Source organism: Mycolicibacterium sp. XJ662, assembly GCF_053484035.1.
Window position 1 is genome coordinate 337,008 of record NZ_JBEFTL010000002.1, and the last position, 57,671, is coordinate 394,678.

A 57,671-nucleotide genomic window follows, 5' to 3' on the forward strand; every position below is an offset into this window, starting at 1 on the left:
ACGGTGCTCGTCGTCCACCACGTCATCGTCGTGGTGCAACTGGGCGGCCTTGTGGGGATCCGGTGAGATCAGCACCTCCTGCGCGGTTTTGGCCAACTGCACTGCGCGGGAGCCCATCTCGGTGAAGCTGGCGCGCACGTCGTCGGGCAGCGCGCATTCCGGATGGCGCAGGCGCGCGATGTTGGCCACGTGCACCGCGAGCGCGCCCATCCGCTCGATGTCGGCGCTGATGCGGATCGAGCCGACGATGGTGCGCAGGTCACCCGCCACGGGCTGCTGTAGCGCGAGCAGCCTGATCGCCATCTCCTCGGCCCGGCGGTTGAGCAGCGCAATGTGCTCGTGTTCGGTGATCACCTGCTCGGCCAGCGTCAGGTCGGCGTCCAGCAGCGCCTGCGTCGCGCGTTCCATCGCGGCGGCGGTCAGCCCGCACATCTCGCCCAACTGTGCGCACAGCGCCGACAACTGCTCGTGGTATGCGGTTCGCATGACCGGAACCTTCCTGCGTCGAGTCCGGGGGTTCCCGATGGGCCACTGCGTACCCGCACCGGGCCAAGATCAACCCGTGGACGTGACCGGCTCGATCGGCAGCCGGCGAAGGGCTGCGGGGGCGTCGGCGGGCACCGCCGGGTTGGCCGGCGGGATCGGGTCGATGCGCTTGTACGGCTGTCCTTGCGGGGGACGCAGGTCGGCCTGCCCCTTGTTGGGCCACAGCGACGCCGCCCGCTCGGCTTGCGCGGTGATCGAAAGCGACGGGTTCACACCGAGGTTCGCCGAGATGGCCGCTCCGTCGTGCACCGAAAGCGTCGGATACCCGTAGACCCGTTGATACGGATCGATGACGCCGGTCTCCGCGGTATCGCCGATCGCGGCCCCGCCGAGGAAGTGCGCGGTCAGCGGGATGTTGAACAGCTCACCCCAGGTGCCGCCCGCGACTCCGTCGATCTTTTCGGCGATGCGCCGGGTGACCTCGTTGCCCACCGGGATCCACGTCGGGTTCGGCTGTCCGTGGCCCTGCTTGCTGGTCAGGCGGCGGTAGCCGAGCTTGGTGCGTTCGGTGAACGTGGTGATCGAATTGTCCAGGTGCTGCATGACCAGCGCGATGACGGTGCGTTCGCTCCAGCGCCGGACGTTGATCATGCGCAGCGTGCCGCGCGGGTTGGCCGCTGCGTCGCGCAGAAACTGGCGCCAGCGCGGCACGTCGGTGCCCTGTGGGCCGTCGCCGTCGGTCATCAGCGTCTGCAACAGCCCCATCGCGTTGGAGCCCTTGCCGTAGCGCACCGGTTCGACGTGGGTGTCGGAGGTGGGATGGATGGATGACGTGATCGCCACGCCGTGGGTGAGATCGAGACCGGGTGAGACCTTGTACTTGCCCGCGCCGACGATCGACTCCGAATTGGTCCGGGTCAGCACGCCGAGGCGCTCGGACATCTTGGGCAGCTTGCCCTTATCGCGCATCTTGAACAGCAGCTGTTGCGTACCCCAGGTGCCCGCGGCCAGCACCACGTGCGTGGCGGTGATCTTGCGCCTCTTCTTGCGCACCCAGCTTCCGGTGCGCACGGTGCGGACCTCCCACAGGCCGTCGGCGCGTTGCTCGAACCCGGTGACGGTGGTCATCGGAAGTACTTCTGCGCCAGCCTTTTCCGCCAGGTACAGGTAGTTCTTCACCAACGTGTTCTTGGCGTTGTGGCGGCAGCCGGTCATGCACTCGCCGACCTCTATGCAGCCGGTCCGCGCCGGACCCGCCCCGCCGAAGTAGGGGTCGGGCACGGTCTTGCCGGGCATCTTGGTGCCGTCGGGCCCGAAGAACACGCCAACGGGAGTGGGCACCCAGGTGTCGCCGACGCCCATCTCGTCGGCGACCTCCTTGACGATGCGGTCGGCATCGGTGAATGTCGGGTTGGTCACCACACCGAGCATCCGCTGCGCCTGGTCGTAGTGCGGCATCAACTCCGAGCGCCAATCGGTGATGTCCTTCCACTGCGGGTCGTTGAAGAACGGGTCCGGCGGCACGTAGAGGGTGTTGGCGTAGTTCAGCGATCCGCCGCCCACCCCGGCGCCGGCCAGGATCATCACGCTGCGCAGCAGGTGGATCCGCTGGATGCCGTACATACCGAGTTTCGGCGCCCACAGGAACTTGCGCAGGTTCCACGAGGTCTTGGCGAAATCCTCGTCGGCGAAGCGACGGCCCGCCTCCAGCACACCGACGCGGTAGCCCTTCTCGGTGAGCCGCAGCGCGCTCACGCTGCCGCCGAAGCCCGAGCCGATGATCAGGACGTCGTAGTCAGGTCTCATGCACCCAGTATGGGCTTACCCGCGGGTAACATGCCAGCACCGCTGCGCGAGCAGCTGCAGGGGGCAAAGATGAGCGCAGCCGGAACACGGCCGGTGAGACGTGGTGAAGGGATCTGGTGACTTCGGTGTTGCGCCTGGGGGACGGTTCGACAGTGCGACTGGGCGCAGTGCTGGCGCGCGCCGGTGAGGGCACCATCTACGAGATCGCCGGCAGGCCCGACTGGGCAGCCAAGATCTTTCATCCTGAACTCAGGGCGCTGGACGCCAAGCGCGCCAAAGTCGCGGCCATGGTGGCAACACCACCGGACAGCGCGATGCAGTCGGACGGGTTTGTGGTACTCACCTGGCCATTGCAATTGGTCGAGGGTGACGGCGTCTCCGGTTACATCATGTGGCGGATCGACACCTCCAATGCGGTGGAGATCCACTCCGTGAGTAACCCATCCGACAGAATGAATCCGCTGCCTTCGGCACCACAATGGACCCCACACGTCACCTGGCACCACTTGGTCAGTGTCGCCGCCAATCTGTGCCTGGCCGTGGAAACGGCCCATAAGGTCGATGCGGTCATCGGGGATTTCCAGGAACGCAACATCTTGGTCAACGACACCACGCGGGTGACCCTGGTGGATTGCGACTCGATGCAATTCACCGACCAGGCTGGTCGCCAATATCTGTGCGGGGTCGGTCGTCCAGAGTTTACCGCTCCCGAACTGGCCGGCCTTGACCTCGCCACCACGGCGCGCCGCAAACCGTCGGATCTGTTCGCATTGGCCGTACACATGCACCTGCTGCTGATGGCGGGTAATCATCCCTTCCAGCGCGGTATATGGACTGGCCACGGTGATCAGCCCGACGCGCTCACGTTGGCCAAGGCCGGGCAATGGGCCGGTGGGCCGGGTTCGGCGCTGCATTCTCACCCACTAGCACCGTCTGTCGACTTCCTGCCCGACCAGATACAGGCGCTTTTCATCCGGGCATTCACCGACGGTGCGCGTGATCCCGAGGCGCGACCGACCGCCACCGAATGGCGTCAAGCACTGCACATGGTTCGAGTGGGTAATTGCGCACGCGGGCACCAGATCCCGATCGAGGCGCCACACTGCCCATGGTGTGTCATCGATGACGAACGCATGCATCGTCGCAGCCGATACGCAGCTGAGAACCAGGCGACCCAAAAAGTCCATCCGGTAATCGGCACTGCCCCAGCATCGTCCCACAAGCCCACTACCACAAAACCTTTCACTGGGTCCGGGGCCGCAGCGGCTCCCGGCAGTCAGCGGCGCACCGGAGTTCTGCTCGCCGCGGGCGCCGGTACGCTTGGGCTGCTAGCCGCCGTCATTCTCATCATCATCGCTTCCAACAGCGGATCTGAATCGACAACGGCGGGGAACATAGTCGCGACGACAACCACGATGACCTCCGCCCGCTACGACGTCGACACCACGAGCAGGCGAGCGGGTACCACGACGCCGACCCATCGACCAGACGCGTCCGCGGTAGCGCTGAATGTGAGCAAGCCGATCACCGTACCCGCCTGCGACGGTATGGGAATCGTCGTACTGCAGAACGCAGTGACCCCGGGAAGGTATGACATGGAGATCCAGCGTGGCCTGGACCGTTTCCCCGACGCGTCCTACCTACGCACCGATCATTCCTGCCCCTCGCTGCGCCAGATGAGCGACGAGGGAACGCCAATCTATACCGTGTATCGTCCGGCGGGCCGCACCGTCGGCGAACTCTGTGCCGCAGTGCGCCGGGCCGGGGGCGATGCTTACGGGAAATGGCTGGATACCGTCAGCGATCCGAGGGACTACCTGACGTGCTGAAAGCGCAAACCCAATTGACAAATACCGAGTTGCCGCGCGCCATCGAGGAGAATCTCAATGAACACCGCCGCGACCGGGTCGCCATCAGCGCAGACGAACCAGATACGACCCACCCGTGCAGGTTATGGCGGTATCGACCCTGTCACACGCGACCGTGATGGTCTCGGCGTCGTCGGTGTTGTAGACACGAAACGACGCCGGCACTGCCGGGCTTATGTTCATTTGGTTCCGGATGACATAGGCGAAGCGGCATGTCGTCACGTCGTTTCCGCGCACGGCAAATCGGTACGGATCCCCTGCCACGTTCGGACAGTCAGCGCCGGGGGCCGGATCGGCGATGTCTAAGAATGCGGTTATCGTCGACCTGAAGCCAGCGTTGTAGTTCCATAACGCCCACAGCGTCGCGCCTACTAACAAGGCGGCAATTACGACTCCGACGGCGAACTCGAGCAGCCACCCAGATCGTTTAGGGCGACCGCCGGCCTTCGGCCGAGTTGATATTGGATGTTTGGCCTTGGCGCGCGCAACAGGCCGAGCACTGCCCGGCGGCTTCTGATCAGTGACCAATTTCCTCGGGGTCGGAGACACCTTGGTCGTCGCGGACGGAGAGTGCTTGCCTTTCAAGGCTGTTCGAGTGGAGACCGGTTTCTTCACCGGCGTTGCAGGCTTTCTCACCGACGCACCTGGACTCGGCTTCACGGGGTGGACGGTTTGACGTTCGACCCCGGCCGCTGCCGCACGACTCCTGCGTCGAGCGCGTTCGTCCTCGACGGTGCACCAGGGGCACACCGCAGTTTCGCGAGGAATTTGATGCGCGCCACGAGAGCAGCTGGTGAGTTGAATTTCACGCAACGAGGCGCGCCATTCGGCTGCGGATGGCCGCCGTTCGGCGTCGGTGGCACCGTCGGTGAAGGCACGCGCGAAGAGGTCTTGAACCGCTGCCGGCAAAAAGTCGACTGGTGGAGCCAGTGGATGGGTACGCAGGCGCGACCGCGGTCCGCCGGCCCAGTCGCCGGCCATGGCCAGCTTCACCGCGCTGGGTTGTTCTCCTTCGCCGGTCCACGTGCCGCGTAGGAATGGGTGATTGCCGGCCATCAGGAGCAGGTGGATGTGAACGGCAAGTGCGAATAGGTCCGACGGTTTACTTCGAGGGTGAGTACCCAGGTCCTGACCGACCAGTTCAGGTGCGATGAACTCGGGTCGTCCGACACCGCACGGGAAGACCCGACCGTCCGCACCTTTGAACTGCATCGAGTCGCAGTCCACCAGAGTCACTCGGCAGGTGTCGGACACCAGAATATTGCGTTCCTGGAAGTCGCCGACCACCGCGTCGATGCGATGCACTACCTCGACCGCCAGACATAGGTTGGTGGCGACAGTGAGTAGGTGACCCCAGCTGACGTTGCGGGGCCACTGCGGTCCGGAAATCAAGGGATGGGCACGGTTTGACGGATTGCTGAGGATGTGGATCTCCACCGCATTTGTGGTGTCGATACTGGGCATCAAGTAGCCGACGGGTCGGTGGTCTCGCTTGACGAGCTGAGTCGGCCAAGTCAGGACCGTAAAGCCATCGTCCTGCGTCGCGCCGAGCGGTCGCACCGCTACCATTGCCGCGACCTTGTCGAGCTTGGCCTCAAGCTGACTCAGCGTTGGATGAAATATCTTGGCAACCGACTCCGGCCGATCCACGACAGTGTGGATTGATCCCTCGCCGGCGGTTGCCAGTGTCGGACCCAACTCGATGGATTGCCCGGTCGATAGCCGAAACCCGCCTGCTCGCCGCCCTCCGGACGATGACACTGACCCAGCAGGCGTGGCCAACCCGCTTCCTCTCGACTAAGCGGCGCCCCAGCGCGATGGCCGCCGACGCCCGCAGTTTAGGAACTCATCCCAGGATTGTCCCACGTCAAAGTGCGCACCGCAGCACCCGTATGAACGGCGCCCGGTCATCTCAGGCGGTGATGGAGTCGTCCTCGGTGAAGAGGGGCCAGCGAGACAACAGCTCGGTCGGAATCAAGGCTGCGGACGTGTCTCGGACTCGTGATGTGCCACATCACCTTGAGGTGGAGCAGGTTTGTTCAGCGGCGTCGACAACGAGGCGAAGACTTCCTCGTTCGAACGCGCTAAGCGGCTCCCCGTACATCGACCTCGACACACCGCATGGCACGACGCTCCCTTCGGCAAAATTCCCAACGCATGCGATGCCAGCGAACACGTCGTACGTTCGGTTGACATCTCGGACAACGGAACCTTCAGCGCGTCGTTCTGTGATACGTTGACGCATGTCAGGCGCTGAAACTAAGTGCCGTCGGCGATGTGCGACGGGGGGATGGAATGTCGAAAAAGCTACCGCCGAGCAAATTTGGAGCCGGTACAACGTACGGCGAGACCGGGCAGGCCTACGCGCTGCCTCAAGCACCACCTCCCCCGCCGGCTCCGGCCCCGCCGCCCTATCCCGTTGCGCCAGACCCGCATGCGATGACTGCCTACCCGGCTCCGCCGGTTCCGGATCCCTACGCGCCGACCGGCTACCCGATGCCGACACCGACTGCCCAGCCGGTCATCCCCGGCCCCACGTATTCGGGGGCGGGCTCTATCCCCGGTACCGCGACCATCGCGGCGATTCTGAGCTTGGTCGGTGCACTCTGGTACGGCATCGACGTCATCCGGGGGTGGGAGGCTATCGGGGGCCTGCTCTCGTCGGTCGGTCAGCTTTCCAGCCTGGGAATGGACCCGTCGGTCACCGCTTGGGCGTACGGATCAGCCGCCTCGGTGGTAGCGCAACTGATCTTGGTGCCAGCGCTGCTGATTGGCGGAGTTCTGCTCTTGTGCCGTATCTCAGCCGGTCGGGCGATGGTGATGTTCGGTAGCGTGCTGGTGCTCGCCACGAACATATTCTGGGCTATTGCCGCATTCCAAGCGGTCGGTTGGATGACCAACTTCGCCAACAGTGTCGGGATGAGCCGCGCGGTTAGCGGTGAATTGGTTGGTATGGTCCTGCTCAATACCGGATTGCCGGCGCTGATCGCCGTCGTCACACTCATCCTCGCGAGCGCAAGTACAACCAAGCTATGGTGCCAGCGCTCGACGTCGTCGACGTACTGACGGCGCGCTAAAAGGGGACCCCTAGAAACCGCGGTAGCAAGAAAACGCCGACAATCGCTGCGAGGACATAGCTGATCACCAATCCGGCGATCGCGAGGCCTCGACCGCCTTCCCCTGTGCGCGCGATCTGCGACAGCGCAATGTGTCCGAAGATGATGCCCAGCGGGAACAGCACACACGTCACCAACGGACACACCAGTGCGGCAATGGCCAGACCGTTCGTCCGTTGCACGGGTACGTAGGCCACCGGCATCAGCACTGGGTACGGAGTACACGCGACCGGGTACTGCATGGGCGCCGCGGGCGGCGGTGGGTATGCCGGACTCGGTGGCGGCGGTTCCGGCGCCGCGAACGCCGGTGGCGGATAAGTGGGTTGAGACTCGGGGCCACCCACGCTGAAACCCGCGCCAAAGCGGCTGGGCGGCAACACCGGACCGGGACCGTTCGAGTTATCAGTCATCATCGGCTCCGGATACTGTGGGTCACTGGCCGATTCATGGCTGCGACATCTGTCGAATAACCCGATGCACCTGCACACCGACGTAGATGAACGCAGCGACACCGGCAAGGTTGATCAGCAGCACAAACATTGACTCCGCGACCGATTCGTAATGAACTGCCGAGTAGCCGCTGGGCCTTGACGACAAGAGCACCATCGACGAGATCATCCGCGCTGCCATGACCAACGCACCGACAAGACAGATTCCGAATAACACGAACTGGTGAGCCAGTTTCGTTCCCAGCGCGAAGTACAGATATCCGACACCGATCCACAACATGGTAGTCAGCACTGTCACGACAAAGCTTGACGGAATCAGCGACAGCAGCAGGCTGAGCACAACGCCCACGGCGTAACTGACATAGACGAACGGGTCCGGGTTCCGTTGCCGCATATCCTGAAACCGCGGGTGACGAATCAATTCTCCCCTGACGCCGCGTTGCATCAACCGCTGGATGAACGAATCACGAACGGGCGCAGCAGGGTACGCCACCGGCGGCACCACGGGATGGCGCGGCGTTGGCACTTGCGGCGGCGGCGCTTGCGGCATTGAGGGTACCGCGGGATAGGACATCGGCTGAGGCGTGGCCGCGGGAGTCGCCTGGGCGCCGAAGTGCTGCTTCGCCTGACGCTGGTAATCGGCATGCGGCTGCGGTGCCGGCGGCGGCACCCGGGGCCCGACGACCGGCATCGAGCGCTGGTTCGGCAATGGGGTCGCGGCAGGGTCCGGTCGAGTGGGTGGGACGAGGTCGTTACCCCACGTCGGTTCGTTGTCGTCAGCCATCAGCTACCTCCCCAGCTGTAATCAGTACACATAGACAACCGCATCGTTGCCGCCCCGGCACGTCAACACATCTTCCATCACACACGTCATCGCATACCACTTGCGGGTCACCGGACTGAACGCGTTGACGGTCGGCGGCACTGACTGGCCGGTGGCGTTGACTGCGTCACGAACGCTCATCGCAAACGGGCAAGAAGTGACCGAAGTCCCCGCCGCGGCGCGGCTGTACCTGCCCGCGCCGAGATCATCGCACGGCGTAGCGTCCGGGGGCGGTTGGGCGATCAACGGTGGAGGCTGCACCCAAGTCGTGACGGATCGGGCGGAAGTGGTACCCGACCGCCGATTCAGTTCGGTTGCCGACGAAGCCTTGTTATCCGATTGCCCTCCGGACGGAATGAGGAACACCAACAGCAAGCCGATCGCCAGAAAGGCGGCAACGCTGGCTCCGATCACCAGGTTTCGGTTGAGGCCACTACCGGGAGGGGATGGCGCTGACGCCGCGGGCGGCTGCGAGAAACGGGGCGCGACGGGTGCGGCTTTGAGCTGCGCCGGTGCATCCACTCGATAGATGACCTGATCCGTTTTGCCTGCGGCGGAACGCGACGTCTGCGAACTTCGTCGTGCCGCTCGCCGGTCATCGATCACACACCACGGACAGGGGTCCGCCTCTATCGGTATCTGGTGACCGCGCGGACAGGTTCCCAGTTGCATGCCCAGCAGCGCCTGTCGCCACCGGGCTGCCGTCGGCCGATCATCCGGATTCTGTGCGCCGTCGGTGAAGGCGCGGATGAACAATCCCTGAATATTCTCGGGCAGAAAGCTGATCGGAGGCGCCAGCGGATGTGTATGCAAAGCCGATCCCGGACCCCCCGACCACTGCCCCGACGCCGCCAAGGTCAACGCATCCGGCTGCTCACCCGCACCGGCCCACTCGCCTCTCAGAAACGGATGGTTTCCGGCCATCAACAACAGATGAATGTGCACCGCCAACGCAAATAGGTCCGACGGCTTTTCTCTTCCGGTGGCAAGCAGATCGACACCGGACAACTCAGGCGCGGTGAATTCAGGCCGCGCAACACCGCACAGGTACTGGCGCCCGGCTCCGTCGGTGAATTGCATTGAATCGCAGTCAACCAGGGTCACCCTGGTGGTGTCGTTGACCAGAATGTTGCGTTCCTGGAAATCCCCGATGACAGCATCGACCCGGTGGACGACGTCTACTGCAAGACAGAGGTTCGCGGCGACGTTCACCAAATGCGACCAAGTGACGTTGGGCGTCCAACCCGGCGCCGAGGGAAGTGGATTCGCTCGGTTGGAAGGGTTGCTCACCGTGTGGATCTCTACGGCGTCGGACGTATCGATTCGGGGCATCAGGTATCCGGCGACGCCATTCCGTCCGTCGAACAGATCTGTCGGCCAGGTCAATACGACGAAACCATCCGACTGAATAGCACCGTCGGGCGGCGTTGCGATCATGGCGCCGACTTTGGCCAGCTTTTCCGTCAGATTCTTAAGGTCTGGATGAAAGACCTTCGCGACTAAGCCGGGGCGACCGAGAATTTCATAGATTGTGCCCTCACCGGCTCGAGCAAGCACCGCACCTAGGTGCACTGCCAGGCCGGAGCTGGTCGTGAGATCCATTCTCAATGCGCCTGTTCTGACTCAAGCGGTGTGGTCGCCGTATTGGTGCGGCGTCTGCGCCAGCGGTGTCGCCCCTTCTCTGCTTGGTCGTTGAGTGGCGCGGTTGACGGTTCTTCGGCGGAAGCGTCCAACGGGGTGGGAGCGTCGGTCTGCGCTTGTGCGGGTTCTTTTGGCGCAGGGGCTGCTTCCATCACCGCAGGTCGAGCTGGCGGTGGCGGCGAACTCACCTCGCTGCGAAAGATTGGACGGGCCGACGGGTAGTACTCATCGTCAACCCTGCGCATGGCGGCGAGCACCATGGTCTTGTCGTCGCCGGTTTGATCGTCTTCGATACCGCGGAGAAGCGCCGCGAAATCCGAAGCCCCGGCACCGGAACGCACCCGCTGCCACGCGCCTTTGAAGAACGGCTCGAACGGTTCTCCGGTCACGATGTCGGTGATCTTGTAGCTCATCCCATCGGTGCTCAACGCGAACGCAGTCGCCCCGACGTGCGCCGATGCCCGAAACGATTTCTCGAACGCTTCGTCACTGTGAATGAACCATGTCGCGTTGGCGTACTCGTCCTTCTCTTCGATGAGATGTGTAGCGATGCCGTCAGCGCTTTCCGACGCGATGATCCCGTCGCCGATCTGACCCAACACGAGCAGTTCCTTTGACGCGATTGCCACAGACAGGGTCGTGGCAAGCAGTCCGACCGAAACGCCCATCCCCTCGGCTTGTTTAGTCACGCTGTCACGTGCGCAGGTAAACAACCACCGCATCATCGCTTCGGCGTCGGTTGCCGAAGCGGAGCGGAAGCTGGCAATGAATGCCGGGTGCATGACAAAGCTCAGCACTGCCTGACAGGCGCTATAGGAACCCCAGGCCGACGTACCCGACACCGACCCCGCTCCGTCGGCCACCGCCGCGACGATGAAGTCACCGACATGGCCGTACGCGAAAGCGTCGTCGCAACCCAAACCGCGGCTGATGTGTTGACTCCCGGTCACGGATGCGCCGCACGCGGCCCACTCCCAATGTCCACCGCGACCAGAGTCGTCGTCGGACGTCGTCACACGCTAGCCCACCCGCTGACTGAAGGTAACGTAATCTGCTGCCCCATACCGGCGAGGGCTTCATCGGTGCGGGCGAATTCGGTCGAGTTCGAGACGTTACTCAACGACGCCGAAAGCCATTCGAACAACTCTTCATACTTCAACCCGTCCAGCGGAGCGGGTCCGCGCTGGATGGATAGTCGACTCAGCTGCTGCCAGTCGACATAGGGTCCGGCACCAACGGCGAAGATTGTGACCCCACGGGCGGCTTCTACCGCGTTGAGCCGTGCCACCGCCTCGTCGAAACCCTCTTGGTTCGCCTGACCATCGGTCAACAACAAGATCCACGGGCGGTAATACTGCAAGCCGGCGGTCTTGTACGCGGCCTTTCGGTCTTCGATGATGTCAAGGGCCAGATGAATACCAGCCGCCATATTGGTCCGCCCCGAGGCCGTGAACCTCGTCGGCTGCAGGCCTCGGGCTTCTTGCATCGGGACCAGGACTGTTGCCACCGTGCCGAAGGTAACCACAGCGACTTCGACTCGCTTGCTGGCGAGGACATCGTTGTTCAGATAGTGGGTAAATGACGCGTACCCGCCTTCCAAGGCTGCGATCGGCGCCCCCTGCATCGATCCCGACACATCTGCGAGTACGACACATGACACCCGAGGGTCCGGGTTCTCGTCATTTAGCTCAACCGCCCAGTCGGACTGACTCAATTCAATCCCTCCCCAAGCACTCGAAACGCTTCAAGTTGACGTCAGCACATTCAAAATTAGCAAACTTGGATTCTGTCATGAGGGGTCTCGGCCAAACTGTCCGATGTTCGTACGACACCGACTCGATTAGGTGGTGTCGTCGAAATGCTGCGCACCGTTCCACCGGAGGGTGGCAACCCGTCGAGTACTCAATATGACGAGCCGAAGATGCACGCTGTTCGAACCGTTCTCCCAACGAAGAGGTGGCTTGTGGTTTCCAAGCAGGTAATAGGCGTCGGCCGTCTACGACGGTGTCGGAAAGGCGGCTAAAGCCATCGAATAGTAGGTGCTGTCGTAGTAGGTCGAATCGTTGATCGCCGATCCAAGTGCGCCGAGAAAGATTACGACCACGACGATGTAGACCACCAAGAGGGCTGTGAAGATATAGCCGATCACCAAACCCGCGATGGCAAAACCCTTGCCGTCTTCACCGGTCCGTTTGATTTGTGACAGTGCGATGTGACCGAAGATGATGCCGAGTGGTGCAAATACCAACGAGCACACCAACGCAGCGATGGACATCCCGTTCGTCTTGGCCACCGGCATATACGCGACGGGCATAACCATCTCCGGATACTGACCGGGCGGCGGCGGGTAGTGGACGGCAGCGGAAGGCTCGGGTGTCTGGTGTGGATACTGCGCCGGGTAACCGTAGGTCGCCGGAGGCTCGGTAGCGCCATCACCGACGGTGTAGCCGGCTCCGTACTTACTCGGAGGAAGGCCCGCTCCCGGATTGCGGAATGGGTCACCCATCTCTCATCACTCCTTACGTGAGCATCGGCGGAGATCGCCAACTGCCACCGTTGACTCACTAGGCGGCGCCGTGCCAGTCCACACCCCTGAGCAGGCTACCGCTCGCGCCAGCGCCGGTAGTCGAATTTCGCTGCGGCCGAGTCATTTGAAAACGCAAACACAACCCTCAGGGCCGGCGTTCGTCGCGAAAGTTCGATACCTGAGGCGGCGCGGCGCCACGCCGAATGCCACGACCGTGACGACCACCTGGGTACCCCCGGCCCCAATTTTCCAAGATTGAAATTACGAATACCGATGCTTCCCAGGAGAATTCCGCGAATGTACGCACCGATCGTCGATTTCTGCGTGACGACCGCATTCTGGCTCTGCTCGGTACGGCATGGTGCGGTCGTGGAACATCGATTGCGCCAAGTGCATTCGTGTGGAGCACAGGTCGTCGACCGTTCGGAGGACATGGTGCGGCAATGCGTCCAACACGTCGCCGCACCAAGCATTCGGCGTTTAGAATCCGCCAATGACGCACAGGCAAGTTGTCCTGGCTTTGGTTGCATGTTGCGTGTTGCTGGCGGGATGCGCCACCGGCCGCGAGATGAGCTCGCCGACCATGACCTCGGCAGAGCCACCGGCGCCGTCCTCAGTGCCGACTGTTCTGATTCTGGACGGATCCGGGTCGATGACCGAGGCCGACGCCCCCGGGCCCCGCATCGACGCCGCCAAATCAGCCGCCCACGGCCTGATCGACGCACTGCCTGATGCCTCCACCATTGCGCTGCAAACCTACGGCACCACCACAGGTTCCGCCGAAGCCGACAAACAGGCCGGATGCCGCGACGTCACCGTCCTGCTACCACTTGGGCCGATGAACCGAGACACGATGAACGACGCCATCGACTCGATCACGCCGTCGGGTTACACCCCGATCAGCCTGGCGCTGCAGACCGCGGCCGATCAACTACCCGCCGATGACACGCCCCAGGCGATCGTGCTGGTCTCCGACGGAGAAGAGACCTGCGACACCCCGCCCTGTGACACCGCCGCCCAGATCAAACAGTCCCATCCCGGATTGACCATCTCCACCATCGGGTTCAAGGTCGACGGACCCGCCGCCGACCAACTGCGCTGCATCGCCGACGCCACCGGCGGCATCTACGTCCAAGCCGCCAACGCCGATCAACTCGCCGCCCGACTACTGGCCACCCAGAACATCGATGAGGCCAATAAATCGCTGAGCGGCACCGGCCGTGGCGGTATCGACCTGGGCGCCTCCATTGGCGACATTCGAAGCCAACACCCCGGCTTCCCCGAGATCACCGACACCGAAGCAGTCACCATTAACTGGATCGACTGTGACTACACCTTCACCAACGGCACCCTCGAATCCATTGCGCCCCACAACGGCGGTCGCACCATTGACGGCATCAGTGTGGGTGACGACATCACCAAAGCCATTGATATTTACGGGAAACCGCTCAGTGCCACACCCAACAACGACGGCACCAGCACCGTCATCTTCGATGCCGACCCCAATACCGTTAACGCCTACAGGATGACGGTCGAGGGCTACTCGGCCGCCGGCGGCGTATTCACCGGCAGCATCAGAAATATCGTCCTGTGCCGATGCAAACCACCCAAAGGTCCGAGCAGACCTGCCGGCGTCACCGACCTCACTATCGGCAACATGACATTCCCGGTCGGCTCATGCGGAGACGGTTCCAGGGGCTGGGATCACGACGTTCCGATCACGGTCAGGGATGGCAAAGGTGAAGCTCGGACCGCCTCCGGCGAATTCGGCGGTGCGTCGATCAGAGATCCGAAGTTGGTGGGGTGGCTCGACGCGGACGCCGACGGCACCGAGGACGCGGTGGTCAGCTACTCATGCTTCGGCTCTACATTCGCCATGTGCTGTGCCGGGCGTACGTCCAATATGCAATTTGTCCGCGTGTTTGACTTCTCGAATCCGAATTCTCCCCGGCCGATCGGCGGAATCATCATGCCTGGTGAGTCACCGGTTCGTGGTGAGACTTACGGCGAACCTCGACGGATTGACCACGTGCAGATCGACGATTCGGCGATCATAACCGACGAGACGCTGGTTTATCCCGACACCAGCGGAGCGACCGCAGACCTCGGCCATTCACCCGACGCGACAATCGAAGTCACGCACCGGTACACCGGCAGTGGGTGGGTATCGACGGAGCGAGTCATCCGCTAGCGGGCCAGGTCCGGCTCTGGCTGATCTCCTGGTCGCCCACGCGGAGAAAGGTACTGACGTCCATCGGGGTCAGTGAACTGCATGGAATCGCAATCCACCAACGTGACCCGGACAGTGTCGTCGACCAGAATGTTGCGTTCCTGAAAGTCGCCGATCACAGCGTCGACGTGATGCACCACATCGACTGCCAGACAGAGATTTTCGGCGGCAGTGACCAGGTGTGCCCACGATGCCCCGGTTTTCCACTGTGGCGTCGACGGCAGTGGGTCGGCGCCGGTGCGCCGGGTTGCTCAACGAGTGGATCTCCACCGCCTGCACCGTGTCGATGCGCCGCATCAGAAAACCGTCGGGCGCACCGTCGTAATACACCAACTGCTGCGGCCATGCCTGCACCACGAACCCGTCATCCAGTACTGCACCCGGCGGAACTGTACCGACCATGGCGGTGACCTTGGCGATCTTTTCGTCCAGGCTCGCAAGGTCGGGGTGAAATACCTTCGCCACCAGGTTTGCTCGGTGCGCGAGGCTATAGATGGTGCCCTCACCGGCCTTCGCCATCACCCGGCCCAACTCGATCCACGAACCGTCCGATCGCGACAACCGGGTCTGCGGGGAGTTCACCCACGGGCCTTCCGACGCACTAGCAGTGCGACTACCTGACCGGGCATCCGCCGCCACCCATCTCGTCAAGGTGGCTCTGCGCCCACCCTGCGATGCGGTTCAGCACTGCGGTGCCATCACCGAAGCCACCCGAGTCCGGCACGGCGGCGACAGCGACGGCGACCTGACCCGTCGCCGTCGGCACCACCCCGTACTGCCGAACCAAGTACAGTCCGTCAGTTCCCGGGCCCCAACCACCTTTGAAATATGCGCCCCCGATCTGGCCGAGTCCCCACTGCTGGCCGGACACGATGTCGCCCATCAGAGCCGTCACCGGAGCCGCCGCGGGGTCGCAGGCAACGTGCGCAAGAAACCGGGCCTGGTCGGACAGTGACCACATGGTCTGACCAAATATCGAGAATCCCGGCCGGCGTAACTCGCTGGGTACGACGGTGAGCGGGTCACCCGCCGCGCTCAGTACCTCCTGCACCTTGCTCGCAGCGGCCGAACCGCCGCCCAGTTGCTCCCACATCGACTGGGCGGCGGCGTTATCCGACGCGGTGATGGCTGATCGCATTGCTGAGCTGACGCTGCCACCACCCGACTCCCGCAACAACGCCAACGCCAGGGGCACCTTGATGGTCGACCACGCTGGCCCGCTGCTCCACGCGCCCAGTGTGGTCACCTGGTCGGGCCGGCCCAAGGATGCGTAGGCCAAACCGATGTCCGCGGGTACCTCGGAGGCAAATGCGTCGAAGGAGGCTGCCAGAACGTCATCGGCCGGTGGCGGTAATGGAACTGCCGGTTCGGGTACCGCCGGCAGCGGGGCTTCCACGGTGGCGGTGGCCGGCGCAGCCTGTGCCGATGGACCCGACCCGTCGGAATGTCGTTGCCACACCCCGAACATCGCGATCACGGCGATTAGTGCGGCCGAAGCCAGGCAAATGGCGACCGTCCGATATGTGTTGGATGATCGCGGCAGCCGATGGCTGGCCCCCGACTGGTGATGCGTACGCATTCCGCTGAGATTACTGCTGGCCGGCCCGTCCGCAGCCACTTTCTTCGGCGAGCAGACGCCTAGGCTCCCCATTTCGGGCGGCGGTTTCAAGGGTTGATTGCGACTGCTCGCGGGTGGGCGAAGCTCTCGCATGGGCGCAGCTTGAGGGAAGGATGAGTAACTTCAGCTTCCGACTGTCAGCCCGACCTTCTGGAACTCCTTGAGGTCGCAGTAGCCGGCCTTGGCCATCGACCGGCGCAACCCCCCAACGAGATTGAGCGAGCCGAACGGGTCGTCGGACGGCCCGTTGAGCACCTGCTCGAGCGACGGCCGCTCGCCCATCGCGATCTGCAGCAGCGCCCCGCGCGGCAGCGACGGGTGGGCCGCCGCGGCGGGCCAGAACCAGCCGTCGCCCAGGGCCTCGGCCGCCGTGGCCAACGGGGTGCCGAGCACGACGGCGTCGGCGCCGCAGGCGATCGCCTTGGCCAGGTCACCGGAGGTGTGAATGTCGCCGTCGGCCAACACATGAACGTACCGCCCGCCCGTCTCGTCGAGGTACTCCCGGCGGGCCGCGGCGGCGTCGGCGATCGCCGTGGCCATCGGCACGCTGATGCCCAGCACCTCGTCGCTGGTGGTGACGCCCTGCGTGGAGCCGTAGCCGACGATGACGCCCGCCGCGCCGGTGCGCATCAGATGCAGTGCCGTGCGGTGGTCGAGCACACCGCCGGCCACCACCGGCACGTCGAGTTCGGAGATGAACGTCTTGAGGTTCAACGGCTCCCCGTCGGAGGCGACCCGTTCGGCCGACACGATCGTGCCCTGGATGACCAGCAGGTCGATCCCGGCGGAGACCAGGGTCGGGGTCAGCGCCCGCGCGTTCTGCGGGCTGACACGCACGGCCGTCGTCACGCCGGCCTCGCGGATCCGTGCGACCGCCGCCCCGAGCAGATCGGGGTCCAGCGGCGCCGAATGCAGTTGCTGCAGAAGGCGTATCGACGCCGAGGGTTCGGGTTCCTTCTCGGCAGCCTCGACCACCTGGGCGATCTTGTCCTCGACGTCGGCGTGCCTGCCGATCAGGCCCTCGCCGTTGAGCACGCCCAGCCCGCCGAGGCGCCCGAGCGCGATCGCGAACTCCGGCGACACCAGCGCGTCGGTCGGATGCGCGACCACGGGTACTTCGAACCGGTAGGCGTCGAGCTGCCACGCCGTCGACACATCCTTCGACGACCTCGTACGCCGTGACGGCACGATGTTGATGTCGTCGAGTTCGTAGGTGCGGCGGGCGGTTCTGCCCATGCCGATTTCGACCAAGTCACGCATGACCAATGTGTCCCCTTAGCGGGCGTAGTAATTCGGCGCTTCGACGGTCATCGCGACATCGTGCGGATGGCTTTCCTTCAGCCCGGCGGCGGTGATCTGCACGAACTGCGCCTGCTGCAGCTGTTCGATGGTGGCCGAGCCGGTGTAGCCCATGGCCGCCCGCAGCCCACCGGTGAGCTGGTGGATGACGGTGGACAGCGGACCGCGGTACGGCACCCGGCCCTCGATGCCCTCCGGCACCAGCTTGTCCTCGGACAGCGCGTCGTCCTGGAAGTAGCGGTCCTTGGAGTAGGACTTCGCGCCGCCGCGGCCCTGCATGGCTCCCAGCGAGCCCATGCCGCGGTAGCTCTTGAACTGCTTACCGTTGACGAAGATCAGCTCGCCGGGCGACTCGGCGGTGCCGGCCAGAAGCGAGCCCAGCATCGCCGTCGACGCCCCGGCGGCCAGCGCCTTGGCGATGTCACCGGAGTACTGCAGTCCGCCGTCGGCGATCACCGGCACTCCCCTGGGCGCGCATGCGGCGACGGCTTCCAGGATCGCGGTGATCTGGGGTGCGCCGACGCCGGCCACCACGCGGGTGGTGCAGATCGAGCCCGGTCCCACACCGACTTTCACCGCGTCGGCGCCCGCGTCGGCCAACGCGGCCGCGGCGGCGCGAGTGGCCACGTTGCCGCCGACCACCTCGACACGGTCGCCCAGCACGGTCTTGACCCGGTGCACCATGTCGAGCACGCCGCGGTTGTGGGCATGCGCCGTGTCCACCACGAGCACGTCGACGCCCGCCTCGACCAGCGTCACCGCGCGCGTCCAGGCATCATCCCCGACGCCGACGGCGGCGCCGACGAGCAGCCGGCCGTCTTTGTCCTTAGTGGCCAGCGGGAACTGTTCGGTCTTGACGAAGTCCTTGACCGTGATCAGGCCCGTCAGCTTTCCGTGGCCGTCGACGATCGGCAGCTTCTCGATCTTGTGGCGACGCAACAGCCCCAGCGCGGCTTCGGCGGAGACGCCCTCCTGCGCGGTGATCAGCGGCGCCTTGGTCATCACCTCCGAGACCGGCTTGGCCTGGTCGACCTCAAAGCGCATATCGCGGTTGGTGATGATCCCGACCAGGGAGCCGGTGTCGTCGACGACGGGCAGCCCCGAGATCCGGAACCGTGCGCACATCGCGTCGACTTCGGCCAGGGTGTTGTCCGGTGAGCAGGTGACCGGGTCGGTGACCATACCGGCCTCGGAACGCTTGACGGTTTCGACCTGGCCGGCCTGCTCGGCGATCGGAAGGTTGCGGTGCAGGACCCCCATGCCGCCGGCCCGCGCCATCGCTATGGCCATCCGCGACTCGGTCACCGTGTCCATCGCCGAACTGACCAGAGGCACTTTCAGCCGCACCTTCTTGGTGAGCTGGCTGGAGGTGTCGGCAGTGGCGGGAATCACGTCGGAGGCTGCGGGCAGCAACAACACGTCGTCGAAGGTGAGCCCGAGCATCGCAACTTTCGTCGGGTCATCGCCGCCGGTCGGCACCGGCACGGCGAGCGGAACGCTGCTTTCAGCGATCGACATGGATGGGCCTCCAGTGACGAGGACAGTCGTCGAGCTAGACGACCATCCTATCGGCATCGAGGTCGACGGTTCGGTGCCACACGGTGTTCCGAATCGTCGGGCGCCATGCCGCCCGACGGCTGGACCGAAATGGATCCGGCTGCGTAGGGTGGAGGCGTGCGTGACCACCTGCCTCCGGGTTTGCCACCCGACCCGTTCGCCGATGACCCGTGCGACCCCTCGGCTGCGCTCGACGCGATCGAGCCCGGCCAGCCGCTGGACCCGCAAGAGCGGACCGCGGTGGAGGCCGACCTGGCCGACCTTGCGGTGTACGAGGCGTTGCTGGCGCACAAGGGCATCCGCGGCCTGGTGGTGTGCTGCGACGAATGCCAGCAGGATCACTACCACGACTGGGACATGCTGCGCGCCAACCTGCTGCAGCTGCTCGTCGACGGCACGGTGCGGCCCCACGAGCCGGCCTACGATCCTGAACCCGATGCCTACGTGACGTGGGATTACTGCCGCGGCTACGCCGACGCCTCACTCAATGAGGCGGCCTCGGAAACCGACGGCTACCGCTGAGCGCGCGCTAGCTCTACTCGTCTTCGGGCAGCGGCACCACGGTCGTCGTGGTGATCACCGTCTTCGACGCCTCCCTGGTGGGTGACTCCTGCGTCGGTGCCTGCGTGGTCGTCACCTGCTGAGTGGTCTGCGGCTGCGTGGTCTGCGGCTGCGTCGTTGCAACTTCGGTCGTCTGCGGCGCCTGCGTGGGCGTCGCAGTCGGTGACGGTGTCGCTGCGGGCGGTTGCGTCGCCGTGGACGACGGCGGCTCCTGCACCGTCGATGTCGGCGTCGGCCGCTGCGCAGGCGAGCTCGTCGGCGACGGGGTCGCGGTCGGTGTAGGCGACGGGCTCGCCGTCGGCGTCGGCGACGGGCTCGCCGTCGGCGATGGCGTCGCGGTCGGCGATGGCGTCGCGGTCGGCGACGGCATGGTTGTCACATCCGTCGGCGACGGCAGCGTGGTGTCGGTCGGCGACGGCAACGTCGTGACATCCGACGGCGACGGGGCCGTGGTGTCCGACGGCGACGGCGAAACCGAGACCGTCGTCGTGGTGTCGAGCACCGCGACCGGCACCTCCGGGAACACCGGCGGCGGCACATCCGGCGGAATGGTCGCGGCCGGGTCCTGCGCCTGAACTTTCACCGTCAACTCTTGCCACTCGCTGACGAATTCCTGTTTGCGGTCAACATCGTCGACCGTGGCCACCGTGGTGGTCAGCGTCTGCAGCTTGTCCTGCGCGGCTTCCCACTGGCCTTCGTCGATCAGCTGCTGCACCTCGGCGAACTGCTGCGACGCCAGCATCACCGGATCGTCGCGGGTGGTCTGCTGCTCACCGAACAGCATGGTGCGCAGGCCGTACAGCGCGTCACCCGGTCCGGCGCCGGCGACCACCGCACCGAAGCCGCCGAGGCACAACACCGCAGCCGCCGCCGATCCGACGACCGCCAGCGACCGGTTGCGTCGTCGTGACACCGTGGCACGATCCAGCGCCAGCACCGCGTCGCGCGGCGTGACGGGCGCGGTCAGCGGTGCGTCGCGCACCTCGTCGCGCCACCCGGCCAGCAGTTGTGCCAGCTCGGCTTCACCGGCATCGGTGGCATACACCGGCTCTTCGAACGCCAGCGCGTCCAGGAACCGGTCGGTGCGGTTGATGTCGTTGAGGGACGGGTCGCCCCCGTTTGCGTTCCAGCGTCCGAAGTCAGGCATGGTCGTGCCGCCCTGTCGAGATGATCTCCTGCTTCAGCCGCGCCAGCGCGCGATGCTGGGCCACCCGGACCGCACCGGCCGTACTTCCGACCGCCTCGGCGGTCTCCTCGGCGCTCATGCCGACGACCACACGCAGGATCAAGATTTCACGTTGCTTTTCCGGCAGTATGGCGAGCAGCCTTTTCATCTGCTCAGACGATTCGGCCTCCAGGGCCATCTGCTCGGGTCCGGCGTCCAGCGAGTAGCCCTCCGGCACGACTTCCATCGGGTCGGAGCGGTTCCGTGCCGCTGCGCGGTGAGCGTCAGCGAGCTTGTGTGCAGCTATGCCGTACACGAAGGCCAGGAACGGTCGTCCCTGATCCTTGTAGCGCGGCAGCGCCGTGATGGCGGCCAAGCACACCTCCTGAGCAATATCGTCTGCTGAAAGCCCACTGCGTTCCGCAGCTCCCACCCGTGCCCGGCAGTACCTGACAACGATGGGGCGGATGGTTTCCAGCACCTGTCGGAGTGCGTCTCGGTTGCCCGCTACTGCCTCAGCAACGACAGCATCGAGACGTTCTCTCGAAATTGTCATCGTGGGCGATCTCTCCAGCGTTACGAACCGGTGGCAGTCCGGCGGGGGCGGCTCAGCTAAACAATAACTTTCAGGATGACGTGCCCTCGGTCACGGAGACGGGCCACACGCCGCCCCGTGACCGGACTGTGTCGGCAGATTCGTCGCGGATGGCACGGATCTGGTCGTGCGGGCACGTCGCGCTGCCGATGTCGGCCAGCAAGCAAGCCAACGCCCAGCGCAGCGGGATCATTCCGAAGCGGCCCGTCTCGGTCAGCGCGGCGTCGGCGACCAGCCGCGCAGCGTCGAGGTCACCGGCGCTGCACAACGCGGCGGCGTGTACGACGTCGGATTTGACGGCGTGTCGCGTCGAGCCGAATGCCGCCGCCGCCTCGACGGCCTGCTCGGCGTGCCGCACGGCGTCCGCGCCCTGACCGCACGCCATCGCCAGCTCGGCCCTCACCCAGGCCAGCCGAACGGCCAGCCGGGACGCCGGCGCGTCGGGGATCCGCTCGGCCGCCCGCTGAAGTGCGCGTGCAGCCGCCGCAAACCGGCCCACCCCCAGCGCGTCAGCGGCCAGCCCGATCAGCGCGTCGGCGCCGGCCTCGGCGTCGGAGCCGGCGAGCGCCAACGCTCGCCCGTCCCAGCCCCGGGCGTGGCCGTGCCAACCGAGTTGCCGCAAAAATGACGCATATGTGCTGTGCGCCAACGAGATCAACGGCTCCGGCCGTTGGGTGCGGCGCAGCCGGGCGAGGTCGGCGCGCGCGCTGGCGTAGCGTCCCTGACCGCCCGCGGCGACCGCGCGCAGCCACAGTTCGTGCTGCGACGCGGCGGGCGGCAGCGGCCAGCGGCCGGGGTCGTCACCGAACGCGGCGTCGGCCAACACCGTCGCGGAGTCAGAAGTGGTCATCGGAGCGCCGACGCTATCAACGACACGCCGACCGGACGGATTCGGTTAACAGTTGATGCCCACAAAGTTAACTCCAGGTAAGCCGACCATTGCTTGTTTGCGTTTGCTGGATTACCCCATGGCGGCGCGATCAGGTGAAACGGTCGCCGTGGTGGTCTCGGTGGAATTCGCTTAGCATGTTTGACGCCGGCGAAAAGGCCCAAGAATGAACGTGAGGTAAATTCTTGGCCTGCGGTTATGGCGTTCCACACGCGTTTGAACTATTGACGAAATTTCGTGAGCCCACCTACTTTGTGTGCACGAGTAGTCATCGGCGACTTGCGCTCGGATCTGTTCCAGGAACTCACGTGTTCAACCGTTTGCGGAAGAACACGCAGAGAGGGGTTCTCCAATGCCTTTGCCGCAACAACTACCCGGACCCAACGCTGATGTGTGGGATTGGCAGATGGCCGGTTCGTGCCGGGGTGTCGATTCCTCGATGTTCTTTCATCCCGACGGCGAACGTGGCCGTGCCCGCGCCCAGCGCGAGCGGCGCGCCAAGGAGATGTGCAACCAGTGCCCCGTCATCGCGCAGTGCCGTGCGCACGCCCTGGCCGTCGGCGAAACCTACGGCATCTGGGGCGGGCTCACGGAATCGGAGCGCGAACTGCTGCTGAAGCGGGGCATCCGCCGCGCGTCGTGACGGCGTAGCAGTTCGACGAGGTGCCGGGATGACTTATGCCCGCGACGTCAGTTGACGGAATATCCGTTCGCGTCCGCGTATTCCCGGTACCTGTCGAAGGCTGGTGTGATGGCCGGCAGCAGCTTGAGCAACTTCGGTACCGATCCTTCGACCTTCACCTTGCGCCGCGCAATGGCCATCGGCACATTCAGCTTGCCCAGCCAGAACCGGTGTGCGTCCGAGGCCGACATGGTGAGCAGCACCTCGGCTTCGCGCCCGGCCGCGTCGTCACCATCGAACACCACCGGCGGATCGACCGTGCAGTCGAGCATGAACACCTCGTCGGGGTCGGTGTACTGCACCCTGAACGACGTATCCCCGGCGACGAACTTCGGGCGCAGTTCGGGATCGCTGACCAGCTGACGCAGAAACGGGGTCACGAACTGCTGTAACTGCTCTGCGGATTGGAACTCGGCCATTTGTGCGCTCCTTCGCGTCGGGGTGTGTGCGTCAGCGTTTCCGCCCATCAAACAAACACTGTACGGTAAACGCCGTAACGCGGATCACAATCGCCGCGCCAATGTCCCGTCGAGAACCCGGCAGCCCCGCATCGCGCGACCACGATTGGGGGCTCAGCGGTCAAAGGAGTCCCATGCCCGCACAGACCATCAACGGCGTCGCCGCGCACACCTTCGATGAGTTCGTCGTCGTCAACCCCGCGACAGGTGCGCCGTTCACAACGGCCCCCGAAGCCACGCAAGACCAAGTCGACCAAGCCTTTCAGGCGGCCGCCGACGCGTTTGCGGCATGGCGTACCGACGAGGAGTTTCGACGGGCGAAACTGATGGAGGCCTCCGCGGCGATCGAGGCCAACTCAGAAGAGTTGGCCCGCATCCTGATTGAGGAGTCGGGTAAGACCGCCGCGTTCGCGGGGTTCGAAGTGCCCGTTGCGGCGGGTTGGCTGGCGTACTACGCCAATCTGGATCTTCCCCGCGAACTGCTTCGTGACGACGAGACTGCGCGGGTCGAAGTGATCCGCCGACCAGTCGGTGTCGTCGGCGCCATCACCCCGTGGAACATGCCGATCGGACTCGCGTTCTTCAAGATCGCACCGGCGCTGCGCGCAGGTAACACCATGGTCCTCAAGCCATCACCGTTCACACCGCTGAGCACCCTGCGGTTCGGCGAAATCCTTCGAGACATCCTGCCGCCGGGGGTGCTCAACATTGTCACCGGCGGCGATCAGGTCGGCCGATGGATCGCCGAACACCCGCTGGCCCAAAAAATCAGCTTCACCGGCAGCGTCGAGGCGGGCCGATCTGTCAATACCAGTGCCGCACCGGATTTCAAACGGGTCACCCTGGAACTCGGCGGTAATGACGCAGCGGTTCTGTTGGACGACGTTGACGTCGCCGAGATCGCACCGGGGCTGTTCTGGTCCGCCTTCTTCAACAACGGACAGGCATGCGCGCTCATCAAGCGCGTCTATGTCCCGCGCCGGATCTACGGCGATGTTGTCGAAGCGCTGGCCGCCGTCGCGAACGCCACGGCAGTAGGCGACCCGACGGACTCCACCACCCAACTGGGGCCGTTGTCGACGCTGCCCCAGATCGAGCGCGTCATCGGATTGGTCGACAAGGCCCTTTCGGACGGCGCGAAGGCCGCCGCAGGTGGCCGTCGGATCGATCGACCGGGGTACTTCATGGAGCCGACGATCATCGCCGATATTGCCGATGGGTCACCGCTTGTCGACGAGGAGCAGTTCGGCCCGGCGCTGCCGATCATCGCCTACGACGAGGTCGACCATGCGGTTGGCCTGGCCAACCAGACGAATTTCGGCCTGGGCGCAAGCGTGTGGACGGCAGACCCGACGCGCGGCGCACACGTCGCCGCGATGCTCGAGGCCGGGACGACCTGGGTCAACACGCACGCGAGCCTGGGACCCACCACACCGTTCGGCGGGCTCAAGCACAGCGGGTTGGGTGTGGAGAACGGCCCGTGGGGTCTGTATGCGTACACCGAGTTGCAGGTGGTGCACGTCAACCGCGGTACTCCCGGACCCACCGCGGGCTAGCCACCGAAATCGTGTTGGGCTGCGGTTTTTACTCCACATTGTGGCGATGGGCGGGTTCCCGCAATTCCTGACGGCGATACGGTATTGCTAACCCAACTGTGTTTGATTAATATCTGTTGCGCGGGCCATGGCGCCCCTATCACGGCAGACCGGCAACCAGGAGCGACATGGGAACACTCGAGGGCAAGGTGGCCTTCATCAGCGGCGGTGCTCGCGGCCAAGGCCGCGCGCACGCGGTGCGGCTCGCCAAAGAAGGCGCCGACATCATCACCTTCGATATCGCCGAGCAGATCGACTCGGTGCCTTATCCGTTGGCGACCAAGGACGACCTCGAGGAAACCGTGCGACAGGTCGAAGCCCTCGGCCGCCGGATCGTGGCGCGTCAGGCCGACGTCCGGGACCAGGATGCGGTACAGGAAGTATTCGATGAAGGCATCGGCGCGCTCGGCAGGGTCGATATCGTCATCGCCAACGCCGGCATCATGCCGATCGTCGGCCCCACGTCCACCAAGGTGTCAGCGTGGCACGACGCGATCGACATCATGCTGAGCGGTGTGGTCTACACGTTGGAGGCCGCGGTCCCGACGCTTGTGGAGCAGAACGACGGCGGTGCCATCATCATCACCAGCTCGGTGGCCGGGCTGAAGGGCACAGCACGGTCTTTGCGGACCAATACCTATGGATTGCTCGGCTACACGGCGGCCAAGCACGGGGTGGTCGGCGTGATGCGGTCTTATGCGAACGCCTTGGCCGGCCACAACATTCGGGTCAACACTCTCCATCCGACCGGCGCTAATACGATGATGGTGGCCAATGACGCGTTCCTGGGCTCTGCCGAACAGTTCCCTGAACTGTTCGAGGCAATGAGCAATGCCCTTCCGGTGCAGCTGATCGAGGCCGACGACATCGCCAACGCCGTGGCCTGGTTGGTGACCGATGAAGCGCGCTACATCACGGGTGTCTCGCTTCCGATCGATGCCGGGGCGTCGGCCCGCTGATCGGTCCGCGGTAACTACACCGACAGCAATCAGCGACGATCGATTGCTGTCACATCGGTCCTTGACTGGAGGCGCTCCGTTGTCTTATCCCGTCCCAGACGTGCCGCGGACGAAGTACACCCGCACCCCATATCTGGTTGTCTCGCAGGAGAAAACGGTCCGCAAGGACGTATACGGTTCGATCGCCGACAACGCCGTCCGGCAGGCGCAGCTGCTCCGCGGCGATGACGATTCGGACACCGTCGTCCTCGCGATGCATCCCATCGGTTCTCCCGGGTACCTGCCGCTGTTCTCCGAACTTGCACGTACCGGTCTGCATGTGATCGGCGCAGCCAACCGGTACTCGGTCGGCGACTCCGCCCTGCAGATGGAGAATGTGCTGCTCGACCTGCACGCATGCATTGACGATGCGCGAAATCGACTCGGCTACAAGAACATCATTCTTGCCGGCTGGAGTGGCGGCGGCTCACCGATGATGGGCTATCAAGCGGAGGCGGAGTCGCCGATCATCACGAAAACCGCAGCCGGCGAGGACACCCTTCTCGCGGAGACGGCGCTCGCCGAAGCCGACGGGGTGATGCTGTTGGCGGCGCCGCGCAGCCGGCACCGTCTGCTGACCGAGTTTCTCGATGCCTCGATCACCAATGAGGTCGAGCCGGAACGTAATCGCCGAACCGAGTTCGACTTGTACGACGCGTCCAATCCCAACCAACCGCCGTACTCCCCGGACTTTCTCGCCGCGTATCGGTCCGCCCAGCAGGACCGCAGCCGCCGCATCACCGCGTTTGCCCAGCAGAAGTTGGCCGAATTCCGCTCGGCGGGACGGCCGCACGCCGAATACGCATTCGTGGTGCACGGGACGATGGCCGATCCGCGCTGGCTCGACCCTTCCATCGATCCCAACGGACGCCGGCCCGGATCGAGCTACCTTGGCGACCCTTGTATCGCCAACACCAGCCCTGGCGCATTGATGCGGTTCACCACCGCACGCAGCTGGCTGTCCCAATGGAGCCTGCAGACAGCCCAGGTAGACGCGGGAGACGCCGCCCCGCGCGTCACGGTTCCGGTGTTCATTCTGGTCAACGGGCGCGACGATGCAGTGCCGACCAGCCACCAGAGACAAGTCTTCGACGCCGTTGGCCACGCGGACAAGGAACTCGTGAATCTGCCCGGTGCCAATCACTATTTCAGTGGCGCCGACCAAAAGGCACACCTCGCCCGGGCCGCCGATCTGGTGCATGACTGGCTGGTGCGGCATCAGTTCGTCAATTGAGCACGAGGAGAGACAGATGGCCTTCGCGGCCCTTGACTGGGTTGACTACCACGCAAACCACCGACCTCAGGATCCGGCACTCGGCAGCGCCGACGACAACACAATGCTGTGCTGGGCGGAACTCGAGGAACGGGTGGGCCGGCTGGCCCGTGTGCTCCTCGATCGCGGAGTCGCCAAAGGTGACCGCGTTCTCGTCATCGCGGAAAACGATCCGCGCGTCATCGAGATCCAGTTCGCCGCAATGCGTATCGGTGCATTACTGGTCCCACTGAACTGGCGATTGGCAGTCTCTGAGATCACCGATATCGCGCTCGACGCGGAAGCGCAGCTGATCATCCACGACGCCGATTGGGCTGCGGTCGCCAACGACGTCGCCGACAAAGCGGCGGTTCCGCAGCGCGTCTCCTGGGCCGGTGAGGAATCGGAATACGACACGGCTGTTGCCGATGCCGTCCACCTCCCTCCCCACATCGACCTGACATTCGACGACCCCACCCACATCCTGTACACCTCGGGCACAACGGGACTGCCTAAAGGCACGCTCTCGACCCACGGCACGCTGGTGTGGCAGGCGCTGAACACCGCACAAACGACACGGTACTCCGAGCCGGGCAACCACCACCTCAACCCGATGCCGCTGTTTCACGCGGGCGGGCTCAACGTCATGGCGAACCCCATCCTGTATTTCGGTGGAGCGGTATCGATCATGCGACGCTTTGCGCCCGACCCCGTCTTCGCCGCACTCACCCGATCTGAATTGCCGGTCACACATTTCGCCGCGATCCCGTTAATGTACAGAGGTATAGCCGCGCAACCGGGGTTCCATACGGCCGACTTCTCGCACGCACGCCAGTTCATCGTGGCAGGCGCCATCGCCGAACCCGAACTCCTGCAACAGTGGGCCGACCGGGGCGTGCCGCTACAACCGCAATACGGTGGCACCGAGCACGGACCGATGGCCACGGCGGTCGACAAACCCGCGCTTGCGTTGGCCAGGGTCAAGGCCGGGTCGACCGGACGGGCCGCCCGGCATACCCAGATCCGCCTCGTCGACCAGGACGGCGACGACGTTGCCCCGGGCGAAACCGGCGAGATCTGGCTGCGCGGCCCAAGCGTCACACCCGGATACTGGCGCAAAGACAATGACGATTACTTCACCGATGGCTGGTATCGCACCGGCGACGCCGCGCGCCGCGATGCTGACGGTTACTACTACCTCGCTGGCCGGGTAAAGGAGATGTTCAAGTCGGGCGGCGAGAACGTGTATCCCGCCGAAATCGAGCGGGTGTTCGCTGAGCATCCCGAGGTGTCCGATGTGGTCGTCATCGGTGTCCACCACGAGGTGTGGGGTGAAGTGGGGATGGCGGTCGTTGTGCCGTCCCGACTACAACACCCACCCACACTGGACGAGCTAAACCAATTTGCCCAGGCCCGACTGGCGCGGTTCAAACTGCCCAAGTCGCTGGCCGTAGTCGATGATCTGCCCCGCAACGTCACGGGCAAGGTTTCCCGGCAGGCGTTGAAAGAGCAATACGGCGGGGTATGACCGTGATACGCCATAACATCGCAGACAACGGCATAGCCGAACTGGTGATTGACAATCCACCGGTCAACGCATTAAAGCTCTCCGATATGGCCGACCTCGTCACCCATCTGCGCAGCTACCACACCGACAATCGGGTACATGCGGTGCTGTTGCGCGCCGATGGCCGCGGTTTCTGTGCTGGCGGAGACGTCAAGGAGGTCCAGAACCTCCCCGGCTTCACAGGAATCCTGGGCCAGGCCAACGGCTCTCAGGAACTGACCCTGGCAATCAGCGAATGCCCGGTGCCGGTGATCGCCGCAATACACGGTTACTGCATCGGATTGGGGGTGCTGGTCGCGGGAGTATGTGACATCATTTTGACCGCAGAGCAGACGAGCTTTGTGCTTGCCGAAGCCGACAACGGCGCCACCAGCGGGATTGTCCAGGCTGCCGGCCTCCTACCCGAGAAGCGGTTGCGCGCAGCGATGTACACGTGCGAGCCCTTCTTCGCCGAAGAGTTGCACGCCTACGGCAGCGTCTACCGCGTCGTGCCCGCACGACAGTTGGCCGATGCCGCACACGACCTCGCGGCGACGGTCGCAGCGAAGCGCACCGCTGTCGTAAGAAACCTGAAAGCCGCGATCAACGGAACGATCGCCCGAGATATCCGCAGGGCTTACCGCCAAGAACTGAGCTACACCCTCGAGTTGAACATGTCCGGTGAAGCACACGATGCGCGCGGGGATTTCCTCGAGGGCCGTCGCTTGGGCTACGAGCACGGGAACGAGACGCCATGAGCTTCATGCCAACTGACGATGCGCTCGAATTCGGCGCCGTCGTCCGACGCTTCTTGGAGAAACACTCGCCCGAGGAGTCCGTACGGCGTTGGATGTCCGACGATTCATCCTATGATCCGCATGTATGGCAGCTGGCGGCAACCGAACTCGGTCTTCATGGACTGTCTGTACCTGAGGAGTTTGCCGGCAGTGGCGCGGGTTACTGCGAGCTCGGCGTGGTTTTCGAGGAGCTCGGCCGCTCCCTCTACGGCGCGCCGATGCTGGCTTCGGTCGGGCTCGCCACGTCAACCCTCTTGCAATGCGCTGACGCGTCAGCGAAGAAGGACATGTTGCCGCGGTTGGTGATGGGCGAATCGGTGGCCACAGTCGGCTGGGCAGGACATGATCCGCTTAAGAGTTCGATCACGGCAGTGGTTACCGGCGAGGGTGCGGAAACGCTGCACGGTCACGCCGATTATGTGCTTGCCGGCCCGCAAGCAGACATCCTGCTGGTGGTCGCCACAGCGGCCGACGGCCCGAAGATCTACGTCGTCGAAGACACCGCGCAGCTGCAGTGGTCCGAGTTCACACCGCTGGATCAAACCCGCAAGCTAGCGCACACCGACCTCACCGGTATCCCCGCCCGTCGGCTGCCCATTGCCGCGCCGGCTCTGGCACATACCGTGGACATCTGGACTCTGCTGTTGGCAGCCGAACAACTCGGCGGAGCGTCGCGAGCACTTGAGCAAGCGGTCGACTATGCGCGCACCAGGGTGCAGTTCGGTCGGACGATCGGCTCATTCCAGGCAATCAAGCACCGCTGCGCAGACATGCTTGTCGAGGTCGAATTGGCCAGGACAGTTGTGTGGCACGGACTCTGGACGGCCGACCATGACCCGCAGAACCTGGGCGTCGCGGCCGCGCTTGCAGGTTCCGTCGCGACCGATGCGTACACCCACGTCGCCGCCGAGAACATCCAGATTCACGGCGGTATCGGGTTCACCTGGGAACATCCGGCCCACCTTTATCTCAAGCGCGCCAAGGCCTCCTCGCTGCTGTTGCGGTCGACGAACCGGCATCGCGACCGGCTCGCAACGCTGATCAACCTTCCGAAGGGAGCGTGATCGCCGATGTCGACCACACACGATCGCCGGATACTGGACACCGCGCTCGCGGAATTCTTCGCCACACATGACATCGCCACCGTTCCGGACCAGATGATCCGCGCGGCACGCTTCGACGCTGGCTTGGCGTTTGTGCATTTTCCGCACGGTCTCGGCGGCCTCGGATTGGATTCGTCGCTGCAGGCAGAGTGCGAAAACGCGTTTCAGCAAGCCGGCTCGCCTGATTGGAGTGCCCGCAACGTGATCGGCCTGGGCATGGCGGCGCCCACCATCCTAAAACATGGCACACCCGAGCAATGCCACAGGCACCTGCGCGCACTGTTCACCGGCGAGCACATCTGGTGTCAACTCTTCAGCGAACCGGGCGCCGGCTCCGACCTCGCCGCGGTGGCTACCCGGGCCAGACAGCGCGGCGACACCTGGGTGGTCAACGGTCAAAAGGTCTGGACCTCACTCGGCCACGTCGCGCGCTACGGGTTGCTGCTCGCCCGCACCGATCCAGCGGTCGCCAAGCACCGCGGCCTCACCTACTTCCTGCTGGACATGCACTCGCTAGGAGTCGACGTTCGGCCGCTGCGGCAACTAACCGGTGAGGCAGAATTCAACGAGGTCTACCTCAACAACGTGGAGATACCCGACAGCGATCGCCTTGGTGGCGTGGGCGCCGGCTGGAAGGTGGCCATCACCACTCTGAGCAACGAACGGGTCTCGCTCGGCGGCCGTCCATTGCAGCGCGGCGAGGGTCCGATTGCACAAGCGATTCAAGCCTTTTGCAGTGCTGTGAAGTCCGGCGACGGCAGCGCCCTCGCCCGTGATCAACTCACGCGGTTGTGGATCCGCGCCGAGGCGGCGCGTCTGACCAACGTACGCGCCGCGTCGAGCGTCGCCACGCCTGGACCTGAAGGTTCGATCGCAAAACTTCAGATGGCTGAACTCAACAAGGCGATCTATGAGTTCTGCGTCGATGTACAGGGCCAAACTTCGCTGGCCGTGGATGATTACGAGCAGACCGCACCGGACTTCGCCGCGGTGCACGGCGGTGAAGTCCTGACCAAGGCGTACCTGCGCTCATTGGCGAACTCGATCGAGGGCGGCACATCCGAAGTGCAGCGCAACATCCTCGGTGAACGCGTACTGGGACTCCCCGCAGAGCCCCGCGTCGACAAAGACATTCCATGGAGCAGGGTCTCCCCCGCATGAATATGAGCTTCGACTTCACCGGCCATACCGTGCTTGTTACCGGCGCGGCCCAAGGCATCGGATACGAGATCGCCAGTGCATTCACCGATTCGGGTGCCCGGGTTGCCGCCTTCGACAATGACCCTGCCCTGCTCGACGCGACGTGGGCCGGGAGAGAGGACGTGATGCCGATCGCGGTCGATGTGGCCGACTCGCAGGCCATCGCCTCGGCGGTACAGCATGTTGCCGAGTGGGGCGGGGGCGTTGCCACGGTGGTTAACAACGCCGGCATCACCCGCGACACCGTCGTGTGGAAACTGACCGATGAGGACTGGAAAGCGGTCCTCGACGTCCATCTCGGTGGCACGTTCAATGTCACCCGCGCGGCGATACCGTTCATGCGCGCCAACGGATTCGGACGCATCATAAACGTCACCTCCTACACCGCGATGCACGGCAATGTCGGACAGTCCAACTACGCCGCGGCCAAAGCGGCGATCATCGGGTTCACGAAGACTGTCGCGAAGGAAGTGGCCCGCTTCGGCATCACCGCTAACGCGATATCGCCGAATGCGGCGACCGCGATGGTCAAGGCCATCCCACCCGAGAAGCTCGCCGCGCTGACCTCGGCGATCCCGCAGCAGCGGTTCGCGGAGCCGGCCGAAATGACCGCCGCAGTCCAGTTTCTGGCTTCAGCCGAGGCCGGCTACATCACCGGTGTGGTGCTGCCCGTCGACGGCGGCATGTCGATGTGACAACAACCCACGTCGCCACTTCACCTAGTCGGCCCGGGTAACCACGGCCGGCCGACCGCTTGCGACCCGTCGTCGGGTTCCTAACCGATCACTGTTGCGTAAACCACTGGCTTTGCTCGTGAATAAGTACAGCCACATGCGGGTTTGCATAATCTAACGGTGTTTGTTAAATTCGGATAATTCACCTTCACCTCCACCGCGGATGGGAGACAGCGGCAACATGACCCTGAGCTTGATGACACTGGGCGACCAGGTCACCGATCCAGTCACCGGCAATCGCGAAACTGCGGTCGAACGACACCGTGCCATCGTCGAAGCGGCCGTCGTGGCCGACGAAGGTGGGTTCGAGGGTGTGCACATCGGTGAGCACCATGGGTTGGAGTACATCTACTCGTGCCCGCCGGTGATCCTGGCCGCGATCGGTGAGCGCACCAAAAACATCAAACTCAGTACCGCAGTGACGCTGCTCGCGAACCTCGATCCCGTACGAGCCGCCGAGGACTACGCGACGCTGGACGCCCTCAACGACGGCCGCGTCGAAATGGTCGCCGGCCGCGGCAACTTCTTCACCTCGACCTACACCCTTTTCGGGCAGGACCCCAATGACTCCCATGAGCTGTTCGAGGAGAACGTCGAGCTGCTTCTTGACCTGTGGACCGGAAAATCGGTGACATGGCAGAGCAATCATCGCGCACCGTTGGACGCGTTCACTCTGCAGCCGGCGCCTGAACAGGTGCCTCCACTCTGGATCGGCGGGGGTGCCTCGGAGTCCACGCTTGAGCTCGCCGCCCGGCTCGGCCTGGACCTGATGCTGCCGAGCGCCTTCGGCAACCCGGCGATGTTCATCCCCGTCGTCGAGAACTACCTCGAGCGTTACGCCTCCTACGGCCACACCCGCCAGCCACGTGTCGGGGCGTGCTGGCATCTCAACGTCGACACCGACAGCCAGCGTGCGCGCGAACGCTGGATGCCGCGGTACAAGGCCTACTTTGACCTCATGACGACAGTCATCAGCCGCGTCAATCCGGACCCTCCACCGTTCATCAAGAAGCCGTTCGACTTCGAGTTCTTGAGCACGAAGGGCCCGGCAATCGTCGGCAGCCCCGCCGAAATCGTCGACCGGCTTGGGGAGGTTTCTCAGATGCTGCGTGCCGACGTAAATCTGCTGTCGATAGACATGGGCGGTCAACCCGCCGACGAATTCCGGGCGATGGTGGAGCTGCTCAGTTCAGATGTGCTGCCCCAGCTGTCGTGAGCCCTGGCCCGGGCGCTGATTTGCGGCTGCCGGAACGTATTTCCATCCGCGAGGTCGGGATGCGCGACGGCCTACAGATTGAAACGCCCATCCCTACATCGGCCAAGCTCGCGCTTCTGGACGCATTGGTGGCCACGGGCGTCAAGCGGATCGAAGCTACCGCGTTCGTCTCACCACGCGCAGTGCCCGCGCTGAGCGATGCCGCTGAGATCGCCGGGGCACTACACCGTTATCCGGGCATCGAGTTCTCTGCCCTGGTGGCCAGCACTGCGGGTGCCAAACGAGCACTCGATGCCGGGTTGACCGACCTCGAGTACGTGGTTTCAGCTGCCGACGGGCACTCACGCGCCAACGTTCGGCGTTCCACCGACGAATCCATCGCCCTCGTGCCCCAGGTCGCCGACTTGGTGCAAGCCGCGGGTGGGACCCTCGAGGTCATCTTCGCGGTGGCATGGGACTGTCCATTCGACGGCCCGACACCGCCGGCGCGGGTCATCTCGCTCGTGGATCGTGCGGTGTCGTCCGGGGCAGACCGGGTGTGTCTCGGCGACACGATCGGGACGGCAACACCCAGACGTGCAACGGATTTGATCTCCAACATCCAGAGACGACATCCGGCAGTTCCGGTCGGGTTGCACATGCATAACACCCGCGGTGCCGGACTTGCCACGATATTCGCGGCGATGCAGCTCGGCGTCACCATGATCGACTCGTCGGTGGGCGGGCTTGGCGGGTGCCCATTCGCGCCAGGGGCCAGCGGTAACGTCGCGACCGAGGAACTCGTCTACCTGGCCACAGACATGGGAATCGACACCGGCATCGACGTTGAATCCGCGATCAACGCAGCATATCTCGCACAGGATCTGATCGGTCGCCCGCTAGCGAGTGGGGTGCTGCGCGCCGGGGATCGCCGGCGCGCAAGCTGAACGGTCGTCGCTCACCGGACCGACTTCGGTATCCACCACCGTCGGCTCCCGCATGCCTCAGTGCGCAGCGCTGGCGTCGGCGATCCGCTCCGCCTGTTTGCGAGCCTTGGCGTGCTCGGACTTGTGCGCGATCCCCTCGTACTCGGGGACGCTCGCCGGCGTGTTGTCGGCCATCAGCTCGATCGCTTCGAGCTTGTCGTCTTCGGTCAGAGGGACGGTGTCGTAGGTGAACTCGACTAGGGTGCCATCGGGGTCACGGGTGTAGATCGAATGAATGAACTCATGTTTGACCTCGAGCACGTGATAGCCACGATCGAGCCAGCGCTGCTTGTGCTCCTCGAGGCTGCCGATGTCGTGACATTCGAACGCGATGTGGTTCACCCAGTACGGCAGCCCGACGCCGGTCGACAATCCGCCCTGCCAACTGTCATCTGGGACGCCGGCGTCTTCGAGACCGCGCAGGTCCCAGATCGCGAAGAAGCCGGGCTCGTCGCCATTCGAATAAAAGATGTGCTTCGTCCAACCGCCGCCCGGCGCCTGCCGTTTGACTACTTTTCGCAGCTTGAATCCCATGACCTCGGTGTAAAACTGGTGGGACCGATTGACATCTTTGACTGCGATCGCGGTGTGGTGGAACACGTCCGGCGCCCCTTTGCATGTGGGATGGGTACTCCCGCGACATTACCAAACGCTGTCTGATTAATCTATGCCGCCATCCGCCGGGAAAGCCGGACCTCCTGCGCTACGGTTGCGATCTCGCGGCCATGCGACGACGACAGTGCATAGGTAAAGAACGTTCGATTCCCATAGGCGCGGGCACCATTCTGCGACAACAAGACCCAGTCGTCGGCGCGGAAGCAGCGATGGATCCACAGCCCATAGTTGATGGGCTGATAATCACCAGAATCGTGCAATGCACGGGCAACGACAGGATCCACCGTCAACGCCAGCGCGGCGACGTGCACCAAGAGGTCGTCCGGTAACTCGTTGCAGAATCTGACCCAGGTTCGACCACTGCCGTCGATCGGCCGGATATCGACGGGGAACCCTGCCGGCGTTGCCGGTGACAGCACCGCCGGCACGCTGTACGGGTCCGGGGTATCGCCCATGCCAACCAATTCCTCGGCGTGCGCGCCGAAAGACGGTGCCTCGAACGAGACCTGACCGCGGGCAACCACCCGATCACGTTGCGTCACAGAAACGGCGCGAAACGCCGTCTCGGCGCCGGTTTCACGATCCGTGATCACGCTCGCCAATGCGGTGCCGTCGAGGCTCCCGCCCCGAAACGCCACCTGTGCCGAATGGACCCAGTGTCCGAACCCAGTGTCGATACCCGCATCGAGCACAGCACGCGCGGCGACAACGCCTGCTGTGACGGAGGTTTGGCGGCAAAGCCCGGTGATCAACGGGTCGAGTCGTTGCCGTCCGAGTTGGGCTCTGTTGGGCCGGTCAGCGATGCGTGCCCTCTGGCTGGGGCTAAGTGTCGACCTCGCCAAGCTATTCCGTCTCGACCTTTGCGGCAGGAAGCCAACGAGACTGGCGCTCGCGGATGGCCTCCTCGAAAGCGTTGACAACGCTGGAGATGATCACATCGAACATCTCGTCCGATGACAGGCCCCTCTCCCGAAGAACCTTGGTCAAGGCGGGATACTCCTCGCCAGACAGTAGATCAGCCTCGTCACCTTGGGCATCCGTACGCGTCTCTTGAAGTGCGCTGCCGATCGCAACGAGCTCCAGTGATTCGATCAGGGGCATCACAGCTGCGCTCGGGACACCCTCATCGATCAGGTGTTTGGCCGAAACCTCGATGCGTTTAGGGCCGAGGCCTACGCTGCGTCGGCCGATTACGACCTGAATGATCTCGGGATGCGCCAGCAGCGCCGTCCGAAGCTCACGCGCATTCTGCGACAGCCACTCTCGCCAGCGCCCCGACGTGACATCAGGTGCACGCACGTCTTCGAGCGCAAGTTGCGCCGCCCCGGTGATGATCTCGTCCTTGTTCTCGAAATGGTGGTACAACGATGCGCCGTTGACGCCCAACTTGTCTGCCAGGCGACGGATGCTTAAGGAGGCCAGCCCCTCGTTGTCGATGATGTCTAGCGCCGCCTCTAGCGAGCGGCGACGTGAGATGAGCGCCTCTTTAGGCCGAGCCACATTTCTCCTTGTGTGCGTCGACGGTTCCGGTGACTATAAAGTTTATCTAACACCGTTGATGAACGGTATGGTGCGAAGCATCCCAAGTCATTCAGAACTCCCTCGGGCTGGGCACCCACGGAGAGACGATCGTGTACCAGAACATGAGTTGGACCAACGTACTCAGGTAGAACGCGGACCAGATCGCTGCCGCGCCGCTGGTGACTTGGCGCAACGTGTTCTCCCTCGGTCCCGCCATCAGCCCGTCGACGGCCGGACTGGCCGGGCCGGTTCCGACCAGCTCTGTGCGACGAGCGTTCTCCCAGCGTAGGGCGAGGCGCAGCGCTCCGTAACAACTGACGCCAAGTAGACCCGAGAACCAGATGTTCGACCAGATCACGCCGCCAAGCAGATATTGCGGCGCCTGGTAATACGTCCACAGATGCAACCACGACACCATCGGGATCTCGAACAGCGGCTGTAGCAATCCCATGCCGAGGAAAACCAGCAGCCAACCCCACACACCAAACCTGCGGTCCAGCCACTCCCGGTTACGCGCCAGAAATGCTGTCGGAATTCCGAAAAAGAAAGCGTATGTGAACAACAGCGCAACGGGCTGCACGGTTTCGCCGATCGTGAACAGCGGAATGAAGTTCGAACTGTACGCGACGTTGAAGAACCACTTGGTGTTGAACGTCCAGTCGAACAGCACGGTCAGCGTCGAACCGACATAGCCGCCCACCAGTATCCAACTCCGCGTGCGCAGCACGTACCACCAGCCGAACAGAAACAGGGCGAGTGCGACGAGCTCAAACAACCGCACAGCAAGCACGTCCGCCACGATCGGCACGGGCATTACGGTCTCCTTTACAACGCGTGTTTTGGTTAGTCTTGTCAATAACGCTTGTCGGAGGCCGGATCAGCGGCCCGATGTCAGTAACTCGCCTCCGTCAATGGGTACGACGACGCCCGTCAGGTAACTCGCCTGGTCACTGCACAAAAAAGCCACGAGATAGGCGACCTCCGACGGCTCGGCCAGCCGGCCAAGGGGATTGACCTCGACGTCGTTCTTCTCAGCCCAAGCCAAGATAGGGGTGATCATCTCGGTGTTGGTCTTGCCAGGCGCCACCGCGAGCACCCGAACCCCCGCACCCGCCCATTCCAGGGCAAGCGACTGCGTGAGCATGAGCAGCCCAGCCTTGCTGACGTTGTATGGCGCGAGCCCCACCGATGGATACATGGCCGCTGTGCTTGCGACGTTGATCACCACTCCGCCACCGGCGGGCATCATCTCTTTGATCCGGCACGCCAGAAACCATGGCGATGTCAGATTCAGTTCTACGATTCCGGACCACTCGTCGTGAGTAAACCGCTCGGCGCGCTTGGCATCGGGCAGAATGCCGGCATTGTTTATCAGTATGTCGACGCGAGCATGGCGGCTCTTGACCTCATCGACCAATCGCGCGAGATCCGCGGGCGAACTCAAATCTGCTGCAAAGAAATCACATTCGGCACCATGGTCGCGGAGTTCATCCGAAACACCTTCGAGGCGAGCCACGCTTCGACCGACCAACAACACCCTGGCACCCAGCGTTGCAAGTCGCCGCGAAATCGCCGCTCCGATTCCACGGCTGGCACCGGTGACCAAAGCTGTTCGCCCGCACAATGGTTGTCCGGTCAAAGGGTCATCACATCCCTTCATGCCCGTACCTCGACGCCGCGAGAGCGCGTGGTGAATACAGTTCCGAGGAGAACAACGAAGGGTCCGACCATACGGACCTTTAGGCGCGTCTTCGGCGAGATGACGATCGCTGTCGGAGTGTCTGCGACCATCGCCTGCCTTCCGCTGCGCCGCACCAAGCCGCCGTCGTAGTTGCGAGCCGGACCATCGCTGACGCGGGAGGGCCGCTGAGCCGAGCGCCCCACACGGCCGGCGCCCGGCGCGTGAGTCATCGACACATAACACTTTATCTAACGATGTTCGTCCGTCAAGGGCGGGGCCGCATTCGCAACTGCCGCGGCAAACGGCCAACAGCCGCTGCCCTGAAGTCCGGCGTTCCGAACTGCTGATAGGACGCTCAAATGTCCGGCTTCACGGGGCCTCACGGCGCCGTCGGCATCCGGCAACAACCGGAGGACCGGCGGCAGATCAACCGGGCGATGCCGGGGTACGGGGTTCTGCGCCGCGGCTTCTGACGCAAACTGACACCCGCTAAGGCCTCCCATAACCGGACACCGTTTGATAACGTGGCTCCCCGGTGGGTGATCGCCCTCACATAAAACCAAGAAGGACGGCGAATGACGACACTGCGGACAACGCTTGAGCTTGGGGGCTCAGGGTCTCCGCCAACCGAATCCGCCGACGCTTCGGACGGTCACCCTCACCATCGCGACTCCGCCAGCTCTTTGGCGCGGGCGCAGCGTCGTATGGCGAGTATGCTCGTCCGCCTCGCCGAGATTCCGGTGCGCAGCGCGCACACGACTGGACGAAGCGTGCTCATGGCGGGGTCGGTGTTCAGGTATGCCGTGACGGATACCGTCGCGCTGAAGCTGAACTTCGGTGAACTCATCGTCCAGGCTTGGACCTTGCTGAAGGTGACGGCCCTACCGGCTGTGCTCATGGCCATACCGTTCGGCGCGATGGTGGCCGTGCAGATATCCGGTCTGGTCAACGAAGTCGGCGCCAATTCGCTCGTCGGGTCGGCGACGGGTGTGGCCGTCCTCCGACAGGGAGCGCCCGTGACGGCCGGCCTGTTGATGGGCGGCGCGGCCGCCGCAGCAATCACGTCCGATTTCGGCGCGCGGGCCATTCGCGAAGAACTAGATGCCCTGCGGGCGTTGGGAATCGATCCGGTGCGGCGTCTTGTCGTGCCACGCTTTTTGGCCCTGCTCTTGATCACTCCGATCCTCGTCGTCCTGGTGCTCGCCATGGGCGTAGGTGCGGCTTTCCTCATCGCGACGATGGTGAATGGCGTCACGCCCGGCAGCTTCTGGTTGTCCTTTGGATCGTTCGCGAAGATGGTCGACCTCTGGTTCACGATGGGTAAGGGCTTCTGCTTCGCAGCGATAGTTGCCGTGATCTCGTCCCAGCGCGGTATGGAGGCCAAGGGCGGCCCGCGGGGCGTCGCCGATGCCGTAAATGCGTCGGTAGTGCTCAACGTCCTGCTCATCGTGGGTGTCAATCTTGTTATCACCCAGGTGCAGTCGATGTTCTTTCCCATGGCGGTGGCGTAGTGGCGGCCCCGGCGCAGCAGTATTCCGCTGCACCGTCGTCCTTCCTCGGCAGGCGGGTCTTGCCGGTGCGCCACTTGAATCAAGCCTTCCGGGCAGCCGGGCAGTGGGCAACCTTTGTTGCGCAGACGATTTGGCTGCTTCCAACGACGGTGCGAAAGTACCCACGAGAGACGCTGCGCGTCATGAACAACCTGGCGTGGGGTCGGGGATCGATCATCGTCGACGGCGGCGTGATCAGCGTGTTGGTGATCCTAGGTGTCACTGTCGGGGGAATTGTCGCCATCGAGGCGTTCGCAACACTCGATCTCATTGGGCTCGGAGCATTGACGGGCATCATCGGCGGATGGGGCAATGTCCGAGAGATGGCCCCGCTGGTCGCCGGTGTGGCCTTCGCCGCTCAGGCGGGCTGTCGTATGACCGCCGAAATCGGTTCCATGCGAATCGCCGAAGAGATCGACGCCACCGAGGCCATGGGGCTCAGGGCAATCCCGTTCGTAGTCGGCACCCGTGTCATCGGAGGACTGGCGTGCATCATTCCGGGCTTCGTCATGACGCTGGCCTTGAGTTTCTTCACGGTCAATCTGATCGTCCAGAAGGTGTACTCCCAGCCTGTCGGTACGTATAACCACTATTTCGTTGAGTTCCTGACCGTGCAGGACATCGCATTCTCGGTGCTGAAGGCCACGATCTATTGCACGGCTGTGACGATAATCCATTGCTATTACGGATTCTTCGCCTCAGGTGGGCCCGTTGGTGTTGGCCATGCTTCCGGCCGCGCCATTCGCGCCAGCCTGGTGACGATCATGGTCCTCGATCTCACGACCACCATCATGATGTGGGGTCTGCGTCCAGAATTCGTGTTCAAGGGATAGGGCGATAGATGCTATTCCGCATGTCTGCAGAAGCAGAGACGCGCCGGCTCACGATCATCGGCGTGGTCGTGACCTTGTGTTTCGCGGTTGTGTGCGTCCTCGTGGTCACGAACCCGTTCGCCCGCCAGACCAACCAGATCTCGGTCGTGATGGATATGCCGTTCGTCGGCCAGGGCGTCGCCACGAACACCCCGCTGATGATGCACGGTGTCACCGTGGGCGAAGTCACAGCGGTGAAGAGCCTGCCGAGCGGCACCGTTCGGGTCAATGCCGACTTGGAAGCGGCCCTTGCTGCGGACTTGACCGACACCATGAACGTCGACTTTCGCCCTGCCAATTACTTCGGTGTGACCGGTATCAATCTGATTCCCGGTGAGGCTGGCGAACCTCTGCGAAGTGGTGCGTTCATCACCACGACGCCGCAAGGCAACTTCACTTTGCAGGCATTGCTGACCCGTATGGGCTCGATCACCGGCAGTGTGATCACTCCGCAGTTGGTCGACGTGGTCAATAGGGCGACGCAGTACACCGATGGGCTCAACCCATTGATCGAGTCGATGCTGATCGCGGCGGAATCGGTCGACAAGGTGCAGACCGTCTCGACCGAACGACTGCTCAGAAACGCCACAGGAATCAGCGTGGCTTTCCCGGCGTTCACCGATGCCGTTACCGCTGCTGGATACGGCTGGAATCAGGGCTCGAGTGCCATCACGTTCAAGGTGTCTGGTGAAGAGGCTTTGCCTGGGCAAGAACAGGTGGCCGTCATCGGGGGCGCGGTCTCGGAAGAGTACTGGCGGGAACGCGCCATACCGACGCTGGAAGTCGTCGCCAACTCGCTGTTCGGCGCGGTAGGAAAACTGGAATCCTCACACGCCACCAATCTGCTTCCCGCAGTCAAGCTGACGCAATCGCTCACCGATACCGTTCCGGCGCTACTGACACCGGTGGGCGTCAACGAAACATTGGTGGAACTGCGCACGCGATTCGAGAAGCTCTACGCCGGATCATCCGAACAGCGGGCACTTCAAGTGCACATCGTGCTGGATCAGATCCCGGGTGTGCAGGCGCCGATCAATGCGATGGGAGGACCGTGATCAAACCTCGCGCGGCCCTGTGGCGGTTCGTGTTGGCCAGCATCTTTGCAGCGCTGGTATTCACTTTGATCGTGAATGTCCTGCGCCAACCGGTTGGCAACGAAACACGATCGTATACCGCGGAATTCACTGATGTGTCCGGTCTGCGTACCGATGCTGACGTGCGCATCCGCGGGGTACGGGTCGGAAAGGTCAAGGGGATGCGGCTGGAACACAAAGCCGGCCAGGACATCGCGGTGGTCGACCTCAGCCTTGACAAAGGCTACTCGGTCGTACCGGCAACCCGGCTGGCCATCAAGTATCAGGCGCTCACCGGCGCACGGTATATCGACGTGGCCAACGCTCACGAACACGCGACCAACTCTGCATCCGAACCAGACTCGATCACACACATTCCGGTGAGAATGACGCAGCCGTCTTTCGACATAACGTCGCTCTTCAACGGGCTACAGCCGGTCCTTGCCACATTGAGCCCCGAGGAAATAGACCGATTCACCGAGAACGCTGCCAACTATCTGCTCGGCGACGGCAGTGGAATCGGACCGGTATTGGACAGCATACGGAAGCTGACTGAATTCACATCGAACCGCCAACAGGTAGTGGCGACGTTGATGCAGAACCTCAACTCCATCGCCGATACTTTTGGCGGACATGCGAAGGACCTTGTGCAGGTCCTCGAATGGATGAATCGACCAATCGATTCGGCCCTTACCGTGCTGGATGAGTTCCGGAAGTCGGCTCTTTACGGCCCGCTCTACACCGGTCATGTGGTTCGGCTTCTGGCGAATGCGGGTTTCACGCCGGGCAAGGCAGACCTTGACGAAGCACTGGATCGCGCAATCACAGCGTTCTACGACTTCAGCGACGAGGTCAAGCGCGTTCCGGTCGTCTGGGACAGCGTTGTGCCGCCGGCGGAGCCGGACGCGCCACTTCCGTGTTCGAGGGGTCCCGCGCAACTGCCGGCGTCAATGGACGTACTACTGAATGGCCAGCGGGTGATCTTGTGCAATCGGTGAATTTCTGGAGAAGCCCGATGCTTTGGGGTGTTGGCGCGCTGGCGATGGTGGCGGTCTTGGCGGTGACGGCCGCTGCCGTATACGTGCGTCCACCGGGCCAGAAGTCGGTGGTCTTCTACACCGATGACGCCGCAGCGGTCCAGCGAGGTGACGATGTCCGGATGGCCGGAATCTCAGTTGGCAGGGTCGCCAGCCGGACACTTGAGGGGAACCAGGTGAAGGTCCGCGCAACGGTGGACGAAAGCGCATTCGTCGGCGACCAGTCCCAGGTCCATGTGCGCATGCTCACAGTCGTCGGCGGATACTACGTCAACCTGGTATCGCTAGGTGACAAACCGTTGGGGCATAATCCAATTCCGGTTTCCCGTGTCACGATGCCGTACAGCTTGATGCGTGCCCTCGCCGATACGACGAAGGTGTCCGAGCATACGAACCCCGCTCCTATACGTGCATCGCTGGACCGCGTACAAGAGGGGCTGCACGGAACAAACCTCGATACCATGACGGCGGTTATCGACGCCGGCAACGCGCTCACTGCCACGATCGACCGTCAGCGGGGACAGATCTCTGCGATTCTCAACCTCTCCGATGAGTACATCGCAGAACTGAGCAACTATCGAGATCGGCTCAAAGAACTCGTGAGTAAGGTCTCGATTTTAGAACAGACACTCGTCTTGTACAGCAAGGGTTTTGCCCAATCGCTGAAAGGTCTGGGTGACATCGCGGACGCGATCCTGATCCCGTACGGAAAGTTCTGGGTCAATCATCGAGAGGACTTCATCCAAAAGATCCGCGAGTGGGAGGACCGCATCAGACGATGGGTCGAGAACAACAGCAGAATCGTGCCCCGGTTACGGCGGGTGCGCGACAAGATCGAGCGTGTGCTCGACGCCCAGAACGCGCGCCCGGAGTTGCTTGCCACCGACGTGTGCATCCCGATGCCGGGAAGTCCCTGCTGATGTCCACGACAGGCCTTCGCAGAATTTCCCGCGCCGTTGTCGGTGTAGGTCTAGCCGCCATCATTGCGGCTGCGGGTTCAGGATGTACGGGCGACAGCGGACATGACGCCGCCTATTGCGCCTACCTGCCCGACACCGTCGGACTGTACGTAGGCAACCCGATCACCCAGATGGGTTATCCCATCGGCACGATCACGTCTATCGAATCGGCGCCGACACACGTTCGCGTCGAGTTCTCGGTCTCCGAGCAGCGTGAATTGCCCAGCGACGTCAAGGCGATAATCCGATCACCAACGATCCTGGCCGACCGTTCGATGGAGATGGTCGGCAATTACACCGACGGCCCAAAGTTGGCCCCCGGAGCCTGCATCCCCCTCGATCGGACCATCTCGCCGAAGACCCTGTCCGAGGTCATCGGATCGGCAGACACATTTCTCAACGCGATCAACTCGGCCGGCTCAGAAAACATCGCCGGCACCGTCGCCGGAATCGATCGATTGGCGCAAGGCAACGGTACGGCCGCTGGACAGTTGTTGACGACGACGTCTTCTCTGCTCGACAGCCCCGACCAAGCGATCAGTGATATCGGATCGATCATCCGGAATACCGCTGAGCTGTCCACAGCGTTGAAAGAAATGCGAGATCCACTGAAGGAAATCCTGCAGGACTCCCTTATCACCAGCGGCGACTTGGTGGTGGCCCTTGATGGCGCCGCGCGCCTTTCGGGTCCGACAGGTCTTGGCGCCCTGGGCCCGCTGGTTGAGACGGTCGCCGTGATGGAAACCAGGCTGGGCGATACGACACAGCTCACGCTGGATACGGTCAGCGACGCGGTTCGAAAGGTCACTCCCCACTCGCAAGCACTCGCAGATCTGTTCAACCCCGTGCCGTGGTGGATCAATACCTTGGCAAACCATGTCAATGTAAAGGATTGGGGCACCTTCAATATCGCCTACCGGCCGCCGCTGTTCCGGGTTCCCACCCACGACGGGCTTGCGTTGTGCGGCTTCATGAACGCATCGATGCCCGGCAGTTGCGCCGATGTCAATGGCCAGCCATATGCCGTCGACGTCGCCCTGCTGCAGTACGTACTACAGGAAGCGAGCAAGCGATGACCCGGCGGATACGGTCAGTGGCCGCTGCCACCGGAGCGGCCATCCTCGTGTCATCGTGCGCGTCGATCACGGTCAACTCGTTGCCGCAGCCCGGCGGGAGAGGCAACGACGGCTACCGCATCGTCCTGGAGTTCGCGAACGTGCTCAACCTGCCTGACCGGGCCAAGGTCGTACAAAGCGGCACAGCCGTCGGCATGGTCACCCGTGTCGATCTCAAAGACGATCATGTAGACGTCGTATCGCAGATCGACCCAGGTGTGGTCGTCCCGTCCAATATCCGTGCGACACTGCAACAATCCACCGTTCTCGGCGACACATACGTCGCGCTGGAATATCCGACAACCGGTGAAGCGGCTCCGGGCCTGGCTGACGACGGCAGAGTTCCGCTGACACAAACGACGTCGCCTCCCCAGCTGGAGGACACCCTCGCCAACCTCGCGAATTTCGTTGGCAGCGGTGCTATTCAGCGCGCACAGAACACCATCATCCAGATCAACAACGTGACACCTTCGCAGCAGGGCCAATTGCGCAGTTTGGTGAACCGTGTCGCGGTCGACCTCGCCGACCTCGCTGACAACATCGACACGGTCGACCAGTGGCTGAACGGTGTAGCGGGGACCGCAGAGGTGATGGTTCGCAATCGTGAGACCTATGAGTACTGGTGGTCGCCGGCAGGCATGCTGGGTTGGGACCGAACCACGGAGCATGGGAGCTATATCGGGACCGTGGTTCCCTCGATCGGGAGCATCTATTCCGGTGGGTTCTGGCTTGAGCCGCTGCTCAACTCCCTGGCTAACGCCACCGGAGCACTTCAGCAGAGCAAATGGGATTTCGAAGCCGAAGCGCCCCGCTGGCGCGAGTTGTTCGCGGAGTACTTCTATCCGGTTGACAAGTACCCGGCCATCAACATCACCTCGATAACCGGGCCGGACGGGCGAGAGATGAGCGGCAATGTCGAGGACGTGCTTCGGATACTGGGGGCAATGCCGTGAGGATCGCGAAGAATATCGCGTCATTCACCGCTTTCGCAGTCCTCATCGCGAGTGGCGCCACATACATCTCATCGTTTGACTTGCACATCCGAGCACCCGATAACCGCATCGATCTGTCGATGGAGGTTCCGGACGTCAAGGGTCTCGTCGTCGGGTCGAGCGTCCTGTTGCGCGGCGCATCCGTCGGAAAGGTCACCGGAGTGTCGTCATCGGTGAATACCGCTACCATCGACTTCTACGTCGAAGCCGATCATCAGATCCCCGTTGACAGCGACGTGCGGCTCGACAATCTTTCCGCACTCGGCGAGGCCTACATCGGATTTCGGCCACGGACGGCTAACGGCCCGATGTTGACCGACGGCCAACGCATCTCGACGGAATCAATTACTGTGCCGCCGTCGATATCGCAGCTCGCCACCACCGTGGTGCGGATGCTCAACCAAATGGATCCCGATCAGCTCAAACGAATCCTTGCCGAGAGTGACGCCGCACTTCCTGATCCGAAAGAGGTGCTGCCCAACCTATCCCGGGCCAGTCTACTCAGCCGGAACATGGTGGTAGGGATGGACGGCAAGGGCCAGCAGGTACTGGACAACTTCCAAACGCTGCTTCAAAACGCCGACTGGGTTGGGCCCAACCTGGCCGAGCTGGGTCCGCATCTGTGGGACTTTGGCCCCGCCATATCCGATGTGTGGAACGGCACAATGAATGCTATCGCTTGGAACAACCCCGAAAACATGGTCTTGTTCGGCAATTTCTTGGAACGCATACAGCTGTTCCTGGATAACAGAGCGCCCGATCTCAAGGTGATAACGCAAACCCTGTTACCGCAATTCGGAGGCATCAGTGGCGCACTCATGAATTTCGATACAGGTCAGATCCTATCGAATGTGCTGGCCGGCATACCGGAGGAGGGAGCGATCAAACTTCATGTCACCATCCCCGATCGCTAGGTCGAGGGCCGTCTGCGCTACCCCCGAGGAGATTTGATGTCCATAACCAACACAGACGAGATGATTGACAACTCACCGTCGCCGACAAGCGACGAGAGGGTGGCAGAGGAAACTGGTGAGGAGGCCGCCACCGTCGGACGAACCGAAGGCTCGGTGCAGCGATCAAGGTCTCGCGGGCGGGTGTCCTTCTCACTGCGCACCCTGATCACGGCGTTTGTGTTCACCCTGTTGGCTGGCGCAGCGGGTGTCCTGGGATGGCTGTACATCGGGGCTCAAAGCCAGTTGGAAGCACAGGCACAGCGGGCGGCCGACAGAGAACACGCGCAGCAGATCGCCACCGAATACGCGCTCAACGCTGCGGAGATGGACTACCAGAACTTCGACGAATGGAAGCTGAAGCTGGTCGATGGGACTTCGCCCGAACTGAAGGAGAAGCTGACTGAGGCCGCCAACTCCATGGAACAGCTCCTCGCACCTATGCAGTGGCAATCCACGGTGCGGCCGTTGTCTTCGATCGTCAAGTCGGAGGCGGGCGGTGTCTATACCGTCGACGCGTTCGTCAGCGTCCTGACCAAGACTATGCAAGCACCCGAAGGGCTGCAATCGACCGCGACCTACAGCATCACCATTGACAGCCGAAACGATTGGCTGATCACCGACGTCGGCGGTATCGACGCCGCTCTCAGAAACAGTGGCGGGTGAGAATGAGTGCTTTGCTGCGCGGTGGCCTCGCGACTGCAGGCGCCCTGGCCGTGTTCTGCGCTGCGGCGTTCGCCGGCGGGTCGGCCGGTGCCGACACGTATGAACCATATGATCCGGTCGCACATTTCGATCGGCCACAACTGCTTCCAGCGGTGACGCCGGTGCCCAGCGACTGGCAGCCGAAGTTTCCTCCTCCCTTTGACACGACGCGGCAGTTCGTGACGGATGCCGATATCAATGCCGAGCGGGAAATGTGCCAGTGGTACACCGCCCAGTACAAGGCGATCAAGCGCCAGATCACGGGTCTCAACAACGCCGTCGTACGCGCTAATGGCGACTGGAACGCCGACGGGATACCGCAACAGGCCGGCGTCGTCGCGGCCAACCTCGACCGATCGACAGATTTTCTCACCCCGCGCGTCGGTGCGCTCACCCGAAGCTTCGATCGTGCCGGTGACATGTATTTCCCGCTCTACCAAGGTGACAGCTTTCATGGGCTGTGGCAGCAGATGTTCAACGTCAGCAACGGAATCAAAGCCCGCCAGCCCACCTGGTTCAGCGGCCCGTCCTACCACCAGATGCAGTTCTGGGGCAGCAAGATCAAACGCTCCCACGTCTGCCGCTGACACCGATTCGCGAAGGAGAGGCTCTTGCACAGGGCACGTACCGTTGCAGCTTTGACCGCGGTGGTCGGCGTGGCCGGTCTTCCTGCTGCACCCGGCTCGGCTGATACGCCAGCCGCAGTGGCACAAGCGGTCACCCAGGCCCGGGGCGCTTCAGAGTGCAGTCCGTTGACCTACAGCCCGGAGCTCGAGCGTGCCGCGGTGATCATCAACAGCTCGACCTCCGACTACCTCGACCACACCGGGGAGAACATTCCGGCCGACGACCCGCACCCGATGCCGATACTGGCGGAGCTCGGCATCGAGGCCGAGAACGTTCATTCGTTACAGGGAGCCGGCCGAGACGAGGCCGATGCCGTCGAGGGCATGCTCCTACAGGGCTACCGGACGATCCCCGACTGCTCCTATACCGAGTTCGGCACCAGCGGTCTTTACGAACCGCAATCGGGCTATTTCCTTGTCGTCGCGGTGATGGTCCAAAAGTGAGCGCTGACATGAAGACATTGGGCAGGCCCGCCTCTCGGTTGTTGGCAGTTTGCCTGGCAGCATGGTGCATACCGGTATTGGTTCACCCACCGGCAGCTTGGGCTGACGATCTCGTCACCTATGAGGTGGTATCCGACAGCGTCAGCATCGCCGATGTCGAATACCAGACCAGCACCGGGCGCATAACGGCGAATTCTGTTGCGCTGCCATGGCGGGTGGACGCACCAGTGCGTACTTTTGACGGCCCACCGCCGAATGGCAGCCAGGTGCGGGCCGATTGGCGGCCGGTCGCGGCTCCCAGGCGGTGGGTCTCTGTGCGCGTCATCCACCACGGAAAGGTCATCTGCCAGAGCACTCTTGATGTCGGCAATGCCACCTGCTATGGCAATGTTCCACGTATTTCGTAGTGTTGCAGCCTGATTCAGATAGGAATAGCCGTGAAGCGTCTCTACAGTATTGTGGCGGCCCTGATCGCCACCGTCGCGGCGGTCAGCAGTCCTGCTTCGGCTCAAGCAGACCCGGACCCCACGCCGGCGGAGTCGGTCATCGGTCCATTCCCCGACATCAGGTATTACGATGTGGTGGATCCCGCGGCATATGTGCTCCCTGGAGGGGTGTGGTTCGTCGCGCCGGGAGGACAGAACTGCGGCATCTGGGGCCGCGGAAATTTCGGCTGCACTGGTGATATCCCCGGCGCCCCAGACGGAGTGAGGCATATCGGCTGGATAAACGGGGACCGTGCCGTCCACTACGACTGGTCGATGGCGGTCAGATTCCCTGCGACTCGAGCCATGAAACCTTTGCCACCGCACGGCAAGATCACCCATGAGGGGACCAGTTGCGCTGTCACGATGGACAGCAGAGCTTACTGCGAGCGGGGGCCCCTTCGTTTCGTCATGGAGCCCAGCAAGACCTGGCTGTCGGCGGCTTGGATGGACCTGGGCTGGATCGAGCGCGGACCTGCATCATGTAGTCCGCCGGGCGGCGGGCCCTGCTACAGCTGATCGCTGGTCACATAACTACCAAACGATGTATGGTTTTGTGGAATGATGACATCACCTCACCTGCTGTCGCGTCGGTACGGCAGAACCACAAGCCGACGGAAACCCGCGAGTGAGCTCTACCCAGCGTGCGAACAACGATTAGGAGCACACATGGCTGCACCCACAGAGCCGTTCTCTGCCAACGATGAACTCCCCCACCCCGTAGGGCCGGACCCGTTGTGGCAGGAGAGCGTCGTGTTGATCTGGTGGGATGCGGCCGCCGGCGTGGGCGGCTTTCATCGCATCGGTCACGAGCCGGGACAGGGCATTTCCACGAGCTGGGTCGGCATCCACACCCGCGATGGCGAACGCTTCACCCAACATGTGAACATGCCGCTCTCAGAAGGTGCCTCGGCCGACACGGGATTTTGTGTCGGCGATGCGTATCAGGCTCGATTCGAGAACGGCCATGCGGTCTGGACCATCCGTGAGGACGACTGCGAAATGGAGCTCGTGGCAACTGATTACACGCCGCGCTTCGACCTGTTTCGTGCGGGCGGTACCGTCACCGACGACTTCGCGCCGGGGCACCTCGAAGCCGCCGGCCGGGTCGAGGGACACATCCGTCTCGGCGGGCGGCTGACTCAGATCAACGGGCTGTGCTATCGCGACCACAGCTGGGGAAAGCGCGATTGGGAAACCCTACTGAGCCACCGTTGGATTGCTGGAACGTGCGGCCCGGAACTCACCTTCAACGCGGCTTCGTGGCACGCCGTTGACGGTTCCTTGCGCAGCTTCGGCATCGTTGTCCGTGATGGCGTGGTCACTTACGCGGATGCGGTCGACCTGCTGGTGTTCATGGAAACGGATGCGACGACACACCGCGGCGGCGTAGCCGCCTTCGACTTGCCCGACGGCGAACGCATCCGGATAGACATCCAGACGCCGATCGGTGGTGCGTTGACACTGCACAATGGTGTGGCATGCATCGACGAGCTGTGTGAATTCGAATACCGTGGCAAGAACGGCTTCTGCGACCTCGAGATCACGACCAACCCGCGCGGGGGGACGGAACCGGTTACCGCGCTGGTCCGCGCGACCCAGCAAAGAGGACTGTCGCGGCGCGAGTGGGCCACCGAAGACCTCATGAGCCCACACCGGAGGGATTCATGACCGCGCCCAGGCACATCACCTCAGTAGACGACCAAGCGGCACGCGCATACCTACTCAACGTCGCCGACACGCTCGGACGTGCCATCATCCCGGCGCTCGACGGCGCCGCGCTGAGCCGAGCCAATGATTGCAAGACGATCCTCGCGCGGCTAGCCGTGCGGCTGACGGCACCGAACGACGGTGCGCGCCAGTCACTGCAAGCGCTCGCCGAACTCGACTCGTTACTGGGCCGCGATGCCGTTGAAGCGGACGGCGCAGTTCTCGACGCCGAGGAAGCCGTGGCCACCAAGGTGCGCGGCAGCGTCGCCACATCCGATAATGGCGGACAGCGTAACTTCGACCGGGACGGCCTCGAACGCTTTCTGCGCGCAGACTCGATGGGCGGCGAGGCGACAGCCATCGTGGAAGCGCAGCCGCTCGCCGGCGGACGTTCCAAACAGACCGTGCTGCTACGTCAGAAAGGTGCGGCCGCACTACCGGAATACTTTGTGTTACGTCAGGACTGGGCCAATTCAGTGGTGGGTACGTCGGTGACGCCGGAATTCGAGGTCCTTCGACGTGTGCATGCGGCCGGTCTGCGGGTACCGGAGCCGTTCTTGCTCGAAGCCTCTGACGAGGCGCTCGGCGCACCGTTTTTGCTCGTGGGCCGCATCGACGGTCACATCGAAGGCGACGTCTTCGATCCGCCGCCGTCTGAAGCGCTCGCATTGCAGTTCGCCGAACAACTCGGCCGCCAGCACGCGCTGGGCGACGGTCCCTTCGACGGTCTACATGGGATCGTCGAGCGCAGCTTCACCCCCGACCAACTGAGGGGCGAGCTCGAGACCTTCGAAGCGACCATCGCTCAACTCGGTGAGCCCAATGCAACCGTTGCTGCGGCGCTCGACTGGACCCGACGCCACATCGACGACGTCGTCGGTCCTCGTGTGCTGGTGCATGGGGACCTCGGTTTTCACAACTTCCTCGTGCACGACGGCAGCCTCAGCGCGGTGTTGGACTGGGAACTGGCGCATCTGGGGCATCCCGCAGAGGACCTCGGATACGTCCAGGGATGGGCGCGAAAGATGCTTCCGTGGGAGCAATTCGTAACTGCCTACCATCACGCAGGCGGACCGCAGTCGTCGCAGGTTGCCCTCGACTTCTACACACTGTGGGCGAGCCTGCGCCTCTATTCCATGCTCCTTCAAGCGCGCGCGGCCATCGTCTCCGGTGCGCTGATCGACTGCGAAGTCACGCTGTGCGTAGTGGACTACGTCCCGAAGTTGTTGCACCGGACTTCAGTCGCACTGCGCGAAATCCTCGCCAGAAGCTAGGCCTGGGGATAGGGAGCGGCATGTCCCCGCTCCCTCTCAGCAGATCAGGTCGAGGGCAGCGCGCACGATGCTGTTCGCGTCGATCCCGTGGTAGCGATAGACCTCTTCGAGGCTGCCGGCCTGGCCGAAGCGGGTGACGCCCAGAGCCGCCCCCGCGACCCGATTCACGCCGCTCAGGAACGCCAAGGTGTGTGGATGTCCGTCCAGGACGGTGACCATCGGCGCGGAACGATCCACGGGAAACACCCGCTCGAGGATCCAGGATGGGGCCTCACAGAACCCGCGACGCGCCTGCACTGCCTCGAACAACAATCCAGGGCTGGTAACACAGATGACGTCGGCGCCGATGCCCTGCCGGCGGAGACGTTCGGCTGCGGTGAGGGCTTCGGTGACCATCGCACCCATCGCAACCAGCGTCACCGCCGGCTCGGTCGCCCGTTGCAGCGGATAGGCCCCCGCGATGACCTGACGGCGGCGCCGCTCGCGGGCCGCCGGATCCGTCGGTATCGCACCCAGAGTCTGATCGACGGGTCGGGTCGACAACCGCAAGTACGACGAACTACCGCCGGGCCGGCCCATGCGGGCCAAGCAGGACAACAAGATCCATTCGGTATCGATGGCGAATGCCGGCTCGTAGCTGACACATCCGGGCTGTTCGAGCCCGACCGATGGGGTCTTGATCGACTGGTGCGCACCACCTTCGGCGGCCAACGTGACGCCTGACGGTGTCCCGACGAGGATCGATTGCCCGCCCGCGTAGATGCTGAAGGACCAAGGCTCCAAACCACGTTCGACGAAGGGGTCGTAGAGCACACCGATCGGATACAGAGTCTGGCCCCAACGGCTCCAGGTTGCGCCCAGTTCGCCGATCAGGCCGACGAGATTCGTCTCAGCGATCCCGAGTTCGATGTGCTGCCCCGTCGGCTTCTCGTGCCAGTGCATGAGGGTTTCGCCGTCGTCGTCGAACCAGTTGCGGCGTTCAGTCAGCGACCACACGCCCACCTTGTTCACCCATCCTGCGAGGTTGGTTGTCGAGCTCACGTCGGGGCTTACCGTGACGACCCGCCGGGCAACCTCGGGAACCTCTCGGGTGAGATCCAGCAGAGCGCGACCCAACGCGGCTTGTGTTGTGGTCACCCCTGACGGCGTACGCCCGAAATCAGCAGGGATCGGCGGGGGTGCCGGATCCGGAACCCGCGGGCGCTCCAAACGCTCTCGCGTCGCGATACACAGCCGTCCCGCGGCGGTGGTGTGGTCCAATCGCTGCCACGGATGGTCCGGGTCCATCCCCAGGGCGTTGGCGAGTTCATCGTATTGGGCCACCGTCAACAGTGACGAGTGATTCTGCGGATGCCCCTGCGTCGGAAGTCCATAACCTTTGATGGTGTAGGCAAGAATCACCGTAGGGCGGGTGTCGTCGATCTGCGCGTAGGCCCCACGTAACCGATCCAGATCGTGGCCGCCCAGGTCCCTGATCGCCGCCAACAGGGTTGCGTCGTCGAGTTCGGCAATCAGCCTTCTGATCTCCGCATTGTGGCTGCCCCTACCCGGCAGCAGCTCACGCAGCTGGCCGGGGGCGTGTCGCAGCAGCCGTTGATACTCGGCATTGGGCATGGTCAGAATGCGGTCCCGCAATGCCGCTCCCCCATCACGGTTGAACAGCGATTCCAGCAGCTTGCCGAACTTGCAAGTGATCACCTGCCAGCCGGCAGCCCCGAACATGTGCTCCAACCGATTTGCGGCTATCAGCGGAACCACGCGGTCCAGCGACTGGCGGTTCATATCGACGATCCAGACCAACTCGCCCAGCTCGGTGACTGCGGGATCGAGAATCGCCTCCCACACGGCGCCCTCGTCTAGTTCGGCGTCACCGACCAGGGAATACTGTCGACCCAGCGCTGCACCCACCGAGCGGCCATCCCCGACAATCCCGGCGGCATCGTCGAACCTGAAATGGACGTAACGCCGCGCCATCGCGCCCCAGATCGGAGCCGTCGCCCCGATTCCGACCGAACCCGTCGAATAGTCGACCGGGTCCGGGTCTTTGGTGCGGCTGGGATAGCTCTGTAATCCACCGAACTCGCGAAGTGTCGGCAAATGCGCCTCATCGAGCTCACCCGTCAGGTAGTTGATCGCGTGCAGAACCGGGGACGCGTGCGGCTTCACCGAAACCCGGTCGCCCGACCGTAGTTGACCGAACCAGAGCGCTGTCATGATCGATACCATCGACGCTGAGGAGGCCTGATGGCCGCCGACCTTCAGCCCGGACGAATTCGGGCGAATCCGGTTGGCGTGATGAATCATGGCCGTCGACAGCCAGAGCACCCGCTGCTCGATCTCGGCCAGCACCTCGGCCTCGGGGGGATCGGCACCGAGGTGAACGGGCGGAAACGCGGTGATGCTCACCCGACCGCCCGGATCACCCGCTGCGCGGCGAGTTCCGCCGAGGCCGCGCATCCGTTGGTGCTCGACGCGCTTGTATAGTCGCCCGCCAGCTGGACCCGGGACCGATGGTCGGTGAGGTCGACGAGTTCCTGAACGTAGGAGTACATACCGGGGTAGCTGCGGATGACGGCGGGTTGCCATCGCTCGATGTGCGCGAACTCCACATCGCGGGATACCCCGGGCAACACCTTTTCGACGGACGGCAGCATCTGCTTTACCAACGCATCGTCTGCGACATCACTGCGCTCCTTGCACCAGCTACCCAACCAGTAGGTGCTGACAACACCCTTGCCGTCCGGCGCGGCACCGCGACTGTAGTTGTGCGGCAGTACAACTGCACATAGCCCGCGGTCCAGTGATGCGGGCACCGGGATCACCATCGCGTCCTCGTCCGGTTTACGCGACAGTGCGAAGTGCGCGGCGTAGGCCGTCCCGTATTCGAGCCGGTCCCGCAAAATATCCTGCTGACCCGCATTGAGTTGTGGGAACAATTTCGGTACTTCGGTGGCCGGGGTTGCGATCACACAAGCGTCCGCCACGATCGCAGACTCGCCCCCGTCGGCCGCGTACGTCACGACAACATCCTTATCGCGTTCGGTGACGTTGACTGCCTCGGCATTCGTGACAACGTCGAGCCGATTGGCAATCGAATCGACGAGGAATCCGATGCCTCCCGGGTAGTTCATGAATCCCGAACCGACGAAGTTCACCGCGGCAAAGAAGAAGTCGACGACGGACAGCTCGTGTGACTCAGCGCAGTACAGGGCGCGCAGCATCGGATTAACCAGGAACTCTTCGAGTTCAGGGGTTAGTCGGCGATCGCAATATTGCGCAGCCGTCTCGATGTCGAACCGCGCTGCCGCCCCCAGGTTTTCGTAGTTGAGATGTTCCTTCATTCGAAGGCCGTCGATCACCAGGTTCCGGGCGTTGAGCTTGCCTCGCAGAGACAGCAGATCGGTGCGTAGTACGTCGGCCAGCATCGGCGCACCGGTAGACCGGATGCGATGCAGCCGGCCGGCCCTGGGAATTGCGAGCAAGCCTCGGACGTCGTTGATCTCTCCTGACAAATGGAGCTCGCGGACAAGGTTTCTGATCGTCGCATACGACGACGGCAGGATATTGGCCCCTCGATTGAGGGTGAAGCCATTTCGGTCGATGCTGCTCATCTTGCCGCCGACGGTCGGTTCTCGTTCCAGCACCGTCACCGAAAACCCTTTACGGTGTAGGCGAAAGCCTGAAGCCATTCCAGATATGCCGGACCCGATGACAACTGCGGTTCGTCGTGCGTTACCGGACATCAGCGCTCCCTCTGTAGTATTCGCACCAGGTCGGCGGCGGCTCGCTGCCCCGCGCCAACACTGGCGTTGATACTCGTCTGAGCGTGATAGTCGCCCGCTAATTGAATGCGGCGGTCCCGTCGGCAGCGTTCCGCGAACGGCAGTAGACCGGCATAGGTCCCCGGCCGGCTGGCGACCAGGGCTCGCGGCCACCTCGAAACGCACGACTCCCGCACATCATCGCACCACCCCGGGAAGAGGTCGTTCACCGCCTGTCGGGTGCCAGCAACAATCGACGCGTCATCATCAGTCCAATGCTGCCGGGACCACTCGCGCGTCCAGAAGACGGTGAGAATACCGGCATTCAGCGGCACACGGCGGGGTGCCAGGTTGTGGCCGAGCGCGACGACTGGCAGATCCGGATTGACGGACCGGGGCACCAGGACCATCGAGGACTCCTCGGCTGGGGCGCGGGCGACGCCGATGTTGACCACGATCGATGACGAGTACTCCAACGCGTTGAGATAGGCGGCACGGTCGGAATCGAGCGCGCTGTGAATCCGCACGACATCGGGTGCTGGAATGGCAAGGACCGCGGCGTCGAAACGCTGTTGGTGTTCGTTCCCGCCGGTCCGCCAGGTCACTTCCACTCCCTGGTCGTCCTCGGCAACCCTGTCGACTTCGGTATGGAAACGCACGTTCAACCCGCGCGCGGCACGCCCGGCGAAGAAGGCAACACCGTCCGGGTGGGCCCATAGGCTATTACCCACCAGGAGTGCTTTCGCGGCAGCGAATAGATCCACCGCAGACGTCTGCTCCGGCTCCACCAAAAACAGTGCCCGGGTGAGCGGTGCAAGAAGGTAGTCGAAAACCTCTGCTGAGAAACGTGATTCGGCGTAGTCCCGCACCGTTTGAGTGTCGAACGGTGCGGCGGTGGAGAGATCTATCGGGTTGATCGCCCGGTACACCTTGGCCAGATCGACGCCGAACCGCCACAAGGACAGTTTGGAATGCGTGCTGAGCGCATCGAACCTCAACAGACTGTGCGGCTGCCGGCGCCGGATACGCGAGACGCGTCCCTCACGGTAGACGCCGATCGTCGCGCCGCGCTTCTCGATCTCATGGTCAAGATTCAAGCTCCGCAGCAGTGTCTCGACTTCACGA

At 63.4% G+C, this 57,671-nt stretch carries 55 protein-coding genes (2 of these 55 cut by a window edge); 30 read left to right on the forward strand and 25 right to left on the reverse strand.

From position 1 onward, the window contains the following. Both phoU and ABQE93_RS08900 read right to left on the reverse strand, forming a co-directional pair. On the reverse strand, nucleotides 1–486 hold the 5' portion of the coding sequence (gene phoU / locus ABQE93_RS08895; RefSeq protein ID WP_448406903.1) for a phosphate signaling complex protein PhoU. The gene continues 174 nt to the left of window position 1, outside the view; only the first 486 of its 660 coding nucleotides appear in the window; the start codon lies at nucleotides 484–486; its stop codon lies off the left edge, out of view. A 69-nt stretch (nucleotides 487–555) separates the two neighbouring features. Continuing rightward, nucleotides 556–2,292 (reverse strand): FAD-dependent oxidoreductase, encoded by a 1,737-nt coding sequence (locus ABQE93_RS08900; protein ID WP_448406902.1) that lies wholly within the window; start codon nucleotides 2,290–2,292, stop codon nucleotides 556–558. 116 nt (nucleotides 2,293–2,408) lie between these two features. Here ABQE93_RS08900 and ABQE93_RS08905 point away from each other — a divergent pair, with 116 nt between their 5' ends. Then, complete coding sequence (locus tag ABQE93_RS08905) at nucleotides 2,409–4,121, forward strand: hypothetical protein (protein ID WP_448406901.1); 1,713 nt, start codon at nucleotides 2,409–2,411, stop codon at nucleotides 4,119–4,121. 84 nt (nucleotides 4,122–4,205) lie between these two features. Here the strand turns inward: ABQE93_RS08905 and ABQE93_RS08910 are convergent, their stop codons facing one another. Beyond that, nucleotides 4,206–5,810 (reverse strand): hypothetical protein, encoded by a 1,605-nt coding sequence (locus ABQE93_RS08910; RefSeq protein ID WP_448406900.1) that lies wholly within the window; start codon nucleotides 5,808–5,810, stop codon nucleotides 4,206–4,208. A 789-nt stretch (nucleotides 5,811–6,599) separates the two neighbouring features. Between ABQE93_RS08910 and ABQE93_RS08915 the strand changes: the two genes are divergently transcribed. Further along, the gene (locus ABQE93_RS08915) at nucleotides 6,600–7,226 is read left to right on the forward strand and encodes a hypothetical protein (protein WP_448406899.1); all 627 of its coding nucleotides are present in this window, start codon (nucleotides 6,600–6,602) and stop codon (nucleotides 7,224–7,226) included. Between the two features lie 7 nt (nucleotides 7,227–7,233). Here the strand turns inward: ABQE93_RS08915 and ABQE93_RS08920 are convergent, their stop codons facing one another. The 6 genes from ABQE93_RS08920 to ABQE93_RS08945 form a co-directional block, all read right to left on the reverse strand. After that, nucleotides 7,234–7,686, reverse strand: a complete 453-nt coding sequence (locus ABQE93_RS08920; protein ID WP_448438056.1) for a DUF4190 domain-containing protein — start codon at nucleotides 7,684–7,686, stop codon at nucleotides 7,234–7,236. Nucleotides 7,687–7,720: 34 nt separating this feature from the next. Then, nucleotides 7,721–8,509: a hypothetical protein gene (locus tag ABQE93_RS08925; RefSeq protein WP_448406897.1), complete on the reverse strand. Its 789-nt coding sequence runs from the start codon at nucleotides 8,507–8,509 to the stop codon at nucleotides 7,721–7,723. Between the two features lie 21 nt (nucleotides 8,510–8,530). Next, a complete protein-coding gene (locus ABQE93_RS08930; RefSeq protein WP_448406896.1) occupies nucleotides 8,531–10,150 on the reverse strand; it encodes a hypothetical protein in 1,620 nt (539 codons plus the stop codon). Nucleotides 10,151–10,152: 2 nt separating this feature from the next. Next, a complete protein-coding gene (locus ABQE93_RS08935; RefSeq protein WP_448412353.1) occupies nucleotides 10,153–11,205 on the reverse strand; it encodes a PP2C family serine/threonine-protein phosphatase in 1,053 nt (350 codons plus the stop codon). Next, nucleotides 11,202–11,849, reverse strand: a complete 648-nt coding sequence (locus tag ABQE93_RS08940; RefSeq protein ID WP_448412375.1) for a vWA domain-containing protein — start codon at nucleotides 11,847–11,849, stop codon at nucleotides 11,202–11,204. The genes ABQE93_RS08935 and ABQE93_RS08940 overlap by 4 nt, the downstream gene beginning before the upstream one ends. Nucleotides 11,850–12,185: 336 nt before the next feature. Beyond that, the gene (locus tag ABQE93_RS08945) at nucleotides 12,186–12,695 is read right to left on the reverse strand and encodes a DUF4190 domain-containing protein (protein ID WP_448406894.1); all 510 of its coding nucleotides are present in this window, start codon (nucleotides 12,693–12,695) and stop codon (nucleotides 12,186–12,188) included. 604 nt (nucleotides 12,696–13,299) lie between these two features. On the opposite strand from ABQE93_RS08945, the gene ABQE93_RS08950 reads away from it, so the two are divergent. Next, nucleotides 13,300–14,907, forward strand: coding sequence for a vWA domain-containing protein (locus ABQE93_RS08950; protein ID WP_448412377.1), 1,608 nt, complete (start codon nucleotides 13,300–13,302; stop codon nucleotides 14,905–14,907). A gap of 69 nt (nucleotides 14,908–14,976) precedes the next feature. Here ABQE93_RS08950 and ABQE93_RS08955 read toward each other — a convergent pair whose 3' ends face one another. The 4 genes from ABQE93_RS08955 to guaB all read right to left on the reverse strand — a co-directional run bounded on the left by ABQE93_RS08955 (nucleotide 14,977) and on the right by guaB (nucleotide 19,381). Continuing rightward, nucleotides 14,977–15,468 carry a hypothetical protein gene (locus tag ABQE93_RS08955; RefSeq protein WP_448406892.1) on the reverse strand — a complete coding sequence of 164 codons (492 nt, stop codon included), beginning with the start codon at nucleotides 15,466–15,468 and terminating at the stop codon, nucleotides 14,977–14,979. Between the two features lie 91 nt (nucleotides 15,469–15,559). Continuing rightward, entirely contained in the window at nucleotides 15,560–16,414 is an 855-nt protein-coding gene (locus tag ABQE93_RS08960) for a serine hydrolase (RefSeq protein ID WP_448407276.1), read from the reverse strand. A gap of 273 nt (nucleotides 16,415–16,687) precedes the next feature. After that, nucleotides 16,688–17,815, reverse strand: coding sequence for a GuaB3 family IMP dehydrogenase-related protein (locus tag ABQE93_RS08965; RefSeq protein WP_448407275.1), 1,128 nt, complete (start codon nucleotides 17,813–17,815; stop codon nucleotides 16,688–16,690). Between the two features lie 24 nt (nucleotides 17,816–17,839). Further along, a complete protein-coding gene (guaB, locus tag ABQE93_RS08970) occupies nucleotides 17,840–19,381 on the reverse strand; it encodes an IMP dehydrogenase (protein WP_448406891.1) in 1,542 nt (513 codons plus the stop codon). Between the two features lie 156 nt (nucleotides 19,382–19,537). On the opposite strand from guaB, the gene ABQE93_RS08975 reads away from it, so the two are divergent. Next, on the forward strand, nucleotides 19,538–19,942 hold the full coding sequence (locus tag ABQE93_RS08975; protein ID WP_427058319.1) for a DUF5319 domain-containing protein: 405 nt from the start codon (nucleotides 19,538–19,540) through the stop codon (nucleotides 19,940–19,942). Nucleotides 19,943–19,955: 13 nt separating this feature from the next. Here the strand turns inward: ABQE93_RS08975 and ABQE93_RS08980 are convergent, their stop codons facing one another. From ABQE93_RS08980 to ABQE93_RS08990, 3 genes are all read right to left on the reverse strand, one after another. Next, nucleotides 19,956–21,128, reverse strand: coding sequence for an anti-sigma-D factor RsdA (locus tag ABQE93_RS08980; RefSeq protein ID WP_448406890.1), 1,173 nt, complete (start codon nucleotides 21,126–21,128; stop codon nucleotides 19,956–19,958). Beyond that, nucleotides 21,121–21,702, reverse strand: a complete 582-nt coding sequence (locus tag ABQE93_RS08985; RefSeq protein WP_448406889.1) for a sigma-70 family RNA polymerase sigma factor — start codon at nucleotides 21,700–21,702, stop codon at nucleotides 21,121–21,123. The genes ABQE93_RS08980 and ABQE93_RS08985 overlap by 8 nt, the downstream gene beginning before the upstream one ends. 70 nt (nucleotides 21,703–21,772) lie before the next feature. After that, nucleotides 21,773–22,591, reverse strand: a complete 819-nt coding sequence (locus ABQE93_RS08990) for a hypothetical protein (protein WP_448406888.1) — start codon at nucleotides 22,589–22,591, stop codon at nucleotides 21,773–21,775. Nucleotides 22,592–22,982: 391 nt separating this feature from the next. On the opposite strand from ABQE93_RS08990, the gene ABQE93_RS08995 reads away from it, so the two are divergent. Next, the gene (locus ABQE93_RS08995; RefSeq protein ID WP_448392930.1) at nucleotides 22,983–23,273 is read left to right on the forward strand and encodes a WhiB family transcriptional regulator; all 291 of its coding nucleotides are present in this window, start codon (nucleotides 22,983–22,985) and stop codon (nucleotides 23,271–23,273) included. Between the two features lie 47 nt (nucleotides 23,274–23,320). Here the strand turns inward: ABQE93_RS08995 and ABQE93_RS09000 are convergent, their stop codons facing one another. Continuing rightward, nucleotides 23,321–23,731, reverse strand: a complete 411-nt coding sequence (locus tag ABQE93_RS09000; protein WP_448406887.1) for an SCP2 sterol-binding domain-containing protein — start codon at nucleotides 23,729–23,731, stop codon at nucleotides 23,321–23,323. 173 nt (nucleotides 23,732–23,904) lie between these two features. Here ABQE93_RS09000 and ABQE93_RS09005 point away from each other — a divergent pair, with 173 nt between their 5' ends. The 10 genes from ABQE93_RS09005 (at nucleotide 23,905) to ABQE93_RS09050 (ending at nucleotide 35,137) form a co-directional block, all read left to right on the forward strand. Continuing rightward, complete coding sequence (locus tag ABQE93_RS09005; protein ID WP_448406886.1) at nucleotides 23,905–25,326, forward strand: aldehyde dehydrogenase family protein; 1,422 nt, start codon at nucleotides 23,905–23,907, stop codon at nucleotides 25,324–25,326. Between the two features lie 167 nt (nucleotides 25,327–25,493). Beyond that, nucleotides 25,494–26,324 (forward strand): mycofactocin-coupled SDR family oxidoreductase, encoded by an 831-nt coding sequence (locus ABQE93_RS09010; protein WP_448406885.1) that lies wholly within the window; start codon nucleotides 25,494–25,496, stop codon nucleotides 26,322–26,324. 100 nt (nucleotides 26,325–26,424) lie between these two features. Then, a complete protein-coding gene (locus ABQE93_RS09015) occupies nucleotides 26,425–27,597 on the forward strand; it encodes an alpha/beta hydrolase (RefSeq protein ID WP_448406884.1) in 1,173 nt (390 codons plus the stop codon). Further along, the gene (locus ABQE93_RS09020) at nucleotides 27,515–29,143 is read left to right on the forward strand and encodes an AMP-binding protein (protein WP_448406883.1); all 1,629 of its coding nucleotides are present in this window, start codon (nucleotides 27,515–27,517) and stop codon (nucleotides 29,141–29,143) included. Before ABQE93_RS09015 ends, ABQE93_RS09020 begins: the two co-directional genes overlap by 83 nt. Further along, nucleotides 29,140–29,919, forward strand: a complete 780-nt coding sequence (locus tag ABQE93_RS09025; RefSeq protein WP_448406882.1) for an enoyl-CoA hydratase-related protein — start codon at nucleotides 29,140–29,142, stop codon at nucleotides 29,917–29,919. Before ABQE93_RS09020 ends, ABQE93_RS09025 begins: the two co-directional genes overlap by 4 nt. After that, nucleotides 29,916–31,022, forward strand: a complete 1,107-nt coding sequence (locus ABQE93_RS09030; RefSeq protein ID WP_448406881.1) for an acyl-CoA dehydrogenase family protein — start codon at nucleotides 29,916–29,918, stop codon at nucleotides 31,020–31,022. The genes ABQE93_RS09025 and ABQE93_RS09030 overlap by 4 nt, the downstream gene beginning before the upstream one ends. Before the next feature lie 6 nt (nucleotides 31,023–31,028). Next, on the forward strand, nucleotides 31,029–32,222 hold the full coding sequence (locus ABQE93_RS09035) for an acyl-CoA dehydrogenase family protein (protein WP_448406880.1): 1,194 nt from the start codon (nucleotides 31,029–31,031) through the stop codon (nucleotides 32,220–32,222). Beyond that, nucleotides 32,219–32,956 carry an SDR family oxidoreductase gene (locus ABQE93_RS09040; RefSeq protein WP_448407274.1) on the forward strand — a complete coding sequence of 246 codons (738 nt, stop codon included), beginning with the start codon at nucleotides 32,219–32,221 and terminating at the stop codon, nucleotides 32,954–32,956. Before ABQE93_RS09035 ends, ABQE93_RS09040 begins: the two co-directional genes overlap by 4 nt. A gap of 220 nt (nucleotides 32,957–33,176) precedes the next feature. Further along, nucleotides 33,177–34,211, forward strand: coding sequence for an LLM class flavin-dependent oxidoreductase (locus ABQE93_RS09045; RefSeq protein ID WP_448412356.1), 1,035 nt, complete (start codon nucleotides 33,177–33,179; stop codon nucleotides 34,209–34,211). Next, nucleotides 34,208–35,137 carry a hydroxymethylglutaryl-CoA lyase gene (locus ABQE93_RS09050; RefSeq protein ID WP_448406878.1) on the forward strand — a complete coding sequence of 310 codons (930 nt, stop codon included), beginning with the start codon at nucleotides 34,208–34,210 and terminating at the stop codon, nucleotides 35,135–35,137. The genes ABQE93_RS09045 and ABQE93_RS09050 overlap by 4 nt, the downstream gene beginning before the upstream one ends. A 57-nt stretch (nucleotides 35,138–35,194) precedes the next feature. Here the strand turns inward: ABQE93_RS09050 and ABQE93_RS09055 are convergent, their stop codons facing one another. From ABQE93_RS09055 to ABQE93_RS09075, 5 genes are all read right to left on the reverse strand, one after another. After that, entirely contained in the window at nucleotides 35,195–35,776 is a 582-nt protein-coding gene (locus ABQE93_RS09055) for a VOC family protein (protein WP_448406877.1), read from the reverse strand. Between the two features lie 65 nt (nucleotides 35,777–35,841). Further along, nucleotides 35,842–36,543: an acyl-CoA thioesterase gene (locus tag ABQE93_RS09060; RefSeq protein WP_448406876.1), complete on the reverse strand. Its 702-nt coding sequence runs from the start codon at nucleotides 36,541–36,543 to the stop codon at nucleotides 35,842–35,844. 91 nt (nucleotides 36,544–36,634) lie between these two features. Then, complete coding sequence (locus ABQE93_RS09065) at nucleotides 36,635–37,291, reverse strand: TetR/AcrR family transcriptional regulator (RefSeq protein WP_448406875.1); 657 nt, start codon at nucleotides 37,289–37,291, stop codon at nucleotides 36,635–36,637. Nucleotides 37,292–37,382: 91 nt separating this feature from the next. Continuing rightward, on the reverse strand, nucleotides 37,383–38,126 hold the full coding sequence (locus ABQE93_RS09070) for a hypothetical protein (RefSeq protein ID WP_448406874.1): 744 nt from the start codon (nucleotides 38,124–38,126) through the stop codon (nucleotides 37,383–37,385). Nucleotides 38,127–38,189: 63 nt separating this feature from the next. Beyond that, nucleotides 38,190–38,972, reverse strand: a complete 783-nt coding sequence (locus ABQE93_RS09075; RefSeq protein WP_448406873.1) for an SDR family NAD(P)-dependent oxidoreductase — start codon at nucleotides 38,970–38,972, stop codon at nucleotides 38,190–38,192. Nucleotides 38,973–39,568: 596 nt separating this feature from the next. On the opposite strand from ABQE93_RS09075, the gene ABQE93_RS09080 reads away from it, so the two are divergent. The 15 genes from ABQE93_RS09080 (at nucleotide 39,569) to ABQE93_RS09150 (ending at nucleotide 52,785) form a co-directional block, all read left to right on the forward strand. Then, entirely contained in the window at nucleotides 39,569–40,504 is a 936-nt protein-coding gene (locus ABQE93_RS09080; RefSeq protein ID WP_448406872.1) for an MlaE family ABC transporter permease, read from the forward strand. Nucleotides 40,505–40,569: 65 nt separating this feature from the next. Beyond that, nucleotides 40,570–41,376: an ABC transporter permease gene (locus ABQE93_RS09085; protein WP_448407273.1), complete on the forward strand. Its 807-nt coding sequence runs from the start codon at nucleotides 40,570–40,572 to the stop codon at nucleotides 41,374–41,376. A gap of 20 nt (nucleotides 41,377–41,396) precedes the next feature. Continuing rightward, nucleotides 41,397–42,470, forward strand: a complete 1,074-nt coding sequence (locus ABQE93_RS09090; RefSeq protein ID WP_448406871.1) for an MlaD family protein — start codon at nucleotides 41,397–41,399, stop codon at nucleotides 42,468–42,470. Beyond that, nucleotides 42,467–43,486: an MlaD family protein gene (locus ABQE93_RS09095; RefSeq protein WP_448406870.1), complete on the forward strand. Its 1,020-nt coding sequence runs from the start codon at nucleotides 42,467–42,469 to the stop codon at nucleotides 43,484–43,486. Before ABQE93_RS09090 ends, ABQE93_RS09095 begins: the two co-directional genes overlap by 4 nt. Nucleotides 43,487–43,503: 17 nt before the next feature. Beyond that, nucleotides 43,504–44,445, forward strand: coding sequence for an MlaD family protein (locus ABQE93_RS09100; RefSeq protein WP_448407272.1), 942 nt, complete (start codon nucleotides 43,504–43,506; stop codon nucleotides 44,443–44,445). Further along, nucleotides 44,445–45,560, forward strand: a complete 1,116-nt coding sequence (locus tag ABQE93_RS09105) for an MlaD family protein (protein ID WP_448406869.1) — start codon at nucleotides 44,445–44,447, stop codon at nucleotides 45,558–45,560. The genes ABQE93_RS09100 and ABQE93_RS09105 overlap by 1 nt, the downstream gene beginning before the upstream one ends. Then, entirely contained in the window at nucleotides 45,557–46,552 is a 996-nt protein-coding gene (locus ABQE93_RS09110) for an MlaD family protein (protein ID WP_448406868.1), read from the forward strand. Before ABQE93_RS09105 ends, ABQE93_RS09110 begins: the two co-directional genes overlap by 4 nt. After that, complete coding sequence (locus tag ABQE93_RS09115) at nucleotides 46,549–47,505, forward strand: MlaD family protein (protein WP_448406867.1); 957 nt, start codon at nucleotides 46,549–46,551, stop codon at nucleotides 47,503–47,505. Before ABQE93_RS09110 ends, ABQE93_RS09115 begins: the two co-directional genes overlap by 4 nt. Nucleotides 47,506–47,541: 36 nt before the next feature. Next, nucleotides 47,542–48,207 (forward strand): hypothetical protein, encoded by a 666-nt coding sequence (locus tag ABQE93_RS09120; RefSeq protein WP_448406866.1) that lies wholly within the window; start codon nucleotides 47,542–47,544, stop codon nucleotides 48,205–48,207. A 2-nt stretch (nucleotides 48,208–48,209) separates the two neighbouring features. Further along, a complete protein-coding gene (locus ABQE93_RS09125) occupies nucleotides 48,210–48,833 on the forward strand; it encodes a hypothetical protein (protein ID WP_448407270.1) in 624 nt (207 codons plus the stop codon). A 60-nt stretch (nucleotides 48,834–48,893) separates the two neighbouring features. Continuing rightward, nucleotides 48,894–49,316, forward strand: a complete 423-nt coding sequence (locus tag ABQE93_RS09130) for a hypothetical protein (RefSeq protein ID WP_448407268.1) — start codon at nucleotides 48,894–48,896, stop codon at nucleotides 49,314–49,316. Nucleotides 49,317–49,324: 8 nt separating this feature from the next. Continuing rightward, nucleotides 49,325–49,723, forward strand: a complete 399-nt coding sequence (locus ABQE93_RS09135; protein WP_448407266.1) for a hypothetical protein — start codon at nucleotides 49,325–49,327, stop codon at nucleotides 49,721–49,723. 30 nt (nucleotides 49,724–49,753) lie between these two features. After that, nucleotides 49,754–50,320 (forward strand): hypothetical protein, encoded by a 567-nt coding sequence (locus ABQE93_RS09140; RefSeq protein WP_448406865.1) that lies wholly within the window; start codon nucleotides 49,754–49,756, stop codon nucleotides 50,318–50,320. Between the two features lie 150 nt (nucleotides 50,321–50,470). Beyond that, entirely contained in the window at nucleotides 50,471–51,472 is a 1,002-nt protein-coding gene (locus ABQE93_RS09145) for a DUF7064 domain-containing protein (RefSeq protein ID WP_448406864.1), read from the forward strand. Continuing rightward, entirely contained in the window at nucleotides 51,469–52,785 is a 1,317-nt protein-coding gene (locus tag ABQE93_RS09150; protein WP_448406863.1) for a phosphotransferase family protein, read from the forward strand. The genes ABQE93_RS09145 and ABQE93_RS09150 overlap by 4 nt, the downstream gene beginning before the upstream one ends. 36 nt (nucleotides 52,786–52,821) lie before the next feature. Here ABQE93_RS09150 and ABQE93_RS09155 read toward each other — a convergent pair whose 3' ends face one another. From ABQE93_RS09155 to ABQE93_RS09165, 3 genes are all read right to left on the reverse strand, one after another. Beyond that, complete coding sequence (locus ABQE93_RS09155) at nucleotides 52,822–55,089, reverse strand: thiamine pyrophosphate-binding protein (RefSeq protein ID WP_448407264.1); 2,268 nt, start codon at nucleotides 55,087–55,089, stop codon at nucleotides 52,822–52,824. A gap of 98 nt (nucleotides 55,090–55,187) precedes the next feature. Continuing rightward, complete coding sequence (locus tag ABQE93_RS09160) at nucleotides 55,188–56,528, reverse strand: protoporphyrinogen/coproporphyrinogen oxidase (protein WP_448406862.1); 1,341 nt, start codon at nucleotides 56,526–56,528, stop codon at nucleotides 55,188–55,190. Then, on the reverse strand, nucleotides 56,528–57,671 hold the 3' portion of the coding sequence (locus ABQE93_RS09165; protein ID WP_448406861.1) for a protoporphyrinogen/coproporphyrinogen oxidase. It continues 191 nt past the right edge of the window; the window shows 1,144 of its 1,335 coding nt (coding positions 192–1,335); its start codon lies beyond the right edge, outside the window — the gene reads right to left on this strand; its stop codon occupies nucleotides 56,528–56,530. The genes ABQE93_RS09160 and ABQE93_RS09165 overlap by 1 nt, the downstream gene beginning before the upstream one ends.

Coding starts and splice junctions, on each gene's coding strand:
- ABQE93_RS08945 (WP_448406894.1), bottom strand. CDS start 12,695: ATGGGTGACCCATTCCGCAATCCGGGAGCGGGCCTTCCTCCGAGTAAG.
- ABQE93_RS09150 (WP_448406863.1), top strand. CDS start 51,469: ATGACCGCGCCCAGGCACATCACCTCAGTAGACGACCAAGCGGCACGC.
- ABQE93_RS09075 (WP_448406873.1), bottom strand. CDS start 38,972: ATGAAGGGATGTGATGACCCTTTGACCGGACAACCATTGTGCGGGCGA.
- ABQE93_RS09005 (WP_448406886.1), top strand. CDS start 23,905: ATGCCCGCACAGACCATCAACGGCGTCGCCGCGCACACCTTCGATGAG.
- ABQE93_RS09105 (WP_448406869.1), top strand. CDS start 44,445: ATGTCCACGACAGGCCTTCGCAGAATTTCCCGCGCCGTTGTCGGTGTA.
- ABQE93_RS09110 (WP_448406868.1), top strand. CDS start 45,557: ATGACCCGGCGGATACGGTCAGTGGCCGCTGCCACCGGAGCGGCCATC.
- ABQE93_RS08915 (WP_448406899.1), top strand. CDS start 6,600: ATGACTGCCTACCCGGCTCCGCCGGTTCCGGATCCCTACGCGCCGACC.
- ABQE93_RS09090 (WP_448406871.1), top strand. CDS start 41,397: ATGTCTGCAGAAGCAGAGACGCGCCGGCTCACGATCATCGGCGTGGTC.
- ABQE93_RS09080 (WP_448406872.1), top strand. CDS start 39,569: ATGACGACACTGCGGACAACGCTTGAGCTTGGGGGCTCAGGGTCTCCG.
- ABQE93_RS09160 (WP_448406862.1), bottom strand. CDS start 56,528: ATGTCCGGTAACGCACGACGAACCGCAGTTGTCATCGGGTCCGGCATA.
- ABQE93_RS08990 (WP_448406888.1), bottom strand. CDS start 22,591: ATGACCACTTCTGACTCCGCGACGGTGTTGGCCGACGCCGCGTTCGGT.
- ABQE93_RS09145 (WP_448406864.1), top strand. CDS start 50,471: ATGGCTGCACCCACAGAGCCGTTCTCTGCCAACGATGAACTCCCCCAC.
- ABQE93_RS09000 (WP_448406887.1), bottom strand. CDS start 23,731: ATGGCCGAGTTCCAATCCGCAGAGCAGTTACAGCAGTTCGTGACCCCG.
- ABQE93_RS09100 (WP_448407272.1), top strand. CDS start 43,504: ATGCTTTGGGGTGTTGGCGCGCTGGCGATGGTGGCGGTCTTGGCGGTG.
- ABQE93_RS09120 (WP_448406866.1), top strand. CDS start 47,542: ATGTCCATAACCAACACAGACGAGATGATTGACAACTCACCGTCGCCG.
- ABQE93_RS08950 (WP_448412377.1), top strand. CDS start 13,300: ATGACCTCGGCAGAGCCACCGGCGCCGTCCTCAGTGCCGACTGTTCTG.
- ABQE93_RS08920 (WP_448438056.1), bottom strand. CDS start 7,686: ATGACTGATAACTCGAACGGTCCCGGTCCGGTGTTGCCGCCCAGCCGC.
- ABQE93_RS08900 (WP_448406902.1), bottom strand. CDS start 2,292: ATGAGACCTGACTACGACGTCCTGATCATCGGCTCGGGCTTCGGCGGC.
- ABQE93_RS09045 (WP_448412356.1), top strand. CDS start 33,177: ATGACCCTGAGCTTGATGACACTGGGCGACCAGGTCACCGATCCAGTC.
- ABQE93_RS08930 (WP_448406896.1), bottom strand. CDS start 10,150: ATGGATCTCACGACCAGCTCCGGCCTGGCAGTGCACCTAGGTGCGGTG.
- ABQE93_RS08925 (WP_448406897.1), bottom strand. CDS start 8,509: ATGGCTGACGACAACGAACCGACGTGGGGTAACGACCTCGTCCCACCC.
- ABQE93_RS09010 (WP_448406885.1), top strand. CDS start 25,494: ATGGGAACACTCGAGGGCAAGGTGGCCTTCATCAGCGGCGGTGCTCGC.
- ABQE93_RS09135 (WP_448407266.1), top strand. CDS start 49,325: ATGAAGACATTGGGCAGGCCCGCCTCTCGGTTGTTGGCAGTTTGCCTG.
- ABQE93_RS09035 (WP_448406880.1), top strand. CDS start 31,029: ATGTCGACCACACACGATCGCCGGATACTGGACACCGCGCTCGCGGAA.
- ABQE93_RS09025 (WP_448406882.1), top strand. CDS start 29,140: ATGACCGTGATACGCCATAACATCGCAGACAACGGCATAGCCGAACTG.
- ABQE93_RS08995 (WP_448392930.1), top strand. CDS start 22,983: ATGCCTTTGCCGCAACAACTACCCGGACCCAACGCTGATGTGTGGGAT.
- ABQE93_RS09070 (WP_448406874.1), bottom strand. CDS start 38,126: ATGCCCGTGCCGATCGTGGCGGACGTGCTTGCTGTGCGGTTGTTTGAG.
- ABQE93_RS09155 (WP_448407264.1), bottom strand. CDS start 55,089: ATGATTCATCACGCCAACCGGATTCGCCCGAATTCGTCCGGGCTGAAG.
- ABQE93_RS08960 (WP_448407276.1), bottom strand. CDS start 16,414: ATGTTCGGGGTGTGGCAACGACATTCCGACGGGTCGGGTCCATCGGCA.
- ABQE93_RS08980 (WP_448406890.1), bottom strand. CDS start 21,128: ATGCCTGACTTCGGACGCTGGAACGCAAACGGGGGCGACCCGTCCCTC.
- ABQE93_RS09125 (WP_448407270.1), top strand. CDS start 48,210: ATGAGTGCTTTGCTGCGCGGTGGCCTCGCGACTGCAGGCGCCCTGGCC.
- ABQE93_RS09030 (WP_448406881.1), top strand. CDS start 29,916: ATGAGCTTCATGCCAACTGACGATGCGCTCGAATTCGGCGCCGTCGTC.
- ABQE93_RS09040 (WP_448407274.1), top strand. CDS start 32,219: ATGAATATGAGCTTCGACTTCACCGGCCATACCGTGCTTGTTACCGGC.
- ABQE93_RS08985 (WP_448406889.1), bottom strand. CDS start 21,702: ATGACAATTTCGAGAGAACGTCTCGATGCTGTCGTTGCTGAGGCAGTA.
- guaB (WP_448406891.1), bottom strand. CDS start 19,381: ATGTCGATCGCTGAAAGCAGCGTTCCGCTCGCCGTGCCGGTGCCGACC.